Source organism: Bradyrhizobium sp. Ses1 (assembly GCF_059512365.1).
Genome location: NZ_JCAMOQ010000048.1, coordinates 1 through 57342, shown reverse-complemented (window position 1 = coordinate 57342; position 57342 = coordinate 1). Strand labels below are relative to the sequence as shown.

49 protein-coding genes, 11 pseudogenes and 1 riboswitch (1 of these 61 only partly in view) are annotated in these 57342 nt (G+C 59.3%); of the genes and pseudogenes, 26 read left to right on the top strand and 34 right to left on the bottom strand.

The features are described from left to right. The 5 genes from AC5ZG5_RS35950 to AC5ZG5_RS35930 all read right to left on the bottom strand — a co-directional run. Positions 1-278: the beginning of an alpha/beta hydrolase gene (locus AC5ZG5_RS35950; protein ID WP_456646793.1), read on the bottom strand. Its footprint begins 745 nt before the window's first position; 278 of the gene's 1023 nt are visible here — the first part of the coding sequence; its start codon is at positions 276-278; its stop codon lies off the left edge, out of view. A 515-nt stretch (positions 279-793) separates the two neighbouring features. Next, a complete protein-coding gene (locus AC5ZG5_RS35945; RefSeq protein WP_456646794.1) occupies positions 794-2350 on the bottom strand; it encodes an IS630 family transposase in 1557 nt (518 codons plus the stop codon). Between the two features lie 481 nt (positions 2351-2831). Continuing rightward, the gene (locus AC5ZG5_RS35940; protein WP_496165500.1) at positions 2832-3995 is read right to left on the bottom strand and encodes a transposase; all 1164 of its coding nucleotides are present in this window, start codon (positions 3993-3995) and stop codon (positions 2832-2834) included. Then, the gene (locus tag AC5ZG5_RS35935) at positions 3943-4200 is read right to left on the bottom strand and encodes a hypothetical protein (RefSeq protein WP_456646797.1); all 258 of its coding nucleotides are present in this window, start codon (positions 4198-4200) and stop codon (positions 3943-3945) included. Before AC5ZG5_RS35935 ends, AC5ZG5_RS35940 begins: the two co-directional genes overlap by 53 nt. Positions 4201-4314: 114 nt before the next feature. Then, complete coding sequence (locus AC5ZG5_RS35930; RefSeq protein WP_496165497.1) at positions 4315-5424, bottom strand: IS630 family transposase; 1110 nt, start codon at positions 5422-5424, stop codon at positions 4315-4317. A gap of 196 nt (positions 5425-5620) precedes the next feature. Between AC5ZG5_RS35930 and AC5ZG5_RS35925 the strand changes: the two genes are divergently transcribed. From AC5ZG5_RS35925 to AC5ZG5_RS35900, 6 genes and pseudogenes are all read left to right on the top strand, one after another. After that, positions 5621-5875 (top strand): phage integrase N-terminal SAM-like domain-containing protein, encoded by a 255-nt coding sequence (locus tag AC5ZG5_RS35925; RefSeq protein WP_456646264.1) that lies wholly within the window; start codon positions 5621-5623, stop codon positions 5873-5875. 56 nt (positions 5876-5931) lie between these two features. Further along, the gene (locus AC5ZG5_RS35920; RefSeq protein ID WP_456646265.1) at positions 5932-6165 is read left to right on the top strand and encodes a tyrosine-type recombinase/integrase; all 234 of its coding nucleotides are present in this window, start codon (positions 5932-5934) and stop codon (positions 6163-6165) included. Between the two features lie 103 nt (positions 6166-6268). Beyond that, a pseudogene (locus AC5ZG5_RS35915) lies at positions 6269-6400 on the top strand (tyrosine-type recombinase/integrase); the annotation flags it as partial. A gap of 1410 nt (positions 6401-7810) precedes the next feature. Continuing rightward, positions 7811-8563, top strand: coding sequence for a hypothetical protein (locus tag AC5ZG5_RS35910; RefSeq protein ID WP_456646266.1), 753 nt, complete (start codon positions 7811-7813; stop codon positions 8561-8563). Positions 8564-8801: 238 nt separating this feature from the next. Continuing rightward, positions 8802-9458 (top strand): TQO small subunit DoxD, encoded by a 657-nt coding sequence (locus tag AC5ZG5_RS35905; protein WP_456646267.1) that lies wholly within the window; start codon positions 8802-8804, stop codon positions 9456-9458. A gap of 30 nt (positions 9459-9488) precedes the next feature. Then, positions 9489-10232: a class I SAM-dependent methyltransferase gene (locus AC5ZG5_RS35900; RefSeq protein ID WP_456646268.1), complete on the top strand. Its 744-nt coding sequence runs from the start codon at positions 9489-9491 to the stop codon at positions 10230-10232. A 10-nt stretch (positions 10233-10242) separates the two neighbouring features. Here AC5ZG5_RS35900 and AC5ZG5_RS35895 read toward each other — a convergent pair whose 3' ends face one another. The 5 genes from AC5ZG5_RS35895 to AC5ZG5_RS35875 are packed head-to-tail and all read right to left on the bottom strand — an operon-like array spanning position 10243 to position 14930. Further along, positions 10243-10977: a glycosyltransferase family 2 protein gene (locus AC5ZG5_RS35895; RefSeq protein WP_456646269.1), complete on the bottom strand. Its 735-nt coding sequence runs from the start codon at positions 10975-10977 to the stop codon at positions 10243-10245. Positions 10978-10982: 5 nt separating this feature from the next. Beyond that, positions 10983-12053 carry a radical SAM/SPASM domain-containing protein gene (locus AC5ZG5_RS35890; protein WP_028168984.1) on the bottom strand — a complete coding sequence of 357 codons (1071 nt, stop codon included), beginning with the start codon at positions 12051-12053 and terminating at the stop codon, positions 10983-10985. Beyond that, the gene (locus AC5ZG5_RS35885; RefSeq protein WP_456646270.1) at positions 12050-13378 is read right to left on the bottom strand and encodes an MptA/MptB family glycosyltransferase; all 1329 of its coding nucleotides are present in this window, start codon (positions 13376-13378) and stop codon (positions 12050-12052) included. Before AC5ZG5_RS35885 ends, AC5ZG5_RS35890 begins: the two co-directional genes overlap by 4 nt. Before the next feature lie 41 nt (positions 13379-13419). Further along, the gene (locus tag AC5ZG5_RS35880; protein ID WP_035692816.1) at positions 13420-14133 is read right to left on the bottom strand and encodes a TIGR04282 family arsenosugar biosynthesis glycosyltransferase; all 714 of its coding nucleotides are present in this window, start codon (positions 14131-14133) and stop codon (positions 13420-13422) included. Beyond that, positions 14121-14930, bottom strand: coding sequence for a nucleoside phosphorylase (locus AC5ZG5_RS35875; protein ID WP_456646271.1), 810 nt, complete (start codon positions 14928-14930; stop codon positions 14121-14123). The genes AC5ZG5_RS35880 and AC5ZG5_RS35875 overlap by 13 nt, the downstream gene beginning before the upstream one ends. A 296-nt stretch (positions 14931-15226) precedes the next feature. On the opposite strand from AC5ZG5_RS35875, the gene AC5ZG5_RS35870 reads away from it, so the two are divergent. Together AC5ZG5_RS35870 and AC5ZG5_RS35865 are read left to right on the top strand one after the other, a co-directional pair. Further along, positions 15227-16372, top strand: a complete 1146-nt coding sequence (locus AC5ZG5_RS35870) for an acyl-CoA dehydrogenase family protein (protein WP_456646272.1) — start codon at positions 15227-15229, stop codon at positions 16370-16372. 22 nt (positions 16373-16394) lie between these two features. Beyond that, positions 16395-17240 (top strand): phosphate/phosphite/phosphonate ABC transporter substrate-binding protein, encoded by an 846-nt coding sequence (locus tag AC5ZG5_RS35865; RefSeq protein ID WP_456646273.1) that lies wholly within the window; start codon positions 16395-16397, stop codon positions 17238-17240. Between the two features lie 49 nt (positions 17241-17289). On the opposite strand, the gene AC5ZG5_RS35860 is transcribed toward AC5ZG5_RS35865, so the two are convergent. The 13 genes and pseudogenes from AC5ZG5_RS35860 to AC5ZG5_RS35800 all read right to left on the bottom strand — a co-directional run. Then, on the bottom strand, positions 17290-18324 hold the full coding sequence (locus AC5ZG5_RS35860; RefSeq protein WP_456646274.1) for an Rv1681 family radical SAM protein: 1035 nt from the start codon (positions 18322-18324) through the stop codon (positions 17290-17292). A 1112-nt stretch (positions 18325-19436) separates the two neighbouring features. Continuing rightward, the gene (locus AC5ZG5_RS35855; protein ID WP_283807055.1) at positions 19437-19562 is read right to left on the bottom strand and encodes a hypothetical protein; all 126 of its coding nucleotides are present in this window, start codon (positions 19560-19562) and stop codon (positions 19437-19439) included. 77 nt (positions 19563-19639) lie between these two features. After that, positions 19640-19927, bottom strand: coding sequence for a TorD/DmsD family molecular chaperone (locus AC5ZG5_RS35850; protein WP_456646275.1), 288 nt, complete (start codon positions 19925-19927; stop codon positions 19640-19642). A 786-nt stretch (positions 19928-20713) separates the two neighbouring features. Next, positions 20714-21211 carry a hypothetical protein gene (locus AC5ZG5_RS35845; protein ID WP_456646276.1) on the bottom strand — a complete coding sequence of 166 codons (498 nt, stop codon included), beginning with the start codon at positions 21209-21211 and terminating at the stop codon, positions 20714-20716. 1004 nt (positions 21212-22215) lie between these two features. After that, positions 22216-22419, bottom strand: coding sequence for a hypothetical protein (locus tag AC5ZG5_RS35840; RefSeq protein ID WP_456646277.1), 204 nt, complete (start codon positions 22417-22419; stop codon positions 22216-22218). A gap of 569 nt (positions 22420-22988) precedes the next feature. Further along, positions 22989-23060 (bottom strand): hypothetical protein, encoded by a 72-nt coding sequence (locus tag AC5ZG5_RS35835; protein WP_496165499.1) that lies wholly within the window; start codon positions 23058-23060, stop codon positions 22989-22991. A gap of 80 nt (positions 23061-23140) precedes the next feature. Beyond that, entirely contained in the window at positions 23141-23539 is a 399-nt protein-coding gene (locus AC5ZG5_RS35830; RefSeq protein WP_456646279.1) for an Hsp20/alpha crystallin family protein, read from the bottom strand. A gap of 73 nt (positions 23540-23612) precedes the next feature. Continuing rightward, positions 23613-24038, bottom strand: a complete 426-nt coding sequence (locus AC5ZG5_RS35825; protein WP_456646280.1) for an Hsp20/alpha crystallin family protein — start codon at positions 24036-24038, stop codon at positions 23613-23615. Between the two features lie 335 nt (positions 24039-24373). Further along, on the bottom strand, positions 24374-24832 hold the full coding sequence (locus AC5ZG5_RS35820) for a MarC family protein (protein ID WP_456646281.1): 459 nt from the start codon (positions 24830-24832) through the stop codon (positions 24374-24376). A 1436-nt stretch (positions 24833-26268) separates the two neighbouring features. After that, positions 26269-26400, bottom strand: a pseudogene (locus AC5ZG5_RS35815) (IS630 family transposase); the annotation flags it as partial. 1093 nt (positions 26401-27493) lie between these two features. Then, positions 27494-28261, bottom strand: coding sequence for an HD domain-containing protein (locus tag AC5ZG5_RS35810; RefSeq protein WP_456646283.1), 768 nt, complete (start codon positions 28259-28261; stop codon positions 27494-27496). Positions 28262-28340: 79 nt separating this feature from the next. Further along, on the bottom strand, positions 28341-29087 hold the full coding sequence (locus AC5ZG5_RS35805; RefSeq protein WP_456646284.1) for an alpha/beta fold hydrolase: 747 nt from the start codon (positions 29085-29087) through the stop codon (positions 28341-28343). A 262-nt stretch (positions 29088-29349) separates the two neighbouring features. Beyond that, positions 29350-29805: pseudogene (locus tag AC5ZG5_RS35800) on the bottom strand (transposase); the annotation flags it as partial. 17 nt (positions 29806-29822) lie between these two features. On the opposite strand from AC5ZG5_RS35800, the pseudogene AC5ZG5_RS35795 reads away from it, so the two are divergent. From AC5ZG5_RS35795 to AC5ZG5_RS35755, 9 genes and pseudogenes are all read left to right on the top strand, one after another. Then, positions 29823-29951, top strand: a pseudogene (locus AC5ZG5_RS35795) (GDCCVxC domain-containing (seleno)protein); the annotation flags it as partial. A gap of 886 nt (positions 29952-30837) precedes the next feature. Continuing rightward, positions 30838-31521 (top strand): septal ring lytic transglycosylase RlpA family protein, encoded by a 684-nt coding sequence (locus AC5ZG5_RS35790; RefSeq protein WP_496165496.1) that lies wholly within the window; start codon positions 30838-30840, stop codon positions 31519-31521. A gap of 1298 nt (positions 31522-32819) precedes the next feature. Further along, complete coding sequence (locus AC5ZG5_RS35785) at positions 32820-33920, top strand: tyrosine-type recombinase/integrase (protein ID WP_456646285.1); 1101 nt, start codon at positions 32820-32822, stop codon at positions 33918-33920. Between the two features lie 392 nt (positions 33921-34312). After that, positions 34313-34774 (top strand): annotated as a pseudogene (locus AC5ZG5_RS35780) (recombinase family protein); the annotation flags it as partial. Next, a complete protein-coding gene (locus tag AC5ZG5_RS35775) occupies positions 34690-35172 on the top strand; it encodes a recombinase family protein (RefSeq protein WP_496165498.1) in 483 nt (160 codons plus the stop codon). The pseudogene AC5ZG5_RS35780 and the gene AC5ZG5_RS35775, both read left to right, overlap by 85 nt. Positions 35173-35200: 28 nt before the next feature. After that, a pseudogene (locus AC5ZG5_RS35770) lies at positions 35201-35377 on the top strand (recombinase zinc beta ribbon domain-containing protein); the annotation flags it as partial. A gap of 549 nt (positions 35378-35926) precedes the next feature. Beyond that, a pseudogene (locus AC5ZG5_RS35765) lies at positions 35927-36249 on the top strand (hypothetical protein); the annotation flags it as partial. Between the two features lie 2 nt (positions 36250-36251). After that, a pseudogene (locus AC5ZG5_RS35760) lies at positions 36252-36980 on the top strand (SOS response-associated peptidase). Positions 36981-37136: 156 nt separating this feature from the next. Next, positions 37137-37357: pseudogene (locus AC5ZG5_RS35755) on the top strand (hypothetical protein); the annotation flags it as partial. On the opposite strand, the gene AC5ZG5_RS35750 reads toward AC5ZG5_RS35755, so the two are convergent. The 4 genes from AC5ZG5_RS35750 to AC5ZG5_RS35735 all read right to left on the bottom strand — a co-directional run bounded on the left by AC5ZG5_RS35750 (position 37357) and on the right by AC5ZG5_RS35735 (position 39669). Next, positions 37357-37545: a hypothetical protein gene (locus AC5ZG5_RS35750; RefSeq protein WP_456646286.1), complete on the bottom strand. Its 189-nt coding sequence runs from the start codon at positions 37543-37545 to the stop codon at positions 37357-37359. The pseudogene AC5ZG5_RS35755 and the gene AC5ZG5_RS35750 sit on opposite strands and share 1 nt — an antisense overlap. A 721-nt stretch (positions 37546-38266) precedes the next feature. After that, a complete protein-coding gene (locus tag AC5ZG5_RS35745) occupies positions 38267-38446 on the bottom strand; it encodes a hypothetical protein (protein WP_456646287.1) in 180 nt (59 codons plus the stop codon). 330 nt (positions 38447-38776) lie between these two features. Beyond that, positions 38777-39025 carry a hypothetical protein gene (locus AC5ZG5_RS35740; protein WP_456646288.1) on the bottom strand — a complete coding sequence of 83 codons (249 nt, stop codon included), beginning with the start codon at positions 39023-39025 and terminating at the stop codon, positions 38777-38779. Between the two features lie 236 nt (positions 39026-39261). Next, positions 39262-39669, bottom strand: a complete 408-nt coding sequence (locus AC5ZG5_RS35735; protein ID WP_456646289.1) for a hypothetical protein — start codon at positions 39667-39669, stop codon at positions 39262-39264. Between the two features lie 363 nt (positions 39670-40032). Between AC5ZG5_RS35735 and AC5ZG5_RS35730 the strand changes: the two genes are divergently transcribed. Then, positions 40033-40314 (top strand): hypothetical protein, encoded by a 282-nt coding sequence (locus AC5ZG5_RS35730; protein ID WP_456646290.1) that lies wholly within the window; start codon positions 40033-40035, stop codon positions 40312-40314. A 375-nt stretch (positions 40315-40689) separates the two neighbouring features. On the opposite strand, the gene AC5ZG5_RS35725 is transcribed toward AC5ZG5_RS35730, so the two are convergent. Further along, positions 40690-40935, bottom strand: coding sequence for a hypothetical protein (locus AC5ZG5_RS35725; protein ID WP_456646291.1), 246 nt, complete (start codon positions 40933-40935; stop codon positions 40690-40692). 204 nt (positions 40936-41139) lie between these two features. On the opposite strand from AC5ZG5_RS35725, the gene AC5ZG5_RS35720 reads away from it, so the two are divergent. Further along, the gene (locus tag AC5ZG5_RS35720) at positions 41140-41421 is read left to right on the top strand and encodes a hypothetical protein (RefSeq protein ID WP_456646292.1); all 282 of its coding nucleotides are present in this window, start codon (positions 41140-41142) and stop codon (positions 41419-41421) included. A 1049-nt stretch (positions 41422-42470) separates the two neighbouring features. On the opposite strand, the gene AC5ZG5_RS35715 is transcribed toward AC5ZG5_RS35720, so the two are convergent. After that, positions 42471-42698, bottom strand: a complete 228-nt coding sequence (locus tag AC5ZG5_RS35715; RefSeq protein ID WP_456646293.1) for a hypothetical protein — start codon at positions 42696-42698, stop codon at positions 42471-42473. A 150-nt stretch (positions 42699-42848) separates the two neighbouring features. Here AC5ZG5_RS35715 and AC5ZG5_RS35710 point away from each other — a divergent pair, with 150 nt between their 5' ends. Then, entirely contained in the window at positions 42849-43103 is a 255-nt protein-coding gene (locus AC5ZG5_RS35710; protein ID WP_456646294.1) for a hypothetical protein, read from the top strand. 121 nt (positions 43104-43224) lie between these two features. Here AC5ZG5_RS35710 and AC5ZG5_RS35705 read toward each other — a convergent pair whose 3' ends face one another. Further along, positions 43225-43482 (bottom strand): hypothetical protein, encoded by a 258-nt coding sequence (locus tag AC5ZG5_RS35705; protein ID WP_456646295.1) that lies wholly within the window; start codon positions 43480-43482, stop codon positions 43225-43227. A gap of 441 nt (positions 43483-43923) precedes the next feature. Beyond that, positions 43924-44025: riboswitch (SAM-I-IV-variant riboswitch) on the bottom strand. A gap of 840 nt (positions 44026-44865) precedes the next feature. On the opposite strand from AC5ZG5_RS35705, the gene AC5ZG5_RS35700 reads away from it, so the two are divergent. From AC5ZG5_RS35700 to AC5ZG5_RS35685, 4 genes and pseudogenes are all read left to right on the top strand, one after another. Next, positions 44866-45684, top strand: a complete 819-nt coding sequence (locus tag AC5ZG5_RS35700) for a gluconate 2-dehydrogenase subunit 3 family protein (RefSeq protein ID WP_456646296.1) — start codon at positions 44866-44868, stop codon at positions 45682-45684. 36 nt (positions 45685-45720) lie between these two features. Beyond that, positions 45721-47487, top strand: a complete 1767-nt coding sequence (locus AC5ZG5_RS35695) for a GMC family oxidoreductase (protein ID WP_456646297.1) — start codon at positions 45721-45723, stop codon at positions 47485-47487. Between the two features lie 24 nt (positions 47488-47511). Beyond that, the gene (locus AC5ZG5_RS35690) at positions 47512-48747 is read left to right on the top strand and encodes a c-type cytochrome (RefSeq protein WP_456646298.1); all 1236 of its coding nucleotides are present in this window, start codon (positions 47512-47514) and stop codon (positions 48745-48747) included. A gap of 217 nt (positions 48748-48964) precedes the next feature. Beyond that, positions 48965-49912: pseudogene (locus tag AC5ZG5_RS35685) on the top strand (IS630 family transposase). A 90-nt stretch (positions 49913-50002) separates the two neighbouring features. On the opposite strand, the gene AC5ZG5_RS35680 reads toward AC5ZG5_RS35685, so the two are convergent. Continuing rightward, positions 50003-51586, bottom strand: a complete 1584-nt coding sequence (locus AC5ZG5_RS35680) for a porin (RefSeq protein ID WP_496165495.1) — start codon at positions 51584-51586, stop codon at positions 50003-50005. 583 nt (positions 51587-52169) lie between these two features. Then, positions 52170-54515 (bottom strand): ATP-binding protein, encoded by a 2346-nt coding sequence (locus tag AC5ZG5_RS35675; RefSeq protein ID WP_456647119.1) that lies wholly within the window; start codon positions 54513-54515, stop codon positions 52170-52172. Between AC5ZG5_RS35675 and AC5ZG5_RS35670 the strand changes: the two genes are divergently transcribed. Both AC5ZG5_RS35670 and AC5ZG5_RS35665 read left to right on the top strand, forming a co-directional pair. Further along, positions 54514-54687, top strand: a complete 174-nt coding sequence (locus AC5ZG5_RS35670; protein WP_456647118.1) for a hypothetical protein — start codon at positions 54514-54516, stop codon at positions 54685-54687. The genes AC5ZG5_RS35675 and AC5ZG5_RS35670 overlap by 2 nt on opposite strands. A gap of 410 nt (positions 54688-55097) precedes the next feature. Next, positions 55098-55662: pseudogene (locus tag AC5ZG5_RS35665) on the top strand (ATP dependent DNA ligase); the annotation flags it as partial. A 67-nt stretch (positions 55663-55729) separates the two neighbouring features. On the opposite strand, the gene AC5ZG5_RS35660 reads toward AC5ZG5_RS35665, so the two are convergent. After that, the gene (locus tag AC5ZG5_RS35660) at positions 55730-55927 is read right to left on the bottom strand and encodes a hypothetical protein (protein WP_456647117.1); all 198 of its coding nucleotides are present in this window, start codon (positions 55925-55927) and stop codon (positions 55730-55732) included. A gap of 354 nt (positions 55928-56281) precedes the next feature. After that, a complete protein-coding gene (locus tag AC5ZG5_RS35655) occupies positions 56282-57049 on the bottom strand; it encodes a tetratricopeptide repeat protein (RefSeq protein WP_456647116.1) in 768 nt (255 codons plus the stop codon). Between the last annotated feature and the right edge of the window lie 293 nt (positions 57050-57342).

Here is a 57342-nt window from a genome sequence, read left to right as displayed (position 1 = left end):
CCGCCATAGTTGCGGTAATCGCCCATGTAGACGGCGTAGCCGCGGCTCGCGAGCCAGTCGGCCCAGGAATAGTCCTTGTAGGGCAGGTCGAAATCACAGGTCGACGGGCGCGTCGCGCCGTGCAGAAACAAGACCACATCGTCCTGTCCATTGGCCGTGGCTTCCGGCAGCTTCTCGCGCAAGAACAGTTTGATGCCGGGATCGAGCGCATCGATCTGCAGATCGGTCTTAGTGATTTTCGTCTGCTGCGCCGCGGCGGGCTGCAAGGCCAACCCCATGGCGACAACCGCGCATCCCGCCCATGCGCGCCAACCCGATCTCTCTTTAGTCATTCCAACCCCGTCGCTGCTTGTTTTCAGTCCAGCGTAATTGGGATCGACGAAGTCGCAACCCGATTTCGCAGAAAATTTCTGAGTAGCGGCGGGAATAATCCAAGGAAGCCATTTTAGACGACCGGAACCCCACCCGATGCTTGGAAGCATGATCAACGTTCTGACGAGCAGTCATCGGCAGACATCGCGTATTTGCATATCAGTCGGCCAACTGACTCGATTTCTGCGATTTCCTTATCAGTACGCCCTGAGTCCGCTTCCGCGAGCTTGTCAGTCCGCCGAGCGGCTCAATTGTCGACCAAACTCTTCATGCTGGCTGATCCTGCATTTCTGGCAACCGGGCAGGAGGCACAGATAGCCGGCATTTCTCTCAGCGTTGGGCACGCAGCAATGATACTCGTTATCGCCAACGAGCTACTCGCGCCGGGAAAACGATCTAGTTCAATCGAGCCGGGGATCTGTTAGCCGAGGCGCGGGTCCTTGCAGTTGTTGGATTGAGAGAATTCCGGAGGTACCCGCTCCTGCCCCCATATCTTGTGACCGGCCCTTCGCGGGTTGGCCCTGAAATGTTCATTACGTTCTTCAAAGTAGCGGTCGATCGCGGCTCTCGCCTCCTCCGCTGACTGATAGTTGCTGTTGTGAATGATGGCACGGGCCATGCCGCTGAACACCGATTCAATGACGTTGAGGAACTGCGCCCGCGCCGGAAGCGGCGCGATCATTACTGTAGGTCCGACGATACGACTGTTGTGATCTTCCATCACCCGGTTCAGCTCCTTGGAAATGTGCCACGAAGCTGCATCCCAAGAGAGATAGATGCATCGGCGGTCGCGATATTTCTCGACGAGCAGCTTCATCAAGCGGATCATCTCCGCGGTGTTCTTCTTATCACTGTAGAGATGCGTCACTTGATTCGACGAGAGCTCAAGCGCTGCGGTCAGCGTGACGGTCCCGCGCGACTTCTGCCATTGCTGGACAAGCGGCCGTTCGGCAGGCGCCGTGAGGGCGCGGCCCGGCTGGTGCTTGATGGCAAACGGACCGAACTCATCGATCGAGAAGAAGACTTCGTCCCCGGCAAGATTGCTCAATATCGACTTGATACGATCGAGCTTCTGGCAAAATTCGGGATCGCTCGAGGTCAACACGATGCGGGCTTTCCGCCACTTGTAACCGGAGGACTTTATGATCCTCCGGGCGATCTCCTCGCTGACCGGCTGTCCTTTTTGGCCGAGGACGCGGCACAGATCGGCGATCTTCCATGTGGTACGGTTGATGCCGAATTCGGCCGGCGGGCGGTGGAGCGTGTCGAACAGGGCTTTCTTCAGATATTCGTTATCAAATTTCCGGCGTCCACTCCGGCGCCGCGCGAACAGGGCGGTTACGCCGTCTTCCGCATAGACGCGAAGGCAGCGCCGCCAGGTCGTTGGGCTCAGTCCAATCTGCTTACAGACTGCGCTTTGGCGTACACCGAGCCAATAAGCCAGAAGGGCCATCGCCCGCCTGCGGTCGAGAACTCGCAGGCTGAGTAGATGCTCGATGACGATACGGCGATCTGACTCCTCAACAGAGCTTGACAGCTTGGCCTTCCAATACAGTGCAAGCTGTCCGGGCGGCTCGGCCGCAAACGTGGCAATCGCTCTCATGCCGTCGGGCCGGTCGCGTGCGCCTCTTCGTGAAAGGATGCTCGTAATTGTAGAAGGCGCCGGGACCTGGGACATGCCCCGCTTGCGAAGCTCACTCGCAATCCGGCGTCCGCCCCAGAGCGGATGGCGCGCGCGAACCGACAACACTTCCTCTTCGATCACTGCGGGTGTTTTCGTCGGGCTGCGGCGGGGCCGGCGCGAAAGATCTCGATAGCCGGCTGCGCCCATCGTGCGAACCCGCGTCAGCAGTTTGTAGGCGGTCTTGGGACTCACATCGAATTGACGGCAGAGAGACCGGATATTTGCGCCCGGCGAACTGGCCAGCGCGACGAACTCCTGTTTTGCTTCAATATCCGTCCTTGAAGTCCACGGCATCGCTCCTCTCCTATGGAAAGGGCATCGCTTTTGGCCGCCTACTTTAACTCGCCGCACCCACAGGCGAAACAGGAGAGCCCATGCCAAGCGCGACGGATCGTTACCCGAAGGGCAGAGTCCTGCGGCTCCGGAACGCCCGCGCACGGCGGCGCCGTACCCGATCGGCAGCCGCCGGGGCCGCCAAGTTGTTCGTTTGGACATGAGGCAATTACCAGAAAGCGTTCTGACATAGATCGTCGACCTGCGCGAACAGGATCATTTTCGATCTCGAGCCTGCAGGAGCAGCAGTTCGCGGCGGCCACCGACAAACTGATAAGCTTTCGTATGAAGCCTTATCAGTCGGCCGACTGACTCCGTTTCGCATTTCTATCGTGCTGATTTCGCCTCAAATGTCTGTTTGGTCGCGATTCCGTTGAAAAAGGTTGAAGTAGTTCAATGTATCTGGCGCCAGCCTTGACGAGACCGAGTGCTTTGCCGGCCGCTATGCGGGCTTGGGGATTTGCATCGGGATCAGCCTGGCCATCTTGCGAAGGTTCTGGGCGGTGGCTGCGAGGATGAACTCGTCATGCGCGCCGTTTGGGCCTCGTAAGCGTAGGCGGTCGAGCTTGAGAATGCGTTTAAGGTGTGCAAACAGCATCTCGACTTTCTTGCGGAGCCGACGCGAAGTGCGGCCCTCCCAGGATCGTGCTATGTCGCGCGCCATGTCGCGGGCACCTTCGTGAATAGAGCGCGGCACCTTACGGACCGAGTCCTTTGGGCAGCAGCGAGCCTTTAAGGCGCAACTTGCGCAATCGTGCTTGCTCGCCCGGTAGAGCATCGTCGCGCCATCGTTCACCAGTGTTCCGGTCGTGGTCAGCATCTTGCCGCCGGGACAGGTATAGATGTCGCCGGCTTGATCGTAGGTGAAATCCTCGCGCGAGAAGGTACCGTCTTTGCGAGCCGACTTGTCGAATACCGTTACGTGCGGCTCGATGCCGTGCTTATAGACGAGCCAGCCGAGCATCTCGGCCGAGCCGTAGGCGCTGTCACCCATGAGCTTGCCCGGATAGAGGTCGAACTGTTCGAGTGAGCGCTCAATCATGCGCTTGGCGGCCAATACCTCCGCCTGCCGGATTGCCGTGGTCGCCTCCACATCGACGATGATGGCGTTCTCGACATCGATCAGATAGTTCGTGGAGTAGGCAAAGAAAGCTTGGCCGCCGTGTGCCCCGGTCCAGCGCGCGGCCGGATCGGAGGGCGATACAAACTTGGGCGGTGACCTCGGTCGCAGCACCGAACGCGGCATCATCAAGAACAGCAAGATACTCGTCGATTGCCCGGCCCGCGGCCTCCGGTGGAAGCCCCTTATCGCCTCGATCCCCTTCTGCCGATTGGCATCCGCCTTGATCAGGCTCGCATCAACTGCGAACCCTTCGCCGCCAACCAGGCGCTCCCGCATGCAGCGGCGCAAGACAGTCTCGAACACGCGACGGAAAAGATCGCTCTCTCGGAATCGGCCATGCCTGTTTTTGGAGAACGTCGAGTGATCAGGGACAGCACCGTCCAGACCCAGCCGGCAAAACCAGCGGTATGCCAGATTGAGGTGGACTTCGTCACAGAGGCGTCGTTCCGATCGTATGCCGAAGCAATAGCCGATTAGGAGCATCCTGATCATCAGCTCCGGATCGATCGATGGTTCCGATGTTGCTGTAGAACGGCGTCAGCTCCCGCCGCAGGTCTTCAAGCTCCACGAACCTATCGATCGACCGGAGCAGGTGGTCGGCCGGAATATGCCTTTCGAGTGAGAACTCATAGAACAGCGCAGCTTGTTCGACTTGCCGATGCCCCATCATGACCTTCAGCCCTGCCAATTAGACAGACTGAAACACTGATATCTCTGCGCCGCAACAGCCGCCTTTTTCAACGGAATCTCGCGAAAGCGGACATCGAAGTCCCTGACCAGAATATCAGCTAGTCACGTGAATCTAAAGTTCGCCACATAAAGTCTGCTGAGCTTTGTGACAGAAGCGTTTGACAGAAGCCAAGATCTGGTCTGCGGACTTGGTCCATTTGAAGGGCTTCGGGTTGTTGTTGTGCCGTTCGATGAAGGTACGGATGTCGGCCTCGAGCTGTCTGACGGAGGTGTGAACACCTCGCTGGATTTGCTTTCTGGTGAGCTCAGCGAACCAGCGCTCGATCTGATTGATCCATGACGCAGAAGTCGGCGTGAAGTGAACATGATAGTGTGGCCGGCGAGCGAGCCACGCTTTGATCTTGGGCGTCTTGTGGGTGGCGTAGTTGTCCATGACGATATGGACAGCGAGCCCCTCAGGAATTTGAGCGTCGATCTCTTTGAGGAACTTCAAGAACTCGACCGCCCGATGGCGCTTGTAGCATTTGCCAATGACAAACCCGGAAGCGACGTCGAGCGCGGCAAAAAGCGTGGTCGTGCCATGCCGCACGTAGCTGTGCGTGCGACGTTCCGGTACGCCAGGCATCATCGGCAAGACCGGTTGCTCGCGATCGCGTGCTTGTATTTGACTCTTTTCATCAACGCTGAGGACATCGGCTCGGTTCGGTGGGGACAGGTAAAGCCCGACAATATCGCGCACCTTGTCGACGAATAGGGGATCGCTCGACAGTTTAAATGTCTGGCTGCGGTGCGGCTGCAAGCCGAACGCCGTCCACATTCGACGGATCGTAGTGTGAGAAAAGCCAGTTTCCGCAGCCATCGAGCGGATCGACCAGTGCGTCGCGTCGGGCGGCGTTGTACGCAATGTCCGCTCGATTACCTCAGCAACCTGATCGTCGTTGATGGTTCGAGGGCGGCCAGGGCGGGCTTCGTCAAGCAGGCCATCACAGCGATCCTTCAAGAATCGGCGGCGCCACTTGCCAACGGTGTGTTCATGGATGCCAAGTTCGGCAGCCACAGATTTGCTTGGCAAGCCATCTGCGCACCGTAGGATCGCGCGGCACCGCTCAGATAGCGACCGGGCCACACGATAACGACGAACCTGCCTCTCTAAATATGCTCGCTCTTGCGGACTCAGCACCAACGGCTCGATTGGCCGGCCTCTAACACCTGCATTCGCCACAAGCGCTCTCCTCTACAGAGAATCGAGCCATCATATAATGTGACGAACTTGCGTTCCAGATGACTAGGGGCCAATGGACTAAACCGCTCGCGCGGTAGGACGCTGCGGCGGGCGACACAACAGGAGGATAGCGCGACGGGGCGTCCTGTCTTGAGATGAGGGGTTCGCAACCTTCACCCAAGACAAGAGCATCCCCATGACCGACGAGGCAGTGAGCCCGCTGCGCCGGCGCATGATCGAAGACATGACGATCCGCAAGTTCGCGCCGAAGACCCAACATGACTATGTGCAAAGGGTCAAGAACTTCGCGGCGTTCCTCGGGCGATCGCCGGATACGGCGACCTTTGAGGACGTGCGCCGCTACCAACTGCATCTGGCGGCGAGCGGCGTTGGCGTGCCGACCATCAATCAGACCGTCTCGACCCTGCGGTTCTTTTCAAGGTCACGCTGAAGCGCCACGAGATTGTCGAGCACACCCATGTCGTTCACGAGCCGCGCAAGCTGCCGGTGGTGCTCAGCGTCGAGGAGGTGGCGCGGCTGCTCGATGCCGCGCCGGGACTAAAGTACAAGGTGGCGCTGGGCGTGGCCTATGGCGCCGGCCTGCGCGCCGCCGAGGTGGTCTCGCTCAACGTCGCCGACATCGACAGCAGGCGCATGCTCATCCGCGTCGAGCAGGGCAAAGGCGGCAAGGACCGCAACGTGATGCTGTCGCCACGCCCGCTCGAGTTGCTGCGGACCTAGTGGAAGGCGGCGCGGCCGCAGGGCTAGCTGTTCCCGGGCCGCGATCCGGCGCAGCCGATGACCACGCGCCGGCACAACCGCGCCTGTCACGCCCGCGGCCCAAAGGGCCGGGATCAGCAAACGCGTCTCGCTGCACACCTTGCGGCACAGCTTTGCCACCCACCTGCTCGAGCAGAACATACCTTGTCGGTGTTCGCGATCCATTCAAGCACGAAGCGGAAATAGCCGATCATGACCTTTTCCTCATCCATTTCATCGAACACGATTAGGTTGCAGCATCCGGGTCGTGTCGTATTTCAATAATGCGAATGTTTTCTCAAAATACACGGCTTGCGTCCCCTATCCAAAGACGAGGATATCGGGTGCAGCTTTCGGGTTGGCTCCTTCGCGTTCAGACAAAGGTCACTGCAGAAAGCGAATGCGGGCTCTGACCTGCTGACTGCTGGGTTGGAAACGTACGGAGACGTAGCGTCTCCTGTCTGATCGAGCTACAACTCCAGTTCATTCGAGTGGCTCCTGTGACCCGCGGCATTCGGCCATTACCCCTGCTTGCATGCCCGCTTTCACGAGCAGGGGGCTGAGGCTTTGCCGCTGAGGCAAACTACGCAGCCTCTGTCGACCGCAAGTTGGCGGCGGGCCCGCCAGCCCCGGTTCACCGTCGGCGGCCGATGACAGGGCGCACTAACATGAGCACTGGCAGCCTCGATACCAATGAACTGAAGTTCGCGGCCGATTGACCGCTCACGCCGACGCTTTCCCGCGGTCAACGGCGGATGCTGAAGCGGTCGGTAACTGGCTGCTCCGTGCAGGACAATTAACTTTCGGCGAGACCGTGTAGCTTGCTTCGTTCAGCGCCAGCTGTTCTGCCGCACGTCCTTGGCCCGACTGCCGAAGTCCTGCGACACGAATGCAACAACCTCGAAGGGCTGCGCATAGAAACCGTTGCAGAAGCCACGATCGTTTCGGCCAAGCAGTCGGCGCCCAAGTCGAAAAGCGGATAGCGCGCCAAGGCGCAACCAACGGCGTTAACTGCCCGGGCACGCCACCGCCCAGGTTCTCGCCGTGGCACTCACGGCAGTCCTGATATGTCGGGATATTGCTAACACCTAAGACGGGCCATCGGAGCAAAAAAGCTGACCTTGCGGAAGTCTATCTCGGGCAGCCGGTCCGAGTTCCCGTTCGGATCTTGGCCGTTCAAGAACACGCTTCCAGGCAAGTCTGTGAGTAGCCAGGACCGGTTCGGTCTTAGGCCGCGATCGCTGCCGCTCATAACGGTTTAGTTTCCAGGCAGGCCCCCAGCAAATCAACGACTTAGTCGGTGTTACAGCATAGCCCTGCTTACCCCCCGCTCCAGAAACGCACCGCTCTGTCTCGCGTTTCCGTATGTCAACGGCAGCCAAACCATGATCTGATCACGATCTGAGCTTCTCAACGGTAGATTGGCGGCCCTTCGCACGAAAACATACGGAATATCCCGTGCTTCTTTCATCGAACGGCCCGTCAACGGTCCAGCACGTTTCGCAAAGATCGCAACAGCTCACCCTCCCTAACAACATAACGAGCAATTTCGAGGCTTCTGCGCAAACGTCATGTGGAAACCGAGGTCTCACCTGATGAACACCAATGCATCCTCAAGGAGCCCGACATGAGCAATACGCTTACTCAAGCACGCGATGGGTTGAGCCGACTTAATGCGATCCACCTTTTGACCTTCAGCATGCTGTTGATCCTCCCTGCAACTTCCGGCGCGCAACAGCTCCCACCGATTGCCGAGCAAATGGCCAAGACCTACGGCCTTGATTCGTTTGGGCAAATCGAGGCCATCCGCTACACTTGGGATGCGGAGCTTCCCGGTGTCAAAATCTATCGCAGGTGGGAATGGAGTCCGAAAACCGACACGGTCTCCTACGAGGGGAAAGATAAGCAAGGCAATCCAGTAAAGGCTAGCTATCAGCGCTCGCAGCTCAGCAGCCAAAGCGATGCCATAAAGAACGAAATCGATCCGGCATTCGTCAACGATCAGTATTGGTTGCTGCTCCCGCTCCATGTCGTATGGGATGGCCCGACTGTGACCGATGAGGGCATGCACAAGCTACCCCTTGGTGATGCTTCCGCTGAACGGGTCGTGGTGAAATACCCCTCTGAGGGCGGCTACCAGCCCGGCGATACCTGGGAGCTCTACCTTGGCGCCGACAAGCGAATAGTAGAGCTCGCCTACCACCGCGGCGGATCCAATCCGCCGATCGTGATCGCGACATGGGCGGACTATAAGAAGGCTGGCCCACTCCTTTTCTCGACGGAGCACCGCGGGACACGCGACGGAAAGCCCCTGCGGATTTCCTTTTTGGATGTGTCAGTTAAAGTGACGGGATCAGAGAACTGGATCAACGCGCAATGAACAGGGGAAGGGTTCATTCGAGCGACTGATTGTGTGCTTCACAAATCAGTCGCGGTGCTTCCTGACCCAGTCGCTCGCCAGAGCGGTTAGGCGCGGCATCGAAGTTTTTGACGCCGGCTCAGCGTAATGGCCGCATGCTCTACTGCGTAGTAGCCTGGTAGGCGCACCGTCAATTACCCGCGGCGGTGCCGCCTAACCGACACGCAGAGTACTTTTCAATTCTTTGGAGCACGCGCATATGCCCGATAATCCCTTTACCAATGTTTGGCAGTTCCTGACCGCCTTTACCGGTGACTATCTCCGTCTGGGAAACTGGCGCTTTCTGATCCTGGCACTGTTCTGGGCCCTACTGCTCACCAGCATTGCAGTGGCGTTCCAGAATTGGCGGGAGGATCCGGCGCAACGTTCCGGCCGACACATTGGAATCTGGCTGGTCCGAGTCCTGATCGGCTGCATGTGGTTCCAGGGAATGTTGTGGAAACTGCCGCTGCCCGTGTCCGACGGTCTGCAATACTGGACGGAGCAGGAATCGACGAGCGCCGCGTTCGAGTTTCACCGCACGTTTATTAAGGACATCGTGTTACCTCACATGACGATCTTTGGGCCAATTGTCTTTCTTGCCGAGCTGGTCTTCGCTGCATCGATGATGCTCGGGCTTGCGGTGCGGTTCGTGGCCGTGCTGGCCATCGCGTATACGTTGCAGCTCTGGCTCGGCCTCTATGGCAATTCGTCGGAGTGGCCCTGGACGTACATGTTCCTGGCCCTGCTGATGTTCCTATTTGCGCTCGAGGGCGCCGGCCGGAGTCTCGGCTTCGATGCTTGGTTGCGCCGCAAGGTGCCCGCCGTGCGCGACGGCAAGGGCTTCATCGGCTGGTTCTTTAACAGGGCGGGTTAGGTCGTACCGTTATGCATGGGAGACGAACAGATGATCGCCCTGGTCCGCGCAGTGACGCTTCTTGTGGGCTGGGGCGCAACCTGTGGACACGCCGCTGACATTGGCTATCTGGGTCCGCCAGGAGTCCCTGCGAAGGAGTTTCCCTCACCTCAGCGCGCAGTTGCGCAGATCGTCAGCCCAAGCCGTGCCGCCGAGGAGCGCCGCGATTCACTGAATGAGGCGGGTGAGCTCGCCCGCCTGCTTGAACTCAAGCCAGGCATGACAGTTGGCGACATTGGTGCCGGCGCTGGCTACCACGCGGTCCGTCTCTCCCGTCTCGTCGGTCCCACCGGCTCCGTCATCGCCCAGGACGTTACGCGAAGTTACCTCATCGCGCTCGCTAGGCGAACGCATCGTCTGAAGCTGACAAACGTCAAATTCGCGCTCGGCAAACCACACGACCCACGCCTGCCCGCTGCATCGCTCGATGTCGCGATCCTCGTGCACATGTATCACGAGATCGCCCAACCCTATGCCTTTATGTACAATCTCGCGCCCGCCTTGAAGCCTGGCGCGCAGGTCGGCATTGTCGATCTTGAGCTTCCGACGTCGGAGCACGGCACACCAATTGAACTCCTGCGTTGCGAACTGTCCGCCGTCGGCTATCGCGAGATCGCCACGCATCAGCTTGCGGGTGATAGTGGATATCTCGCAGTGTTTTCGCCACCGGGGCAAGCTGGACGGAAATCGCCCGGCGACATCGTTGCTTGCACCGATCGTGCCGGTACGCGCTGACCACCAACCTTTATTGTTCGCGAGGTGTTCTCAGCTCAAGCGCGAGGCGAACGAACGTCGTCGAAATGGACCAGGCTGCCTTGACGCCGGCGATGAGATTGCCGGAGACCTTCGATACGCCCCCGATCCGGCGCCGCTGCCCAATGGCAATTTCCTGTGCCGGAAGGCGGGCGGCCGCGACCCGCATCAGCATTTCCAGGTTCCAGCCATATGTCTTTTCCTTCATGCCGAGACGTCTGAGTTCATCCCGGCGGATGGCACGAAACGGCGACAGATCGCTGAAGCTTGCGCCATAGAAGAGGCGCAAGAGGAGCCCGCCAACATGGCCGGCGACGACCTGCTGTGGCGCGAGGCTGCCCGGCTCGCGTGCCCCACGGATACGTGAGCCGAGAACGAAGACGGCCCGCCCCGCGATGATCGGCGACAGCAGCTCAGGAATGAATTCGGCGGGATCGCTGCCGTCGCCATCGAGGAAGACGAGAATGTCGGCATCGTTGCGCGCAGCGGCGATGCCTGCCTGGATGGCGCGACCGTAGCCGCGCCGCGGCTCGATGATCACCCGAGCTCCGGCGGCCTTGGCCCGCTCAGTCGTGCGGTCCCGTGAGCCCCCGTCGACGACGACGACTTCGCTCACATTCTGCGCCAGCACCGCGGCCACGACCCGACCAATTGCTGTTTCCTCGTCGAGACACGGAATGATCGCCGAGACGACCGGCGAGCGGCTTGGTACGCCGATCTCTGTCATCTCGTTCACAGGCTCCAGCGCAGGCCGCAATTGGCACAAGCTTTGGGAGGCTTGTCTGACAGCAGCGCCGCACGAAAGTCCCGATAGACAGGCCCGTTCCAGATGTCTTGCAGCGACTGGTGCCCCGCATGGCCGAGCGTATAGTTGTCATAGCCGTGCTGCGAAAACGGCGCGATACAGCACGGCAAGACCCGGCCGTTGGCCGTGAAATACATCAGCGACCATGGACGCCGGCACAACGACCACGGCGAACCGTTGACGTCGCCCTTCAAACTCAACTCCGGCTCGCTTGCTGCGCCCGACGCACTGAAGGTTACGCCAAGGGAGCGCGCGAGTTCCTCAGCCTGTTTCAGATAGACCACTTCCTCTTGTGTCAGGCGTTCGAACAGGGCCTGATCCGGACGAGCCTTGCCGATGGCCGATTCTGTGAAGAATACAAGCCGTTGCAGGTAGACCTCTCTGACGCCGATCTCGGCTGCAACTTTCACAAAGTCCGGGAGTTCCGCGACAGTCTCCTTTAGGCCAGTGAGCCACACGGAAACCAGCGGCTTGGTATGTCCCTCTCTTTCCTGCAGTTCACGAAACGCGTGCACATTGCGGAGGATGCGGCCGAAATAATCCCTGCCGCGGATCGCCTTGAAGCTCTCGCGATTCGACGCGTCGAGCGACACACGTAACTCATCAAGCCCGGCATCGATCAGCGGACGCCCGTTACGCTCGCTGAGGACTGTTCCGTTGGTGTTGAACAGGACGTAAACGCCCCGCTCCTTCAGGTATCTGACCATTCGGGGCAGGTTCGCGACCAGCATCGGCTCGCCGACGCCGTGCAGCACCGTGCGCGCGAGGTCCGGAGCCTGATCGACAATCGACGTGAACAGGTCCCAACTCATGTCCGCCGGTGGCTCGAGCTCCTCGTAAGTGCGAGGACAGGTTGTGCAGAGCAGGTTACAGCGGTTGGTGACTTCCAGATAAAGACAGACCGGTGGCCGCTGGGCGACCTTGGTGCGCTCGCCCGCAACCGACTCGTGATATCGCCGCGGATCAAACGGCGCGCGAGCATCCTGCGAAGGGCTCATCGCGATGCCTCTGTATCTGCAATCCGCTGCATGCGGGCCCTCCAGGCCGTGAAGGCGCAGGCTAGAAAAAGACCCCCGAACAGAATCGATTTCGTCACCATTCTTGGAATGTAGAAATCCCAGTCGAGTTGCTCGGACAATAACAGCGCGCCAATCGACACGACCCATGTCGGCGCGGAGCCGCACAGGGCGGCGAACGGCGCGGTGACGAGAAAATACCAAGGATAGTTAGGCGACAACAACAGGAAGGTGATGAGTAACAGCATGTTGATGTCGGCAAGACGCGAGGCGATGGTGCGATCAGAGCTGCGGGCCACGGAGAACCCCTTGAACACGAGAACCAGCGCAGCCAGGACAACATAAGCAGCGAAGTCACCTTGACGTTCGCCAAACACAAGCCGCCAAAGCGATAGCAGCCAGAGATCGTTGCCGGCGCTGATGCCCTCTTCCGTCAGATAGCCATTGGTCAGGAATCCGAGAACTCCCCAGCCGACCGACAGATAGGGAAGATAACAAAGCGCGACGGTAGCGATCACGACGAGCAGCATTTTGAGATCCCAAGGGCGCCAAATTCCAGCCAGCACCGGCGCCGCATACGGCTTGACCAGCACGGAAGAAGTGATCACGACGGCTCCGCGGAGAGCATGGCCGGTCAAGGCAATCCACAGGCCCAGCAGCATCAGCGCAACCATCAACGCGTCGACGTGGCCGTTGTTCGCAATCTCCCACAGCGGAAGTGGGTGCCAAAGATAGGCGACCACGCGTGTCAGCGGGCGGTTCATACGCCGCAACAGGAGCATGATCATTGTAACGGTAATTGCCTCGCACCCCAACAGCGCGAGGCGCATCACAGTCACGCTTTCACCGAACCGGGTGACGATGAGGAAGAAGAATTGCGCTACAGGGGGATATATGGTTACGGCCGTATCAGCCCGGTTGATGCGAGGAAAGATCATTCCGTCGCGCAGAAACGCCAGCGCCTCATCGGCTGGCATATGGCGATAGGGATTAATGCCAGCTGCCTGCACCTTGCCATCCCAGACATAGCGATAAATGTCACTGGACAGAAGCGGATCGAACAACAGCGCATAGACTCTCAGCGCAATCCCAAGTCCAAAGATAAGCCATAGCGCTCGATCAGGTGACGCGCGCTCGACCAGGCGTGTCGCTACGATCGTCAGCAGGCCCGCGGCGATGGTCAGAGCGATGAAGGCATTGTCGCCATAGGTCTCGAAGGCAAAGGGTGTCGCCAGGGTCAAGAGGACGAGGAGGGCACCAATGCTCGCCAACACGTGAAGCGGCGGCAAGTTGTTGGTGGAGCGCATCAGCCGACCGAGTCGAACCGCGATAGCCCCTGGCATCGCCGTCACGGACTTGGCTGCGGCGCGGCGTTGATAAAGGCCCGGCTCGCCGCGGCAAGTCCGCCGCCATGAAACCGGGTCGAATGACCGGCCAGCTCGTCCTGCAACCAACGCAACGTTTTAATGTCGTCGACGTCGTACCACTCCGGAAGCAACGTCGTGGCAAGTCCGATTTCGGCGGCGCGCTCGCATGTATTGCGAGCTACCGTTTCTGTTCCCCATGCGATCTGTGTGAACAGATGCTTGTGCGGATGCTTCAAACCGATGAGATAGTAGCCACCGTCGCTCGCTGGCCCGAGCACCATCCGGTCTCCGGGTTGGCGCAGCGTTTCAACAGCCTGAGCCAGCAAACGCGGCGGCAGGGTCGGGCTATCGCCATTGACGAGCACGACGCAGTCATGTCCGGCATCCAGCAGAGCACGCGTAGCGCCTAGCAACACGTGCTCTAGATCGTCGCCAGCCTGTAGCAACAGTCCGAACCCTGCCGGAAGCAGCTGCCGCATGATGTCTTCCGCGCCCGCTGGGGCATAGACGCCGTAGCCGCGCCTGCCGAGCGCCTCGGGTACCGCCTCGATTGCTGCCGCGACATCGCGCACAAAGCAGGCGGACAACTCTGATGCTGCAACTTCGCCAATGGCCGTCGCAAGCCGCGTCTTTGAGCGGCCGGGCTGCGGCGCCTTGCAAATGATCCCGATCGCCGCGACGCTCATCGCAGCCATGACTGGAGGCGATCGGCGGCGATCGCGATCAATTGAAGCGCTTCATGACTGCCGTCTTCCTCGCCCTTTTCGAAATCGCCGTCGACACGTCCCATTTGATTCGTCACATGGGCAAAACACACGACGGGCCTTTGTCGGACTTGCGCGAACGCGTAAAGCGCAGCAGCTTCCATTTCGACTGCTATCAGGTTCCGCTCGCGCATCGCGTCGATCGCCGGCTGGGTTTCACGGAATGGCGCGTCAGTCGTCCATGTCGCCCCGGTGAGCACCGGCACGGAGAATTGGTCGAAGGCGCCGTCGAGCGCCGAGATCAATCCGGCATCAGCATGCGAATAGTCGGACGCCGCCATGTAGTGATAGCTGGTACCTTCGTCGCGCAGCGCGCGTTCGATGGTGACGAAATAAGGCGGCGGGCGTACCGGCACGATCTGTCCGGAGGAGGTGACGCTGATCAGGAGTTTGCAGCCTGATGCGAACATTTCCTCGGCAATCAGCACCGCGAACGAGGCGCCGACGGCGCAGCCGACAATCCCAAAATCAATCCCGCCGCTGCTGAAAGTGTGGAGCTGGGTGTGGTAGCAGGCCCATGCCGGTTCAAGCCGGGCTTCACTACGGGCGATCAGGCTACGCACGATGTCGCCGTCAGGATCGAGCACGCAGACGTCAGGAATGCGGGAGTCCGTAATCCGCTTTTGCCTGCGCGCTTCGCGCAGCAGATTTTTCGGCGTGAATGCGGACGGCTGCGCGTAATGCTTTTGCGCGAGGATAGGCGGAACCCCGCCATCATTGATCGCCATGACTAGACAAACCTTGCCACGCTGTTGCCGGCTATTGGTAGCGTTCTCCCCGACAGCGGGCAAGCGCCGCCAAGGTCTCGCCGGCGTCACAAAAAAATGGATTTCCGGTGATGTAACGAGACGGCTTTGAAGAACGTAGTGACGATGGTCTGTACTGGCTGTTGGTACGGCAACGGCTTGCCAGACCGAATCTAGTCGTGTTGATCCGATGGCGCTGGTCGCGTAGCATCGGTCGCAAAGGGAGCGGATCGATACTTTCGAACTTGGTAGGCAACCACTAGGTGTCGAGGATCGTCATGAATCACGAGACCGCAGTTTCGAATGCCAAGGAAATCGCCGATCGCATTCTCGTACCGGCAGCCAGGCAAAACGACAAGGAAGCTCGATTTTCGTCCGAGGCAATCGCGGCGCTTGGTCCGGCGGGATTGTTGGGAGTCATTCTGCCCACTGAGGTAGGCGGCTCGGCTCTGGGACCCCGAACCCTGGCTGCCGTCATCACGACGCTCGCAGAGGCGGACGCATCTGTCGCGATGGTTTACCTGATGCACATGAGCGCTACCGCAATGATTGCGGCAGCCCGTCCGGGTGCCGCGGTCGCTCAGACGCTAAAGGATATTTCGGCCGGAAAACACCTGACGACCCTGGCATTCAGCGAAGCTGGATCGCGCAGCCACTTCTGGGCGCCCGTCTCGCGAGCGAAGCGAAACGCTGACAACGTGCGCCTCACGGCCAAGAAATCATGGGTGACAAGCGCCGGCCACGCGCAAAGCTACGTTGTTTCGGCGCTCGCCCCTGAAGGCAAGGGGCCAACGGATTCAACCCTTTATCTTGTCGCGAGAAGCGCGCCCGGACTGTCGGTCGCCGGTCCATGGGATGGTCTTGGGTTGCGCGCCAACGCGTCCGCGCCGATGACCCTCGATGATTGCGAGGTCGCAGCTGGTTTCCAGCTGACCGACGATGGTGCAGGGTTCAAGGCGATGCTCGAGGTCGTGCTTCCGCTATTCAACCTCGGAGCATCGGCGGTCGCGCTCGGTCTTTGCCGGGCCGCGGTGGCGGGGACCGCGGCGCACCTCAATGGCGCTCGCTTCGAGCATTTGGGACAGACCCTCGGCGAAAGTCTGCCGACCCTTCGGGCACAGCTTGCGACGATGCAGATCGACACCGATGGGCTTGCGGCGCGCATCGACGATCTCGTCGATCATCTTGAGCGCCCCCGAGACGCCACCATGTTGCGCGTGCTCGAGAGCAAGGCGGCCGCAGGTGATGTTGCCATCGCCGTTACCTCGGCGGCAATGCGGGTGTGCGGAGGCGCTGCGTTTTCCAAGCATCTGGCGATCGAGCGATTGTTCCGCGACGCCCATGCGGGCGCTGTCATGGCGCCAACGGGCGACGTTCTGCGTGAGTTCATCGGCAAAGCCGTTTTAGGAATACCCCTGTTCTGAGCGCGAGAAGCGAGATGCAATCATGAACCAGACGATCTGGGTAGGCGCCGTCGCCTATGATCCAAAGGTGGTTGGTATCTGGGAGGGCATGCGGCGGTACTTTGTCGAGGAAGCGGGTCTCCTCGTCGAGGTGGTGCTGTTTCAGAGCTACGAGGCGCAGGTCGCTGCGCTCCTGGCCTCGCCCGGCGATCGGCTGCCGCGCATCGACATCGGATGGAATACGAACCTCGCCTATATCCAGGCCGATGCCTGGAGCGACCATCGCTGCCGACCGATCGCGATGCGCGATACGGATGTGGGCTGGATGACCAAGCTTGTCGCGATCACCGGTGGACCCGTCGCTAAGCTCGCTGATGTTAAGACCCGCACCCTGGCACTCGGTAGTCGCGACAGCGGCCATGCGGCAATTCTGCCGGTTTACTTTCTGCAGCGCGAGGGACTGGTTGAGGGGAAAGACTACCGAACCTTGCGCTTCAACAGCGACCTCGGGAAACACGGAGACACGGGTACAAGCGAGTCCGATGTCGTTCGTGCGGTCCTCGACGGCCGCGCCGATGCCGGCGCAATTGGCAGCCCGTTCTGGAACGCCGTGCGTAGCGAGCGTCTCGTACCGGAAGGTGCGCTGACCGAGATCTGGACCTCGCCGCCTTATAATCACTGCATGTTCACCGCGCGATCGGATCTCGATCCCGCCTTGGAACAGCAATTTGCCAAAGCGCTATTCGGGATGAGTTATGATAACCCGACGCATCGTCCTGTGCTCGAAGCGGAAGGGCTGCGCCAATGGATAGCGCCGCAGCTTGAAGCATATGCCGAGTTGCGGGACGCCTCCGCCCAACAAGGCTTCTTAACGCGGCCGCTGGCCTAGCAGCCGAGCCAAAAGCCCGATACGGCTCTGAGCGCAGTCTGCGCCTTCGTCAAGCGCAATTGAAAATCATTGCCAGCCGGCGCTGATGCTCAGATTCGAGATCGAAGGCGCGGCGTACAGCTGCGAAGGATTCAGCGAGTGGAAAGATTTCACGGCTGACCAGCAGGTCGTTGTCCTCGGCTCCGACCGGATGCCAAAACACGCCTTCGGCGGTAATCGTCACCTCGGGAACCAGGTCTGCCCTTGCCAAGGCGATGCCCTGCGTGGCGGAGCCTCGCAGGGCAATCCGCCTGATCACGCGGTCGTCCTCGCTAACGTGATGGGTGTCAAGGAAGCTGCGGAACTCCGCGGCCTCCGCATCAGTTGACACCGTCGCGGCCAGTCGTACCCGGAATCCTTCGGCGCGAGCCCGCTCCATTCCATTCCACGCGCGTGCCCATGTCCCCTTTCCACGATGGCTATCGTGTCGCTCCGGCGTGGGGCTGTCGAGACTAATCTGCAACGTTATACGCTCGCGTGGCAATGCGCGCAGCGTTTCGAGCCGACTTCCGGCAAACAGCATGCCGTTAGTGAGGACCGTAGTCGGCGCTGCGGCAGCACATGCGGCGAGGTTCTCGCCAATATCCGGCAGCATGAACGGTTCACCGCCGGTGACGAAAATCTCGCTCACGCCGAGTTCCTTGGCCTCGATCGCGATCCTCCGCACCCGCTCCACGCCTAGCGCCCGCCGCGGAGCTTTGGGTGACGAGCGCACGCAGCAATAGTCGCAGCTGAGATTGCAATCGAAGTTGGTGTAGAGCCATAATCGAGAGCCGACAGGCCGATCTTCTCCCACATTCTCAGGGGCCTCTCCGTACCGAAGAACCCATCGCGTGCGACCGTCTTGGACCGCGCTATCGACCAAACTGTTGCGGGTAAAGCGGCACCATGCCTCCAGATCGCGGCCGATGTTCGGATCGCTGCTGATCACCGCGACCAGATCGCCCTTACGGCTGCGGCGTAGCGCAGCGATCAAATCCGGTAGTAGGCCCGAGGCTAATGTCTTGCTGCCGGCGTCGAGCTCAACGTTCGCATTCGTCCTCATGCGCAAATCCCTGGTCCTCCAGACGTTTAATGTCTATCGCACCAACAGAATGCAACAAACACGATTAGTCTCCAACGAAACCTCAGCAAAATCAACGATTGGGTTCCTTATCCGCCGCTCATAATGGTCTGGTTGCAGGTTCGAGTCCTGCCGGGCGGCACCAGAAAATCAATCAAATGAGACTTGATTTCCGGCTTAAGAACGACTCGATTTCACATCTTGCTGAACTAAGCGAGGAAATTCGCCCCGATTTTTCCGCGTGTTTTTTGAGGGCGAAGACCGAGCGGGCTCTATTCGCCATTCGTGCGGACTTTAATGCGGTCGAAGCTGCTCTGAGTGTGAGTTGGCTGTCAACCGAGTTCGCATAAGCCTTGTATAGCTTTAGAAAGCTCACTTGAGCGTGTGCGCGTCGAGAGCCGACACCAGGCGGGCCCACCAATGAAATCAATCGATTGCAGAGACGCGCCATTTTTCCGCGGACCGTTTGGCGGACCGGTTGGTTCTGATGCCAATTTTCGGAGCGGTACGTTAATGGCAGAGCTAACGCCTGCGACCTCTTCACCTCCGGTCTAAACGGAGCACACGACCGCTATTACAGCGACGTCAGAACGCACCGGTCGTTGGATAAGGATGCGCTGTCTGCCGTCCGGTTCAGCGGACCGGGCGCATCAAATCGTTCCCATCCTGGGTGGGCTCCATCATTACCTCGCCCTGGGCTTTCGGTACACACAACTTGGGAATCAATGAGCCAAGACGAGAAGCGCGACATGTCCTACATCGTCGGACTCGCTTGTTTGCGGCAGCGCTGATGGTCGCACTTGCCGCGTCCTGGCGATAGGCCTACCGAAGTTGCACCTTACCGCTTGGCAACTCGCCAATGGTTGCCCGTTGCGAGCCGGTTGAAATGAGCGGCCCGTGGGCTGCTCACCACCGGGCCCCGACCAAGCGGCGGCATGGCCGCGAGTGCGGCCGCCACAGCACGCTTCCAACAACAATCACGACGGCAATAGCGATAGCTGAAATCATTGAGCGGATCATGAGGCATCTCCCTCTCCACTCAAATGAGTCCGCGCTATTGGCTTGGGACCCGCGGCTGTTGCGGGTCATCGTCACTAGACTCTGGCGCTCGGCTCGGCGAAGGCCGTCGTTGCCATTTCCTGCACGAAACTGTCGAGAATCACGGCCGCTCCTACTGCGATGACGACTCCGAACAGGCAAGCCCAGGCGAACGCGCGCATCGTGTTTCTCCTCTTCGCATCAATTTGTAGCACAGTTCGGTAGTGAACGAGTGCCAGCCTCGGACAGAAAGCAATGTTCATACGGGAAGTGCGAATGCCTCAGCTTCGATGTCGATGAAGGTGCGGCCGAGCGCGCCAACCGATGCGTAGAAATCAGCCGATTTTGCCTGTTCCAGGTCGATGAAGACGCGCTTGATCCAGGGCGAAAGGTGCCGCTCGAAGAAGTCGCGGTCGGCGCCATCGGGGGCTGCGATGATGTCACCGGCGAGGCCCGCCATGATCTCGCAGAGGAAGCCGGCGTGATCCTCCGGCTCCGTCCGCTCCGGTGTCTTTTCGATGCCGAGGCTATCAAGCGTTTCCCGCACTCGGACGAGCGGCCGCCCATACAATGTCTCGGCGAGATATTGCGACGCATCCAGTGCCCCCTCCCCAGACCGGCAAACAGGAAGAAGAACTCGCGTGACACCCGCTCTGCATTGGTCCGGCGGGCCTGGCGCGGCGCCTGTAAGCTCTCCAGGACGATCTTGAGCTTCTCGTCCTCGGACCAGCGCCGCCGCCGCCCGGTCTCTACCACCTCAAGCCGTTCGACCTGGGCACTGCGTCTATCACTGTCCATAGGCACAGTTCTCAACAACAGGCCGCATTCGGCAAGGCGGCCTTCACCGGAGGCGTACCGTTCCGCGGGCACGTTGCCATTTGGCCCGGCGCGTCCACTGCGCGAAATGGGTTCTAGTAAACCGAGCCGCACGCGTCTCGGCCTTTTGGTCTTCGGTAATCCGATCTGTGACGTCAAGCCCACTTTAGGGTTGGCCGTATGTCTGATTCCAAATTCGAAATGGACATGCTCGGCGGCCGAGGCAAAGTCGCATTTTGACCCAAGAGACATCGATTGCTTGAAGTGCTACGTACCAGCCGAGGATGCGGGAGCCAGTTGCCTGTGAGGTCACCGATAGCTGCCGACGCTTTGAGCCTGTTGCCGTTTCTTGCCGCCGGGGTTGATTCTTGCCGCCGGGGTTGACAGTCGCGCCCATGACAAGGCGCAGCATCGGCAAAGGCTTTGTGCACGCAAAGCCCACTACCCGGAGGCCTTCCGCCTCCGGGCTTTTTTACTCTTGGCGATCGCTAGTTTCGGTGCTCGACGAGACTTGGCGCTATTGCGTCTTTATGGTCCCGTTCGCGTTGAAGTCGCTCTTCCGATCATACCCCGACTCGCGCAGATTTTTCATGTACTGCGGGTGGTCCTTGCTGCTCACACCGCCCGGAGCCATGGCGTAGGAATTAGCCTGGTAATAGCCATAGGAATTAGCCGGGTAGTAGCCGTAAGAATTAGCAGGCCGGAATGGTGCCGTTGCAATCGCCCCTGCGGTATTGACCGCGCCAGCAGCGATGGCGCCGGCCGTTCCAATCGCCGCGCCGGCTGCATCGGCCGGCCAGAAGCCTGAACGCGCATAACCCGGACCATAATAGCCGTTGTTGTAAGCGTTGTACGCGCGGTTGGTCATGGCTTCGCGTTGGGCGGCCCTGGTCGCGCCGTAGGCGGAACCATAGTGAGGCCGGTGGTTATTCCGGTAGCTTTGATGAGTCCATGCCGAAGCGGCAGAAGTGGAGACAGTGAGGATAGCAAGACCAACAAGGATGCTTTTCTTCATGCTCAGCTCCTCTGAAGCGACGCATCATTCGCGCTAAACCGCCTCAGATCGAGTTCGTTCCGACCGCTCTAAAAAGTTTAGGTCCGGCTTGGTACCTATTTGATTCTCATGTCGGGATTTTTAGGGCCCAATACTCGGACCCGCCGTTCCCTCGGCAGGATCATGATGGAGGCCACCCCAGTGTCGGCCTCTCAGCGCGTCGCCGCGATGTCGCCTACTGGCCCAAATGCGGAGTCCACCGCGGCTTTCAAACTGTCAGCTTCCGGAGGTAACGCGGAAACGGTAGGCCGCAACTGAGACATACCGATCCCCAGCGGGCCCCGGTCAGGTCGTTTTGGGCAGATCGCCGATTGCGCTCATGCGGCTCGATGGGTAGTCCTTGGCCTCCTCAGGCTAACTGCAGAGGCCCATGATCATCGCAATGATCACCGTGTGGACGGTGCAGTCTGCCGTCTACGAGGTAATCGACATGATCTCCATGCGGCACCTGTTCATGTCCGCAGCCTGGACCGTGAGTATGTGAGCAGTGGACGTGAGGGGTGCAGTTCACGGGATTTGCGGCATCGATCGGGATGACATGTTCGTCCACATGATCCTCGTGCATATGGTGAAGATGACCATCGTGAAGATAGTCCACATGGCCGTCATGGCGAACCGCGGTGTGTCCGCAATTCGGGCCATGGCGATGAGGGTGGTTCTCATGGTGTTTCTCGGTGCAAGTGGCCATCGGCATGCTCCATATGCGTGTAGTTCCCTGCCCACTTAAAATAGTGCGAAAGGCAACACCGCCAAGGGGAAGCTGATCCGACGCGTAATGTTATGATGTTACCGCACCGTACGACCGCAGTTCCACATATCGAAATGAGTTGACGCATTAAGTAGTTCGCACTTCGGGTTTCGTCTTATGTCGCCTGTTGGCCCATTTGCGACCTCGGCGAATGTCGGCTCTTGTGCCGCTGTTAGGGGTTGATCGGACATCAGTCCGCCAGTTTCGAGCACATGCCCTAGTATTCGCGGTTGATGCCGGGTTCGGCTGGAGACCTGTTCTGCACAAAGCCGTGGCCGTGGCGCAGTTCGCGGATGTCCTGCTCTGCCCTGCACAGGCGCTCGTCGATCACGCGGATCTGGACAGCCGCATTGTGGGCAGCGGATACTGCATCAATGATACGCCTCCAGACACCAGCTTTTCGCCAGCGCACGAAGAACATTGGGGTCCCGGGCCACGCCGTCATGAGCGGCAACAAGAAGGAATTGAAGGCGGGCCCGCAGTTCAAATACTCGGACTACAAATCGCGCGACGAGAGCTCACGAAAAAAGGGCCCCATGCGGTTTTCCTGCCCGGGGCGGGCAGCGGCCTAGTGGGCCCAAAAAAAGCTCGCCCGGTTTGCGGGCGAGCCTTTCATGCGAACTACTGTTCGCTCAGTGCATGTGAACTATCCAATAGCCGACGCCGCCAACGACGAGCACGGCGGGAACGGCCCATAAAATCAGGACAGGCAACTTCTCTTCCAATTGGCGTCAGAACGTTTTCGCGAGGCCGGCTTGGCCCTGCGATAGCCGTTTACTGTTCGGTGCAGACCTTGGTGGTCTTCACGGCGGACTCGGCTTCCGTCTTGGTCTTGTAGACGCCGTCGCCCACGACCGTTCGTGGTGGTCGTCGTCGGCTTGGTGTCGACAACGGTGCACTTCTTGGTGGTCGCGTCGCGGCGTGTCTGCGACTAGTCAACTCTTATCTCGGCCGAACCTTGGTCAGCACGGGTCAGCACGCCGACGACCTCTATCTCCTTCTGACGAGGTATTCGACGCCATCGAACTTGATCTCGGTTCCCGACTCTTTGCCGAACCACACACGATCGCCGATATTGACGTCGATGGGGCGTGAGCTATCCAGCTTAGCCCACGCCACCCGGGCCTACCGCCGCCGCCGCTTCAGTTGACCTGAATGGCTCGCGGCTTAGCTTTCTCTGCCAACGGCAGCATGAGCGACAGCACGCCGTCCTTGAGCTCGGCTGCGATCTTGCTCTGGTCGATCTTGCCGAAAAGCCGGAAGCTTCGCGAAAAGTGGCCGACATTGTACTCAGTGTACAGCGGCTGTAGGCCCCGGTACTTGGAGAAATCAAGCTTTCCGTCGACCTTGAGCACGTCGTCCTCCACTCGAACGTCGACGCTATTCTTGTCGACCCCCGGCATTTCGAGAACCACGTTGAGCCCATCCGTGGTCTCATAGATGTCCGCGTTCGGCACGAATATCCGCGCCGGGATAGTGGTCTCCTCCTTCTTCTCCAACTCCCGTTTTTGGGTGACCTGCAGTTCCTTCTTAGAAGCCATGATTGTATCTCCTCAAAGCTGCTGCGCTGCGACGATCCTCCCCCAGGGACGAACCGGTAGCGAGAGATTGCCGTCAGGTTATCTTGATGGTGCGTGGCTTGTCACTTTCCGCGCGCGGCAGGAATAGCGCCAAGATGCCGTCCCGATATTCGGCCCTGATGCCATCCGGCTCGATCTGCACGGGCACCGACAGCGTTCGATCGAACTCGCCGGAGACGCGCTCGCGTCGATGCAGGCTCGCCTCCTCGGGATAGTCGACTTTCTTCTTGCCGAAGATGCGGATGGCGTTTTCCTTAGCCTCGATCTGTAAATCGCTCTTGCTGACACCCGGCAGCTCAACGATGGCCAGGATGTCGTCGCCTTGCTGGAAAACGTTGATCGGTGGGAATGGTCCGCGGCTGGTGGTGAGATCTTGCAGCCAGTCGCTGGTCAAGGTCGCTTCAAGAGAGCGTTGTAGGTCGAGAAGTGTGTCGAACGGATCAGCAAATCCCATGATCATGTTTGCAACCCCATGTACTTGTGGACGGGGCGAGAAGGCATCATGGTCGCCCCTCGAAGCTTTGATTTGGGACGACGAGCGGCACTGTCAAGAGGTGAGTGCTAATCGACTAAGTGTTTGCCATCATCTATCTAAGTATTTGATTTTGCAATAAAATTTTATTCCAAGGTTGCAGGCTGCCAGCAGGCCACTTGGGGCTCGACCTCGTCGGATTCTGAGTGCGGATTTGCTCGATGGCCCTCTCTAATGGCCCGCCAATCCCGGCAATTCACTCTTGATGCCAGTCATGATGAAATTCACGCCGATCGCGGCGACGACAACCGCCATCACGCGAGTCATGACGTGATGCCGGTTCTGCCTAGGAAGCGCTCGATTGCTGCGGCCATCCAAAGCGTCAGTCCAATCAGGAACGCTGCGAGTACCGAGGCAAATGCAAGCAGTGCTTTGGGAAGCCATCCGGGATTGTCGTTGGAAAGAGTGATCATGATGCTCAGCTCGGCCGGCCCCACGAGCAGCGGAAAAGCAAAGGGCGTGATCGCCAGCCCATGGATATCCACTTCGTCGCGAGCCGTTTCATCAGCCACCTGTATGTATCTTCCAAACTGGGCCTGAAACATCTCGAACGCGATCATCAGCGCCAGCAGGCCGCCTGCGATGCGGAAGTCATCGAGGCCGACATTGAAGAAACGTCGACGCCGACGTTGCGGATCACAGCAACCGGACGTAGGAAGCACACCCGTATCGACGGCAGGTTGCCGATATCGCGGTTGATCACCCGCAACAAAGCCATTCATCGTGGCCTGGTTGGTCGTAATTGAGTAGAGATTGCGCGTAACCAGCTTGCTGCTGATCCTTCGGAGTGGCCCCGCCTGCTACGTCCGGGACCGACGTCGGACTCGACTCTCCGGATGGCGTACCTGTTCTTAGCTCCGCCGCCGCCGTGCATTCGCCAGCCCAGAGCTTTGTTCGCGCGACCGTTCCAACGAGCTTGCAACCAACGGCGCTATTGGCTTCGCCTGAATGAGCGGCTTCGCGCCAACTATGGGTCTCTTCTCCGGTGTTGCGCCTTGAGCGAGCGCGATTGCGGGAATGAACAACATAGCCACGCCAAGCGCGGTTCCCATAACGTGGCTCCACTCCTTCAAAACAGGCGCGTCTGCACAATCAGCTACCAACTTGTGGGGGCGCCAGATCCTCCAGTGGTGTCGGACAACTCAAGATCGATTCACCGCGATAAGACATCTCTAAGAGCCTAAAGGTCGCGCGTAACCAATGCCGCCAACCGCCTCTGGAAGCCACTGATCTGTCTGAATGCTTCCCGTCGCTCTGATCCGTCAGGCAGCCGCTGCGCGGCTTCCCATAAGTTCACCAGCAACCGTGCCATGTCGATCAATTCATTAAATTCCGGCATTCCAACGCTGCGTTGGCTCAACGTTGAGTCCTCATAGTACGAATGGATGGATCTGGGGGAGGCCGCAACGGGATAGCGCGGCGAGTAAGGGAAGAGAGTAAGTAAAAAATGGCAGTATCGATGCAGGAAGCTCTTGCGCAGCAAAAGGTGCTCTTCTCCACAGAGGTCGCCTAGCACCGATCTCCAGCCGTTACTCATGTTGAATATGAGGGCCAGCCAGCTTTTGTGGCATCACCAGTGTCATACAGTCGTCATACTAGAACCGGTGTGTTCCACTCGTAATCGGTGTCAAGAGCTTGATCCGAGTGTATGGTCCGGCCGTGTGATGCAAGAGGCTTTGGTCGACGCTGGCAGACGCGGCCTTGCGTCAAGGTATTCGGTCTCTGATTGAAGCACGTGCTCCGGGCCATCATGGATATCAGCGCGCATGCGATCTCACTAGCGGATAGACCTCGTTGGGCCTTTCGGGTCACCAGTGTCCGCCCGCGCCAGGGAAGACCGATCCTCCATCATCATCTCATCCTCTCGCCGAACTTGGCGAGTCAACGGATTGATTATGTCATCGATAGCCTCCTGGCTTTGCACTGTTCCTTTGTTCGTGCCTGGCGGCCGTTCCTTCGTCCCGACCTGCGGGTGCAGAGATGCGCCACGCGCAGGGACCGTCAAGGTTGGCCGTCGCGCTTGCCTTGTCTCTCGCGCCAGCGTGGCCAGGCCACGCCTTGACGGGCTCGAGCACGGCGCGAGGCTTAAGCGGGTCGGGACGCGGCTTCATTGGTCGTGACGCACTCGCAGGCGCGCCCCTTGTGAAGAACCGCCCAGGCCATGCGGGCGAGCTTGTTGCGAGCGCGATCGCGACGACACCGCAACGCCAAACCTTAATGCGACCGAGCGACAGCTCTCGGCCTTCGCAACCACACGCTTACGCAGATCATTGGAAAGTGGTCGGACCATCGGATACTGGCCTCCAGCTCAGCCAGCATCTTGAATCATATTCGGCCCGAATCCGGAATCCCTCCCCATTCAATCAAGCCGTGAATCGCTCTAGTGCGGCAAAGGCGGAGACGGCCGCGAGATGGCACCGCCGCTCAGTTGAGCGAAAAGCCGCGTGACCACGGCCGCCTGCATCCGTGGAAGGCAGTCGGTGATGAAACTGAAGAGAAATCTTCAGCTCCTTGGCCTTCGCGATGACACCCCTAGGAGGGTACGGTGCCCAGACCTAAGAGAGCGCCGCAGTCAATCGCGAAGCCCACTCGTGTCCGTATTGCCAAGTTTCCCGCCAAAGCACGGATCGCTCGCGTTTTGACATGAGCGATGAGACCGCGCATCGCGCCCTTGATATAGCGTTCCAGAGCCAAGCATCGCGGATCAAGATCGAATTTCAAGGCCATGAACCCTCTTACACATCTGCTTCGCCCCTACACAGCCGACGAGACTCCAGCCGCTCTTGCTGCTCGTCCCATCCCCGCGAAAGCCTCTGCTTCACGTTATGGCGGGCGAGAACCTGTTCGCAGAGAGCTCCCAGCGATCGTCCCTTCGGGGTCATGTCGCCGGCGTAGCGCAAGTCGAATGCGTTCGCCCGGGGCCCGACGCTCCGTGTACAATGATGATTGTTCGGAGGTGCGAGTTAGCCTTTCGCCGCATCGGCGGCCCGCCCCGTCATCGTTACCTCGGTCCACCATGCGAGTTCGTCGAGCGAGCTTTGGCGCTTGGGAGGATGGCGTCCTCAATCGTCGAAATCGGCTGCTTCGCAAACGGTTCGGACCGCCACGGATGCGGCGTCGGCTTGCTGTTTGCGATGTGAACGATCGTCATGCAGCCTGCCATCGGCCGCGCTCGCGCGGCCGATGGCTTGCGATCCGCTAACACTTGATGAATGCTGAGCGGCCAGTCGTGGCTGAAACAATGGGGCGCCACATCGGCAACGATGGCAGGAACGTCGTCCGCCGCGATGGACTCGAATAGGCCGAGCGAAATCCTGACCATGTTTACATCCGCACTTGAAGCGGCGATGGCGCCGAGGCCGACCGCTGAGGGGTCGCGTCGGTTATTGTCCGGTAGCCCAGCGCGACTTCTGCATCAGATTGCTGAAGTCCCTGCGATGGAAACCAGGGTCCTTGTAGGCCATTACATCGGCCAAACCGGTGCCTTGGGTGGTCTCAGGACGGTGCTTGAGGCTGTCGTAAAGGGCCTGGAGAAAGCCTTCCGCGAATTGTGGCGGATGCGGATAAGCCGCCTCGACCGCGCTCCGCTGCTCGGCGGTGAAGTCGTCATAGCCGGCGCCGACAAGGTCCATGTTGGCTCCTTCGGCAAGAAGTGCAGCGATGGGGTACAGATGCGGGGAAATTCCATTTGTCGTATGCAGGGCGATCGCAAACCAGACTCTCTGGCCATCAGCTTCTGAAATGCCGTGACTCCGCAAAAAATCGCGTGCGGCGTTCGCGCCATCCACTTCATAGCGCAGGTGACTTTCCCCATAACCTGCCGTCAGCCCATAATCATGGAACATGGCCGCTACGTAGAGAAGTTCCGGGTCAAAGGTCAGACCCTTGCGCTTTCCTGCCAACGCAGCCCAGTAATAAACGCGCATGGAGTGCTGAAACAGCAAATCGTCTTCGGTATCGCGAACGACCTGTGTTGCGTCGCGCGCCAATTTGCTGTCGGGAACTCTTATCCCCGCAACCTCATCGACGCCGTTCGGAGCCGCTTCAGCGACTTTAGGCATGACCGTTTGGGCCTCGCCGTTTGGTGCCAAGGCAGATCCGGCGACCACCAATGCGAGGGCGGCCCAGGTGAGAGTGGTATGAACCTTCATGGCGTTCTCCTTCTGTAGCCGGAGATGGCGCCTATTGGGCTGGATGTGCGCTTGCCGGGATGGTGCCGAAGCCCTTTTGTTATGGAGAAGCAGTGCTCCTGTCTCCTCGAACAGCTGATGCAGCCTGTTCAACTAGCTCCACAACAGCGTCTGGGTGCGACATCATGACGGCATGTGAGGCACCTTCAATCGCGACGGTCTCCTTCGATCCGGCGCGTTCGGCCATAAATGCCAGCAGGTTAGCGGGAATGCTGTTGTCGCGCGTTCCAAAGATGAACCAAGACGGGATGACTTTCCAGGCGGCAACATCGGACACCTCCGTCATGGCGCGTTCCGCCATGGGGCGCTGTGTCAGGGCCAGCAGCTTCGTTTCGGTTTCGGAGAGGTCAGCCGCATACTGTGCCCTGAACTTGTCAGGTTGAAAGTACAGGTCCCGGCTACCGTCCGCGAGCAGAATAGGGGCCGCCGTGTTTGCCTCGACGGTGCTGCCGGGAAAGCGGCGCAACAGCGTGGCCACGCTCTCTCCTGTATCCGGCGCAAAGGCGGCCACATAGACCAGCGCTTTCACTTTTTGGTTGCCATTGGCCGCGTTGGTGATGACCGCGCCGCCGTAGGAATGACCGACGAGAATGATAGGGCCGTCAATCGTATTGAGAAAGGAAGATACGTAGGCGGCATCGCTGCTCACCCCGCGCAACGGGTTCGGGGCTGCGACCACCTTGTGTCCCTTGGCCAGCAGCAATTCGAGGACAGATTTCCAGTTGGACAGCGACTCAGCGAATGCGCCATGCACGAGAACTATGGTGATCATCCGCTGTTCAGCCATCGATTTGGCTCCGTCGATCAGTCGATGTCCGTCTCCGACGAGAGAGGGCCGGGGTGCACCGGGCGTAGGTCGCCCGGGTATTCAGTTTGTGCTGTGGAGTTTCCAAGCCCCGCGGAACATTCGCGGATTCCGCGGTTTAACGTCCTTGTCTTTTGCCGGTTCCAAAGACGCGCTAAATTATTTTTTGAAGGGCCCGCATCCGGCTCTTGGCGTGGCGTTGCGCGTCAGTCCAGTTCAACTCGTCCGGCGCTTTGCCATGATAGCGGCTGGCATTGGCTTCCATCACACTCGCATCCACCGCGAACCCTCGCCCTTGACGAGCCCGGCGGCCATGCACGTTGTAACCACGCGCTCGAAAATATGGCGCAGGATCTCGCTCTCCCGGAAGCGGCCGAGCCGGTTCACCGAGAATGTCGAATGGTGCGGAACCTTATCGTCGAGATCGAGCCAGCAGAACCAGCGGTAAGCAACGTGCAGCGCCACAGCCGGCGCTCATGACGAATGCCGTAGCAGTACCGACCAGCAGCATCCGGACCATCAGCTCGGGATCGATAGAGGGTCGACCGATGCTACTGTAGAAAGGCACCAGATCCTGCCTAACCTGTTCAAGATCCACGATCCTGTCGATCGACCGGAGCAGGTGGTCGGCGGGGATATGCCTTTCGAGCGAGAACTCGTACAACAGCGCAGCCTGTTCGACTTGCCGATGTCTCATCATGATCTTCAGTCCTGCCAATTAGGCAGACTGAATCACTGATATCTCTGCGTCGCATCGCGAAAGTCGAGATTCTGCCGACGGATGCCTGTCAGTTTTTCTATGAATGCACCGGCTGCGGCACAAAGCTAAAGCCCAAGTCGGGCGATGACCAACGCGCCGACCCAAACCTCGCGCGACTGGCTAGGCGTTGTGCACACCAGCTTGCTGGTTGGTGGATGCCTAAAGCAGCCATTCTTGCCGGTTTGTTTGTTCTTGTATCTGTTCGCGCCGTGATCTGGATCATCGCCTCATCTGGATGGGCTCGGCGTGCATGCTGAATGCGCGGCGCTGTAATCGCACACACTGCCGCTACACCGGACCTTACTACCTCGCCATGACCGTACTCATGATGGCGCTCGGTGCGGGGGGCGTCACCATCGGCATACTTGGATGGGTTTGTTTGGGCGTGATCATCCTCGGTGGACGCAGGCTGATATGGTGGGCTACAGAACGCGCATGGGGGAAGTTCTCTTAGTGTTGAGAGCCGAACGCTGTTCACCGCGCGAGGTCCGTTGTAGTTCACAAGCGGCATTTGACGCCCCGCTGAGCGGCGTCCGGGCTATCCCGGTGAGCTGACGCGGCGATCTTCAATCCGGGTTTCAGCCATGGACCTTGGCTGTGTGAAAACGCCAAAACGCTTGTGGGGATAGAAGAAGTTGTTCGTCCAAGACTCTCTTAGCGCTTAAACTCGCAAGCGCACTCAATTTTAAGAGCGGACTGAAGAATGTAATTCTCATCGCGTTTCGATCTTTCGCGTTTTTACACAGCCAGGACCATAAGCCGACACGACAGGGCCAGCGCGCGTTCCGCAGCCAACCCATCGGAAGCACTTCCGATGGGCTTGTTTGTCAGGCCCTCCGGAAATGGCGCGTCAAACGTCAGTTTCTTTTCAGGCCGCACGGTAAGGGACAGCGCTACCTCAGTCGAAGAGCGCACTACGGCGCAGAGACGCGGCGAAAAGCAACAAACTCCCGACAAGGCATAGCGAGCGAAATGCGCGTTTCTTGCTGCGGTGCGCCTAAGCATTGCCTTACGTCACAGCCCGGAAGTGTCAGAATTTACTCATCTTTTGCCGACGCGGGAATTTCTGCATGTGCAGGAACACCGCCTCGTGTGTTTGCATTGTCTATTTGTTTTCCATTTGTTGTGAGGCCGATCATGCGTCTCATTGTCAGAATGGTCGCGATTACGGTAGTCCCGGCTTGGATGGGGATACATACGGACCCTGCTGCAGCGCAGAACTTCGATGAGAGATGGTCCATCATTCCAAAGGCACACGCAGAGCCGGTACCCGAGGCACGCGACCAGTCTAAACAGGATTCGCAAACGCAACCTCCGGTCGGAGCAGAGCCGACACGTGGTTCGGAAGATCGCTCAGCGGCTCGTTCTTCGAAACGAGTATTTTCCGGAAAGGCCTCCTACTATTCGTATCGGACAGGAAAGACAGCGAGCGGCCCTTCGTTCAACCGGAGCTTACTGACCGCAGCCCACCGTAGCCTGCCGTTCGGCACGCGAGTTCGCGTCACCGACCTTGAGAGCAATAGGTCGGTAGTCGTTCGTATCACCGACCGCGGACCGAGTGTTCGTGGCCGCGTCCTCGACCTTTCGCTCGGCGCCGCGCGCAGCTTGGGGATTACGGATCGTGGCGTGGCCCAAGTTCGCGCTGAGGTATTCTAGGCTTGTTCCTGCTAGGGAAAGTCTTCCAACCGCAGCAGGAAATGGAAGAATCAGGAGATGAGAGGCGAGTGCGTCGTCGAGGCGATGAAACCAAGCGCGTACTCAGATTGTCTCTGGCGCATTGCCAAGCGGTCCCCGAAAGCTGAATGGTCAAATGGTCTTCGACCAGTGATTTCTATGGACCAAACAGAAGCGCACTCCTGTTCGCCGTTCAACTGCAACTAAAGGAAGGGTGCCACCTCAAGACGCTGCATGCCGAAACCACATCTCACTTCGCATGGTTTGGTCGCACGTAGAGAATGCGATCATCTTTTTGTAATCATCGCGTCCGGCACTGGTCCGTCCAGTGAGTTCAAGTTTTTCAATTGGTTAGAATGCGGTCTTTCCTTCAAGCGATGTGGGACGTGCGCAGAGCGCGACGGATGGAGAGCGGGCGCGCCGCAAGGGCAGGGCACCCTCACCGGATTGTAGGATGCTAGCTAGCTCACGAGAGGGCTCAGCGATCGGTCAGTCCCGAGTCATGCGGATTACATGAGGAAACAAAAACAAGCGTCGGGGGTTCGAGTCGCTCCCCGCCACCAGACCAGCCTAGACCGGTCTTCTTTCCGACCGCCATAATTTTGGCCGCTCGTCTGAGTTTGTGCTTTGGCCCAGATGCGAAGTGCCTACTTCAGGGGGCAATGTCGAGTTCGAGGGTAAAGCGGAAACGTTTGCTCGCACTCAGTTCTTCTCAGTTTGACCCTCAAGAGACATGCTCGGCCTTGAATGCTGCTGCAAATTGGGTGTTACCTGCCCTTGCTCGATGCTGGAGACTGCGTCGAACGTTCTGTGGCGGCGGTGTCGCGGAGTTCTGAATGAATGCGCGTGCTGGCGTTGCGTCGCAGCCCCTTGATCAGCTCGAGGCTCCGGAGTGTGTGAGCACGAAACCAGCGAAGTGTGTCATTGCCCGGATGAATCGTTTGTGAGATAATTTATGCGGAAACCAGCGCCAACATCTTTGGAGAGTATAGGAGCCGACACCCCACTGAGGCTGTCTGTGGCGGCCGCAATCGCCTTTCCGGACCGGAGCATTTCGGAAAGCAGCTTGAGACGAGAGGCTAAGCGGGGGCGACTTACGGTCGAAATAATTGCCGGTAAAGCGTTTACGACGCTCAATGAGATTGAAAGGATGCGTGGCCGATGCCGCGTAGAAGTAAAGGTGCCCGTCTCCACCTCAGACCAGCCCGCTACGAGGCCGGAAAGCTCACTCACGCGGCTACCTGGATCATCCGAGACGGCACTAAGTACCAAGGCACAGGATGCCTGAACATGAAATTGGAAGGGCTGAGCAAGCGCTCAAAGACTACATCGCCGGCAAATACTCGCCGCAGCGAAAAGAGCGCGACATAGACTCGATACCGATTGCAGATGTGCTTTCCATCTTCATCGACGATCGGCCAGACCTGTTTATAGAGAACCTGGACGCCAAGAAATACGTTGCCCGTGTGAAGCGCCTGCGCGACTTTTGGGGCAATCTGACGCTGGGTGACATCAACAAATCCAAGTGCAATGAGTATGTCAAGGAGCGAGGAAATACTGGTGGCTCGCGGCGCGACTTGGAGGATCTTCGGGCGGCAATCGAACACCACGCTGATGAGGGATATCACCGCGGCGTAGTCAAGGTAAAACTGCCGAAGAAGGGGCCGCCGCGCGACGCGTGGTTGACACGCGAACAGGCCGCCAAGCTGCTTTGGATCTGCTGGCGAGCTCGAGAGATTCAAACCGTGCACCGTGGCCCGATGAAGGGCCAAAAGATAGAGACGGACAAACGCCCGTTGCGCCATCTGGCGCGGTTCATCATCATCGGCCTCTATAGTGGCACGCGTGCGGGCGCCATTGCGTCCGCTTCGCCGATTGCGGCCATTGGCCGGTCATTTGTCGATCTGGAGCGTGGGGTCTACTACCGGCGCCGGCAAGGTCAGCAGGAAACGAACAAACGTCAGCCTCCAATGCCGATCCCGCCTCGTCTGCTGGCACACCTGCGACGTTGGCATGCCCGCGGCATCATCAAGCGGCATTTTGTCGAATTCAACGGGCAGCCGGTGACCTCGGTCAAGACAGCTTTCAAACGCGCCGTGAAGCTGGCAAAGCTGGGCAAGAACGTCTCGCCTCACACGCTGCGCCACACCGCCGCAACCTGGTTGATGCAAAACGGCACCGATCCGTGGCAAGCCGCCGGGTATTTAGGAATGTCCGTTGACACGCTGCTGAAGGTGTACGGCCACCATCACCCGGACTATCTATCCGACGCCGTAGAGAAGATGACGGCCAAACCGAAGCGGCGATCTACCGCCACAGCTTCGCCACAGAAACGGGGCGAACAAACGAAAACGAACGTGATAAAGATGCCCGCAAAATAAGGGGTTTTGCGCGCTCCGAAGCGGCTTTCCGCCGCTCATAACGGTCTGGTTGCAGGTTCGAGCATCTGATGGCGCAGCACGTTCTTGACGTGATCGCAGGCAGTATAGGTCTTTCGCACCAGAAATCATCTTCTGAGAGTCTGTCCGTTTTATTCCCCATCATATCCAATTCCACGATCGGCGCTTAAGCGCCCTGCTTTCTCTCAGCAGTGCGCAGCACCTTGCTAGGATGAAGCGCGCGAGGACGAGAGAAGAGCACAGTCGTGGACCACGGTCCGCAGCCTCAGCGCAAATCGATCCTGATCTGACCAAGTTTGTTGAAGCGCTTGCAATCGCCGACACAAGACGCGTTCATCTTTTCGATAGTGAGCGCCTGATGAAAAACCATCTTGATGCCGCTTGCGACAAGCGCATCAGCACTGGTATTCGAGATGAAACCCGCAGCGATCTATGCTCGGTTCTCGACCGAGCTTCAAAACGAAAAATCGACTGAAGATCAGATTGCTCTATGCCGCGCTTATGCAGCTCGTCATCAACTCGATGTCGTTGCTACGTTTGAAGACAAGGCGCGTTCTGGGGCCTCGGTATTTGGCCGCGATGGTTTGATGCAACTTATGGACGCTGCGCGTCAGCATCGTTTCGCAGTTGCGATCGTAGAGGCATTGGACCGGCTCTCACGCGATATGGAGGATCTTGCCGGCATCCACAAAAGGTTGTCTTTCCAGGGGATCGAGATCCAGGCCGTCCACGATGGCACCGCGGACTCGATATTGATTGGGATCCGGAGCCTCGTCGGACAGATGCAACGCGAGGATGGCGCGAAGAAGGTCCGCCGCGGCATGGCCGGCGTGATACGCGATGGCCGACATACGGGAGGGCGCGCCGGCAAACCCGGCAAGCTCGAATCGTTGAAGATGAAGCCACGATCGTCCGACGGATCTTTGCAGCATATGCAGCGGGAGGGGGGCCCCCCGAGAGATCGCGCAGGATCTCAATCGGGAAAAATATCCATCCACCGCGAGGTCGGCGATGGAATGCGTCGACGATCAACGGCAATGCCAAGCGCGGGACGGGGCTCATCTTCAATGAGCTCTATGCTGGCCGTATTGTCTGGAACAAGGTCCGGATGGTGAAGGACCCCGATACAGGCAAACGACTGTCTCGCCCAAAGCCCTCGAGGAGTGGCAGAGCATTGATGCGCCCCAACTGCGGATCGTCGAACAGTCCGTGTGGAAGCAGGCGCACGCTTTGAAGGCTGAGAAGGGCATTTGGCCAGCCACATGAAGCGGCGGTCGCCGCATCTCCTGTCTGGTCTCCTTCGGTGCGGTTGTTGCGGATCTGGCATGTCAGTTCACGACCGCGACAAGACCGGAAAGACCAGGATTCGTTGCTCAGCTGTGCGCGAGAGTGGCAGTTGCTCGAATCGCAGGATCATCTACCTGCGCGACATCGAAAGACTCGTGCTCAGTGGGATGGTCGAGGAGTTGAAGGACCCACGGCTGATCGAGACCTACGTCCGCAACTACAACAGTGAGCGAGAGCGGCTTGCGGGGAACGCCTCCTCGGAGCGCCTGCGGCTAGAGGCGAAACGTGACCGGATCGAAGGCGAGCGTCAGCGCAACATTGATCTCGTGATCAGGTACGTGATTTCCGAGGAGGATGCCAAGCAACGGATCGCCGAGCTGAAGCAGGAGCGGTTGCGCGTCGAGGCGGAACTGGCTGCCCTCGAGGAGGCCCCTACCCCCATCTCACTGCATCCAGCAACGCTGGACCGCTACATCGAGACCGTCAATGCGCTTGCCGACACGATAGCAAGCCATGCAAGCGCGGAGGACGACCGCGGCCCGTTGGTCGCCGACTTCAGGTCGCTTGTGCACAGCGTCATCGTCCACCCGAAAGGCCCGTGGGAAAGCTTCGAAGTCGAGGTCAAGGGAAAGCTGGCCGCCCTGACCGGCGGAGGGCTCCTTCCGGAGGCCCACCATAATAGTGGGTCATACGTGATAGCCCGCAGCAAAGGCAACGCACTTATCCGCCAAGCGGACCGATTGCTCTGCGACAGCTGGAACGAACGGATGTGGGCGGATGGTGAGCGATCGACCCTTCGCCGACCGTCCATCAAGCAATCAACGGCGGCTTCACTTGGCTTGAGATCGAATGCTCCCGCTGCAAGACACGGCGCGACATCGATCTGGCCGCCCTTCCTCACCCGCCGACCACGTTCGTGCACGATTTAGCTAGCCGCCTCCGGTGCAGCAAATGTGCTAAGGCTGGCCGGCGTCCTATGGCGACTCTTCTTCAACTGACACAGCGCTCCGCTCCGGTGACGTGACTTTGTGCAATCTCTATTCGATGACGAAAAACGTCGACGCGATCCGGCGCCTATTTGGGGCCCTTAACAGCCGTGTCGGCAACCTGCCGTCATGCCGGGCAGCTTTCCGGACTATCCTGCGCCCATCGTCCGCAATGCGCCCGATGGGCGGGAGATCGTCATGGCGCGGTGGGGCACGCCGTCGTCGCAGAGCGCTCTTTTCGAGGCCACCAAAAAGCGCGCCCAAAAGCTCGAAGCCAAGGGCAAGACCGTCGACTTCAAGGCATTGCTCAGGATGGAGCCTGACAGCGGCACCACCAATATCCGCAAAATCAAGAGCGCGCATTGGAAGCGATGGCTCGGTCCGGAGCACCGCTGCCTGGTGCCGTTCACGTCATTTTCCGAATACGACACAATCGACGGCAAGAAAGTGCCGGTGTGGTTCGCGCCGGACGAGCGCCGGCCGCTCCACGCGTTTGCCGGGCTCTGGACCAACTGGACGTCTGTCCGCAAGGCCAAGGAAGGCGAGATCACGGCCGACCTCTTCGGCTTCCTGACCTGCGATCCGAACGCAGAGGTCAAGCGCGTCCATCCCAAAGGCGATGCCGGTGATCCTGACCACCGCCGAGGAGTACGATGTTTGGATGCGCGCGCCTTGGGACGAGGCCGAGGCGTTGCAGCGCCCGCTTCCGGATGGTGCGCTCCAGATCGTTGCAACCGGTGAGAAGGAAAATCCGCCGCTCGCCGCCTAAGCGTGTATACAGGCCGGCGGAACAGGTGGACAAGCCGGAGCTACGGCAATTTGAATCCCTGGTCTGTGTTAGCAGCCCGGAACGGGGCACGGTCGGCAAGGATTCGTCCCCCGTCAGGAGCGATCTCATGCTGATGTTTAGGAAAAGCGGCCCGCGATCAGGACGCTGCGCGGCTGGGCGATCAGCGTGCTGCAGGAGGCTGGCGCCATACGCGCGTGCGAGGAGCACGGGTGGATGCAGGACCGCGCCGACCCCATGCTCGCGAGCGGGCCTTCGACATCGCACGTCGGGATTCGCCGGCCGGGGTCTCTCCGGACGAGGCTGTCGCCGAGGTCCGCGATGTTCTGGATTCGATCGGCGAATCCTATCCGGAGTGTCAGTCCGAAACCGCCCAAATCGCCTCTTCCGTCACGTCGCACTCGCGGCGAGCCGGCGCCCGCAGGCGAGTGAGTTCGATCCACGCCAATGCGGCGTTGATCCAGCTCTGCCGTTCGGCTCCATCGGCTTCGGCGGCGAGCTTCATCGCCGCAAACGCCTCGCGCTCGGGGTCGTACTCGACGTCCATGGGCTGAAGATAATCGCGGATGGTAAACGATTACGCATCGATGCGACCGTAGGAATCCGGGGGTGGCCAAGGCGACGGTAGACATCGCGGCTCCCGCGTTCTTTCGAGGATGACTAGGTGCGCCCGCCAGGCTCGCGCCAAGGCACGGGCTTGATTCATAAGATTCCGATGAGAGCGAAAACGGCGACCTCCCCCAGGAAGGCCAAGGTCATGATCGCGACCGTGAGAAACACATCGCCTAACGGCATGAGATTCATGGGCAAGGCCTCGCGTGTCCTGCGCCCCCCGTCGTGAACACGTGAAGCCGCCGAAAAGTTTCGGTTCCGCATGCCGGGTTCCGGGTATAGGGTCGCGACCGGGCAGGCCCTTCAACGGGGCAGATTATGCGGGTCCTTGAACTGTCATGCTGGTGCGTGACCGCGACGGGCCTAGTCGTGGTGGTCGCGGTCCTGACGCTACTCTGAAGTTCCGGCTCAGTCGTCCGGCCGCCGTCACACGGGCCCGGCCATGCTCAGAAGCTGCGAGACTGCGGTAACCAGTTGCCCGGCGAACGCTGTTCGAGACCACTTGCGACTTCCAGACCTCGGCGTCGCCGCTTCACGTAGACGACCGGAAAGTTGGGATCGATCCTGCCTGGGCCTGAATCGCAAATTCGTCCTCGACCTGATGCGGCCGGGTTCGGTCACGTGAGGGTCCTTTCGCCGCCGGCAGTCCTGGGGGATTAGCTGTCGCCGGCAGCATCGGGCGCTTCGTCGCCGCGGTCGGTCCGCGGATCCTCGGCCTGCTCCTTGAGATCAGCAGCCTTCTCGACCAAGCCCAAGGCGACCATCGGATCGGTGGTCGTCTTCGCGAACTTGAGCAGGGTGGCCGCCTGTCGGTTCAGATACTCTCGTCCCGCCACGTCTTGCTTTCCCAACAGGCGCTATTCGGATTTCAGCTCCCAAGCGGAAAGTACAACCTTAGCGATTCGTTCCGTGGAAATGTTCAAAAGTGAACATTGGCCGGAGACCGCAACCAATCCGATGTTCGAATGTTGGCAGAATCGAGAAGCCCAGCCCGGTCCGATGAGGAACCCGGTCTCTATCGACATCGCGGCGGAAATCGCGAGCCGCTGCGCCCGCGGATGCCCGTCGAGAGGGAACTTCCTCCGTCCCGGTGCGTCCAAGGACGGAGCCACGTCACGCTAACGCGGATGCGCCCGCAACCGCACGCGCAGACCCGGATTCAACCGTTATGCGATTTCGCCATCGAGTTGTTGGGCGAGAAGCTGGACGATGCGCGAACCCAGTCCAGCCGGATCGGTGCTGTCCTGAAGGCCGACGCCGTTATCGGACGCCGATAGTTCGATGCCGTCTCCTTTCGACAAAGAGACGAGGACGCTTCCCGGCTTGTGGCCCGGAAAGGCATACTTCAGCGCGTTCGTGAACGTCCTAGACGAGAAGATGATCGAAGTTGGCCTGCCCTGACCGAACATCCTCAATCAGGCTAGCCAGTCGGATCTGTTCGTAATCCTTAGACCACTCTCTCCTTCGTCCGAGTAGGTGCGGATGATAGTTAGGCTGTGCGCATGCGCGTAAGCTCAATGGCGGCAGCTTGGTTTTGGATGGAATACCTCTGTTTGTCCGTCGACATACAGACATACTGGGCTGCAAGCAGGCGTCTTTGAACATTCGCCAAATGAGTATTGCGGCGGGGGACGGGTGCATTAATCATCAATCAAAGCTCCCGGTTGCGCAGCGTGCTATGGCTCAGTTTATCCAACCCCATCGACATGGGGTTGCAGTAGAAACCTGTGAGCTTCTTGCTTGATAGCAGTACAAGCTGACGCTTTAGCCTGATCAGGAGATTACCGATTTGCCTATTGAACGAGTTGATATCGTCAGTCATTAAGAAATTCAGCGCCCTCTCCGCATTCTGGATCGCACTTCCACCAACCGCAGCCGGTCGGTAGGATGTCGCTATGAGATTTTTGTTGTCCCTCTCTGTGACCGCACTCGTAGCGATCGGCGCCTTCACGGCTATCCGGTACATCGCCGGGAACTGACGGGGTGGTGCCGTCGCGCCAATACGCTCGGGTCTTGTAGCTGTGCGCCGCACGAGCCCGCCAACGCCGAGCTTTGTCAAGCCACTCACATCAGCCTAGATCCCTTTCCACAGGGTAGCGGAGTCTTCGATCGTCGCCTCCGGAATAGCATGCTATGCACGCCGAGATCGGTACGCTTGCAGGGAACTCACCGTGATAGAGCTATGGCAGGCAGTGCCCCTTCTCTACGCGCTTGGCTTCACCTGCTGCATGATTCTTTTCGCCTGCAAGGGAGGTTGAGGATCCCCGTCTCGCCCGCTACCTACGGGAACACTTGGCTCTCGTGCGTCCGCGTGGAACGAAGACCTTCGGCCAGCGTCGAGTCTTAGCGCTCCAGGCTTCGGCCCCCGCTCTCATGGCCGGAAGTAGTGCTAAAACCATCCCTCAAACCTGAGGGTAGAACGATGCCCACTTACAAGGTTGCCTATCTGCATGAGCAGGGGCAGGACTTGATTATTTTCCCTGTGGAAAGCTCGTTCGATAGCCAGCCGCAATCTGTTCAATCGCAAGAGTTGATCGCGATGGAGCGGCGGGCGCATGCAGCGGGGCTGCAGGGTTTCGCCGTCGTCGTTTGGGATGCTGGCGGTCGGATGGGCTTTATAGGACCGCCGCCATTGCACGACTTTCTTAGCTCAATCGATCTTCAGTTGGTGATGTCGAATTTAAACCGAGAGGTTTCCTGGTAGCCATATCTTTCGGCCAGGCACGCGAGTTACCTTCATCACAGCCGCATTCGTCGTTGATTTGCCGCCGCGCGCAGCCCGGCATCGGCGGTTCACTGCGTCTCGCTAGATAGGAACCAAATCGGTCCGTGATCGTCGAGTCTCGGCTTCCGGCTATCAGCCCCCTAAGCCCCGGCCGGAAGAAAACCTGTCACCACCAGGTTGGCGGCCCCAGCCCCAAACACACTGGGGCCGTTTTGTTATTGCAACACCCTCGGCCGATCCGGTTGGATGCGACCAGCGGACGGGTGGCGTCGTTTAACTCCCGGCGGTCTATTGGCTCGCTACTTAGCAAGGAACGCGGGCTCGCGGCCGAAATGCGCCGGCCAGGGCCGGCCTTTACGTCATCAGCTTGTGCACTTCGCCAGGCTTGAGATGTAGGTTTTGCAGCTCTTTCAACTGCTGGCGTGTCAGGTGTCCTGTCGCAAGCTCCGCTGTCCAGCCTTCCGGGACAGCCGTCAGAACCAGGGTAAGTGCTTGGCTCGGTTTAGCTGCGACTACCCAAAGTTGCCTGCTTGGGCGGGTCACCGCATCATCGCCCGTTGCTTCAACAATCGTAAATTCGGTGCCGAATGACTCAGCCATGAACGTCTTAATACCGTGCCGCCCGCTTGGTTCAAAAAGCCACCGATAATGCTAGCTTAGGACAGCAGACGGACACCACCGACTGCGGACCTCTGCAATCCGCTAGGTCTGGGCGAGACCCGCCGGCCGGTCACTACCCGTCGTCAAAGCTCATTTCGGTTATGCGCCAGAATGGTATTCAGGGGACTCTAGCGAGGTGACGCGATGGACAAGTTCAAGATCAAGATCGCGCGTATCGAGATGATTTCGCCCAACGAACGGGGTGAGGACGTTCGCTTGGTGTTTCAGTTCGAGAGCGGTCAGATCCGTTTTTCATTGCCAGTCGTTGTGAACTCCCGCGAGTTTGACGACACCGAAGTTGTCGAAGTTGCGCGAAGCAAACTGTATGACGTCTTCAGGCAGCTTTGCAGTCAATGCAAGGGCTGGCGGTTATCGGATGACGAGCGTCGAGAGCTCGCAAGCATCAACACGCGGCCAGCCTCGTAGGCTCGGCGGTCGCGCAATGGCGGAAGAGGTGAACGACCCGACGAGACGCGATATGAAGGCTGCCATTGACCACTGGAATGTTGACGGTCGGGAGCGCATATCGCGCTGTATGGTCAACTTCCCGCGATGCGCCTGCTTGAAGTGACGCTGATTGCTCTTTTCCCGCGGAAGTGGGAGTGGCAGGTCTGGGAAGCCGACATGCTGTTGATGAGCGGCCAAGAGACTTCGCGGGAAACGGCTCCGATTGAAGGGAATAGCGCCCTGTTTTACTTACTTCGGCGTCCGACATGGCGATTCGCAGCGCCTGACTCGAATCATGTCGACTCCCGGATGAAAAGGGCGTCTAGTCGCTTACATCATCGCACTGCCCCCGGCTCATATCGGTGACTGAGAGTTCGGTAACGCTCCCGCCAAATCGAACAGGGAGTAGTGGCATGTCGCATCGTCGACGTTTCAAGTTGTCATCATCCACATTCGAATACCGCCTAACGCAAGAAGCGATCAGCCTGCGCAAACAGGCCGAAGGCATGCCCCATGGCATTCGTCGCGACGAGCTTCTGCGGAAGGCCCGCCAGATAGATGCTGCCTCTCACGTTAATAAGTGGCTGACTTCGCCAGGAGTGCGGGCTCCGACATAAATTCCAGTGCTCAAGCCCGGATAGAAGCCGCAGTATCAGCCCCATACCGATAGGTGATAGCCGGTGTAGTCGACCTTCTAACGGTTCGACGCCCGGCCCAACGCTTCGGCTACGCGCTGCTAGGAATTCAGCCAAGGAGAATTGACATGAAATGGAACAGCAGAGTTCTCCGTTCCTACAACCACAAACTCGAATGCGCTTTGCTTGTTGCGTTGCTGGGTGTGATCACTTTTTGGCTCGCAGTCTGATCGAATGCCACTGCCGCGCTACCACTCGTTAAATTTCCTGGCGGTGCGGAGCGCCGTTCGCCCAAAGGCAGGTCCACTATTCGATTCGGATCGGATTGAACATGAAAGCGTCGTGCGTGCTCGCATTGTTATGACGCTGGACAATTTGATTACATTGCGAGATCTATTGAACAGTTCGATGCGGCAAACGCCAGCTCCTTCCGCCAGTAGCCGGGCCATCAAGGCCCATTAGCGGCGCGCTCGGTATGCTGCCATGCGAAGCGGCGACGATTTCAGCGTCAGCAACGAATTTTCGAAGCGAAAGCAAATCCGACATCTTTTGTGCGAGCACATCGGTATCTGACGCGAGTTGCTCGCAAAGCTCTTTGGCACTGCGTGTTGAAGCGCGCATACCAGCCGCCCTCCTTCTTTGGAAAGGAAGTAACCTGATATGACCGGGAAGGTTCGGTAATTAACTTATTGTACCTTTATTTTTTATATATCATTTAATTTCACATTAAATGTCAGTCGGCAATAGAGGAGAAGGCAATGAAGGTCGGTTTTGGCGCAATTTCCCCTGTCATTGCAGGCTTGCGCAGGCGCGCGCGGTCAGAACAAAAACGTCAACGGAGCCCCCGGGCCGATCGCAAAGCCAAATAGCCTTCTCAAAAATCCCATAAGCTCTTCCGCCAAGCAGCTGGCGCACCTGACTCGCCGCCTGCTTTCTTTCAGCAGCTTCGGCCTCAAGCTGTTGGTTGAACGCGAGGAGTTCGGCGAGGCGACGCCGCCGTCCCGGACGATAATCAGCGAAACGTAAGTCGCTTTCGGTCGATAGTCGCAGCCTCGGCTCTCCGATCATCCTTCATAGTCATGCCACGCCATCTCTACTGTTAATCTCTTCGCAAAAGGCGCGAAGCTTCGCCGGTCCCCCGCCTCGCTTACAGTAACCACAATAAAATTGGTTGCGAGAGGCAGATATCTCGATGAAATGCTTTCGGCGCGCACAATCCGCAATCCAGGCGATCGTGTTGTGGCCTGCAGGTCGGGGATTGGAGCTGAAGGTCTCGCGCCGCAGTGATAATTGTGGCCTCATTACCATGCTGATCCACTTCTGCCGCCATCGTATTCCGTCTTAACTCCTGCTCGAAGGCATCAACAATGCCCGCCATCTCTTGGCTTGTCAGCAGGCCGGCCATGTAGGGCGGCTCCGAGCCTGAAAAATGAAGGCGAGAGCGGAGTAGTCTGTTCATTAGGATGCTCGCCGCTCCGCGCGGACTTCCGGCGCGAGCCGCTCCGGTCACACAGCCACAACTGATCTTCCGCTTGATCCAGTCGCGATCGCCGCGCTCACGTGCGGTTAGACGCTCCCGCGTGGAGTTGTCAGTGGATGTAGTCAGCGACCACAGCCGGTCACCGCGGTCATCAAGTGCAAGAAAAAGAGCTTCGTGAATAGTGTCGATTCCGACGTTTAGGTGCCATGCTCCAGCAAACACCGCGTGATCGGGAATATCCCCCTTGATGCTGTGGCTGATGACTCCACGGATCGACGAATGCGCCCTGGTGCTTATCGGGGCGATCCAAAAACATGTCAGACATAAAAATAACCTCCGTCGCACTGGCGAGGAGGCTGACGGCCGCGCGACCCGTATCGTTGCCGAATTGGCCGCATCTCCTTGCGGAAAACCACCTTGCCCGGGATGGCAGGTCGGCGAGGCGTCAGCCTCTTCTTGATGCACGATCAGTATAGCAGGTTCGGATAGTTCTTCCAGAGCGGTCACTAGCACCGCAGTCGGGCGGATAAAGAGACCCGCCCCTCTGCGGATCGGGACCGCGGACTTGGGCGACTGCGGAGCCGGGCCGCTCTCGGAAGCTTGCTAAATACGAATTAGGGTACCGGACGCGTTTGCGGCTTCGCCCTGCCATTTTGGACGGTCATTGGCTGCCCTACTGACAACGAATCTTTGGGCGGCCGATTGCCTCGATGCGTGGTGGCTTAATCGGGACGTCGAGGATAGTGGTGCGCTGTTGCCGTAGTCTGCCGGATGCATCGGAGCGGGGCGATGGTGTCGCAGTTGATGATGTTGATCTTGTGCGACATCGTTCAACGCGAATACGCATACGAGCAAGCACAAGGGCTTCCCGAGGCTAAAGTTGGCGTGTCAAACGCTTTTACGAGGAAGCAAAAAATGGACCGCAACGTAGCATGAAGAACAATTGGAATTTCACCTATCGGTCTTGATCAGAAGTGGCGCGCGCATAGTCAAGTTGGAGCGATCGTCCTGAACGGTCACGCTGATGCAGATGTACTTTCAGCTTAACCCGCTCGTAAATCTCTCTTGCTTGAGCAACAAGTCTACCGCTTCGATGATTCCATTTCATGGATGTGCATTGCAATACGCGATCAGTTCACGCTCAAGCTCTTTCAGGCAAGCCCGGGGCACGGTAGCCAAAGAGCCACGCCTGCCGCGGCCTGAATTGCTGAACTGGACTCACCCGACTTGAGAACCGTTTAGACTGTGCTATGTTGGTCTTTTGATGCGCCACCTTGGAATTCCGAGTTCACGATCCAGGGGAGCACTATGGTCGCGAAAGAGATTTCGCTGAGCGCCAACCGTATCGGGAAGATGGCCCCCGGTGCTGATAGTGCCGGGGAGGGAATACCCCGCTCGCCGCGCTCTAATCACGGCGTGCGCCGTCGCGAATTACTCATAACCACCGCCATGACTTTGGTGTTTTCGGCGACCTCTGCTCGCGCGCTAGTCGTCAAGGGCAGTTTGCCGTGGGGACCAAGTGCCGGCACTCCACCAACAGCGGTGCGGCCTGGGCCATGGGCGTATTTCACTCCGGAGGAAGGAGCTGCCGTCGAGGCCCTCGTCGACCGGCTGATCCCGCCGGACCCGCAGACGCCGGGGGGCAAGGATGCCGGCTGTGCGGTCTTTATCGACCGACAACTTGCGGGATCCTATGGCAGCGCCGAGGGGCTCTACATGCACGGGCCCTTCGCCGACGGAACGCCAGAGCAGGGAGATCAGTCGCCGTTGACCCCGGCAGCGCGGTATCGCCAGGCGCTGGCCGCATTGGACAAATATTGTCGCGCCACTTACGCGGGAAAGCCGTTCGCCCAGATTCCCGACGATGAGAAGGACAAGGTTCTCTCCGCGCTGGAGAAGGATCAGGTGCAACTGGAAGGAACCAGCAGTCGCGCGTTCTTCGAGTATCTGCTGCAGAACACGCGGGAGGGGTTCTTCGCTGACCCAGTTTACGGCGGCAACCGCGACATGGTCGGTTGGAAGATGATCGGATTTCCCGGCGCGCGCTATGATTACCGCGACTGGGTTGAGCGGCACAACGAGCGCTATCCGCTGCCACCCGTTGGCATTGCTGGCCGACCCGAATAGGCGCCAAAGGCGCGTTTCGTCCGGAGTATCGGGAATATGACGCGCAAATTGCCAGCAACTGATGTGGTGATTGTCGGATTGGGCTGGACTGGCTCCATCCTGGCGCATGAGCTGACTGGTGCCGGATTGAACGTGGTGGCGATCGAACGCGGCCCGTGGCGCGACACGGCGACCGATTTCCCGCCGGCCTATGCGCAAGATGAGCTGCGCTACCGCATCCGCCACGATCTATTCCTCCGGCCCGAACAGCTGACGATGACTTTCCGTAACAACGCCAGTCAGACGGCCCTGCCGATCCGCAGCTGGGGATCGTTCATGCCGCCCAATGGCGTTGGCGGCGGCGGCGTGCATTGGAATGCCGAGACGTGGCGCTTCCTACCCAGCGACTTCGAGCTGAGAACGCATTTGGTGGGGCGCTATGGCGAAAAATTCCTGCCCGAGGACATGACGATCCAGGACTGGGGAATTACGTATGATGACCTCGAGCCCCATTACGACAAGTTCGAGTATTTGTGCGGCACGTCCGGCAAAGCCGGAAACATAAAAGGGCGGATACAGACGGGCGGCAATCCTTTCGAGGGAGCGCGGTCCCGCGAGTATCCGACGCCGCCGCAGAAGCAGCCCTACGGTCCGACGCTGTTCGCACAGGCGGCTCAGGAGATGGGCTATAAGCCCTTCCCGCAACCTTCCGGGAATCTCTCACAGGCATATACGAACCCGCTCGGCGTCACGATAGGCCCTTGTACCTATTGCGGCTTCTGCGAATGGTTCGGCTGCGGCAACTACTCGAAGGCTAGTCCGCAGACCACGATCCTGCCGGCACTCATCCGCCGTCCCAACTTCGAGGCGCGCACGCAGTGCGAGGTATCGAAGATCAACCTGGATAGATCGGGAAAACGCGCCACCGGCGTCACCTATGTCGACACCAGTGGCAACGAATGGGAGCAGCCAGCCGACCTCGTGCTGCTCTGCGCCTTCCAATTGTTCAACGTGCACCTGCTGCTGCACTCGGGCATTGGCAAGCCCTACGACCCGCGCACGGGCGAGGGCGTAATCGGTCGAAATTATTCCTACCAAGTCACATCTAGCGTAGGCGCGTTTTTCGACGACAAGATCTTCAATCCCTTCATCGCGTCGGGCTCGATCGGAATGTGCATCGACGAGTTCAACGGCGACAATTTCGATCACGGACCGCATGGCTTCGTCGGCGGCGGCTATATGGGCGCGGTGCAGACCAATGGCCGACCGATCCAGACTGGGAGGACACCACAGACAGCGCCGAGGTGGGGCGCCGAGTGGAAGAAGGCGGTGGCGAAGAGTTACTTGAGCAGCTATGAGACCGTCACGCATGGCAGCTGCTACAGTTATCGCGACGTGTATCTCGACCTCGATCCGACCTACACGGACCGCTTCGGCCGCAAGTTGATGCGCTTGACGTTCGACTTCCACGAGAACGAACTCAAGATGTCGACATACCTTACCGACCGGCTGGCTGAGGTCGCGCAGAAGATGGGGCCGCGGCAGCTTGAGAAGCACCCGCGTCGCGGTCCTTACGACGTCACCGTGTACCAGACAACGCACACCTGCGGCGGTGCCATTATGGGCGTCGAGCCCAAGACCAGCGCGCTCAATCGCTATCTGCAGAGCTGGGACGTGCCCAACCTGTTCGTCATGGGTGCCACGGCCTTCCCGCAGAACCCCGGATATAATCCGACGGATACGGTGGGCGCACTCGCCTTTTGGGCGGCAGACGCGATCGTAAACCGCTACCTGAAGAGTCCCGGCCCGCTCGTGCAGATTTGACAGCTAGCACTTCGAGGCATTGGCATGAGAATGCGCAATCTGATGACTCGTGTGCTCGCGGCCTGCGCGATCGGCCTGGGTGCGGCACGCGCGGCGGACGACAACCAGGCGTTCGAGAAGATCGAGCGCGGCCGGTACCTCGTTGTGCTCGGCGATTGCGCCGGCTGCCACACTGCGCCCGGTGGTAAGCCTTTTGCCGGCGGCGCTGCGCTGGAGACGCCATTCGGAAAATTGCTCGGCCCAAATATTACGCCGGATGTTGCGACTGGAATCGGTGCCTGGACCGAATCGGATTTGTGGCGGGCGATGCATGAGGGGATTGGTAAAGATGGGGTTCGCCTCTATCCGGCAATGCCGTATCCCGCCTACACCAAGGTTACCCGCGAGGACGTGTCGGAGATCTGGGCCTATCTGCGCACGTTGGAGCCGGTGCGTAACGAGGTTCAGCCGAATGAGCTTAGGTTTCCGTTCAATGTCCGCCGACCGGCAACATCCACCTGGGATTTGATCAATTTTAGGCCTGGGGTGTTTCAATCCGATCCGGCAAAGTCGGATGTGTGGAACCGTGGGGCCTATCTGGTCGAAGGCCTTGGCCATTGCGGAACCTGTCATACACCGAAGAACATTACCGGCGGCGATCGGGGTGGGGAAGCCTTGCGCGGCGCATTGTTGCAGGATTGGTATGCGCCTGATCTAACCGCGGATCCCCGTATGGGCATCGGCAATTGGTCCACGGAAGACATCGTCCGCTATCTTAAGACCGGTGCCAACGCTTTCGACATTGCGTCCGGGCCGATGGCGGAGGCGATTGAGAACTCCACCTCTCATATGACAGATGCCGACCTTCTCGCGATCGCCACTTATCTGAAGGATCGTGCTCCTCGAAGCGCGAACACGGCCGTTGCGCTGGCGCACGATGACACACGCATGGTGGCGGGCAAGGCAGTCTATGAGAACCGTTGTGCGGCATGCCACATGTCTAGCGGCGCCGGCGTTCCAACCCTATTCCCGCGACTGGCACAAGCGCCCCTGGTCCAGTCCACTGATCCGACATCCTTGATTCGCGTCGTTCTGATCGGCAGTCGCGCTGTCGCTACTGCAGCTGCCCCGACCGCACCCGCCATGCCGTCCTTCGGTTGGAATCTCAGTGATACAGAGATCGCGGACGTCCTGACCTATGTTCGCAACACTTGGGGAAATGCCGCGTCAGCAGTCCAGTCTACGGACGTCGGTACGCTGCGTGGCCGGGTGTCTCGATAACGTCGACCACGCTGCGTCCGAACTTTGGCGGACCGATCGAGCGCGCTCGCGATACGGTCGCAAATCAAGTCGGACATACCGATGTTGCAGTTCCCGCGCCACGGACGTCAGCCCATCTTGTCCTAGAGCGGTTCATGGCTAGGCTGAATCGGTAGGGATTCCCTTGCGGGCCGGTTTGTGATTCAAGATGTTGGCTGGGTCTGGGGACCAGCATCTGATGAGCCGACCTCTTTCCAATGATCTGCGTGAGCGTGTTGTTGCAGCCGTAGGTGCGGGTGAAAGCTGCCGGGCGGTTGCAACGCGATTTGGCGTGGCGGTGTCCTCGGTGGTGAAGTGGTTACAGCGCTATCGTGCGACGGGTTCAGTGGCGCCCGGAAAGATAGGCGGATACCGCAAGCCGGTGCTGGAACCGCATCGCGCCTTCATCAAGGAACGGATCAGCCAGACGCCGTATCTGACGCTGCACAAGCTGAAGGACGAACTTGCTGCCCGTGGGGTCGAGGTTTCGCACAATGCGGTCTGGACATTCCTGCGGCGCGAAGGCCTGCGGTTCAAAAAAACGCTGTTCGCCCTTGAGCAGGCCCGCTCGGACATCGCGCGCGGGCGCCGCCGCTGGCAGTCGTGGCAGGCGGGCCTCGATCCCAGCGCCTGGTCTTCATCGATGAGACCTGGATCAAGACCAGCATGGCTCCCTTGCGCGGGTGGGGCCCGAAGGGCGAACGGGTGCGGGGTGTTTTGCACCCCACGGCCATTGGCGGACGCTGACCTTTCTCGGCGCCTTGCGCTCTGACAGCCTCGTCGCTCCCTGCGTCTTCGACGGGCCGATCAATGGCGAATGCTTCCGAGCTTATGTCGAACAGCAGCTTGTTCCAGTTCTCAAGCCGGGCGACATCGTGATCATGGATAATCTCGGCAGCCACAAGTCGGCTGCTCTGCGTCGCATCATCAAAGGCGCCGGCGCCAGACTCTGGTATCTGCCGCCTTACTCACCCGACCTCAATCCGATCGAACAGACTTCGCCAAGATCAAGCACTGGATGCGCATCGCCCAGAAGCGCACCCTCGAAGACATTTGGCGACACCTCGGCGATCTCGTCGCCTCGATCCAGCCTACCGAATGCAGCAACTACTTCGCCAACGCAGGATATGCTTCCATCAAAACGTGAAACGCTCTAGCTGTCCAATACCCCGGTTTTACCGACGCCTAGATCGAGACATACCGAGCGACTTGTCAGGCTTTTCGCTGCAAAAAGGCCTCAGAAGTTACGCTGGGCGCGAAGCTGCAGGTGGACCGTGTCCTGATCCTTGAACTCGTAGCGCGCGGTAGGCTTCGGAGCCGAAGCTCCAAGGACCGCGGAGCCCTGGAATTTCTGGTCGAGGTGGAACCACATGAATTCGGCGGAGAAGGTCAGGTTCTTGACCGGGGTCCAGCGGGTGATGACACCGAGCTGCGACAAGTTGAAGTCGGGGTTGCAGACGTAGTCCGCACTGACCGCTTTGCCGGGCGTGGTGTAGTTCGCACAGATGAAGGCCTTGGCCGCGCCGTCATAGCGGACGCCCACATACGAGCCGAAGAGGCTCGACGACCAATATGGGTCCCAGTTGTGGTTGAACGCACCGCGAATGCCAAAGGCCTCCGTCAGATGCAGCGAGCCGTCGCCGCCGGCTGCGACCGGCAGATAGACGGCATCGGTCGTCGCCCCGAACCCGACGCTCTGATAGGCGCCAAAAGTGCTGGAGCTGCCGAACATGGCAAAGCTCGGCGAGGTTGAAGCCGACGAGATGATGTATTTGGTCGCTCCCTTGGAATAGCTCGCGTCCATCTTGATGTCGTCACCGGTACCGGTCGGGATATTCTTGATCTGTAACGCCGCCATGACCGCGCCGCCCCAGGAGGTGTCGGGATGTCCGGAAAGCTCGGACGCTCCGGTCGGCGCCGCACCAGGCAGGCCGACGGCGCCCGCTGGCGCTCCAAGGGCGTTCAGGACATTGTAGGAGGCGTTGACCTCATGCGCCGCGGCGGAAATCTGGAACAGACCCCAAGCCTGGTCGACGCGGATGTTGCCGACCACATCGGGCGCGTGGACGCCGGCATAAGCGTTGCCCGTGTTCAGCGTGGCGTTCAGCGGCAGCGACAGGTTGTAGACGGCGGTGCGGTCCCATACCGTCGGATCGTCGAGGCCGATGGTGCCGGTCACTCCGTTGCCGAAATCCGCAGTGTATTGGATGTTGTTGACGCCGGTATCATTGTTCTGGCCGCCGAGCAGGAAGTCCGAGATGTTGCCGGGGAAGCCCTGCCAAGGCGAGGCGTAGGCAGACGCCGACTGACCGAAGGTGAAGCCTGCGAACTGGATAAAGAGGAATTGGATGGTAGTAACGCCGCCGCCGGGAGTGTCGAGCAGCTGCGAGCTGGCGACCGGCAGCGAGCCGTTGATCGAGTTCGGGTTGAAGGTGTTGTTGCCGAGCGTAGAGAACTGAAACCGGCCCTGCCCGAAGGTGCGGACCACGCCATAGTCGGTGGCGGTGCGGGTATCGATTGACAACAGCATACGGGAGCGGGCGGCGAAGTAGTCGAAGTAGCGGTTATGTTGTCCTGCGTCGCCGTTCCAGGCTGGCGAGCCCTGTACGCCGCCATCGAATGTGGTGTCGACCCGGAGGTAGCCGCCGATCTTCATGCAGGTGTCGGTACCGGGGATGAAGAAGAAGCCGGGACCGTAAGCCGAGCAAATCTTCACATATTCGATGGGCTTCGCTTTGACAGGAAGGTCAGCGCCCGCGGCTCCGCTGGTTGCGAGCAAAAGGCTCGCCGCCGGACCCAGAAGGATTCGAGTTGTCGCCATTACCGGCCTCCGCCTGAGACCTGTACGTCCACTCGGAAATCGAATGCCCCACAATTTTTAGCGCAGGAGACATGTCGCACAATGCGCGGCGACGTGACACTGCCGAGTTTCATTTCGCACTGTGACTTTTTCGCAACGCATGCGAGTGCCATTCCGGAGCGCATGCCGGAGAGATCAGCCCTGGAAGCTGGATCAGCGCTGTAGCTACGCTCGCGGCGAAGGTGGTTCGATCCGCTGTTCGATGAGAATGGTCGTCGAGGATTTCCGCGTGCGCCGGGGCACCCACGCTTATGCTTGGGAAATTATCGCTCACGTTAATGTCGGGTATTGGCCCAAATGCGAACTGGGTTACTTCATCGGGCGATGTCCGAGTTCGAGGGAGTAGCGATCAGCATTGCTCGCCCTCAGTTCTTCTCAGCTTGACCCACCAAGGCTCGTCGACTGCTGCTCCCCGCTGTTTGGAGGTTTTTAAACCGGGACCTACGTCAAATGTGAAGGAAGTACAGGTTAGATTCATTGGTGTGTCAGGTAAACCTAGATAATGGCGCCATGCGCGCCAAGAAAGCAACGGCAGGAGATCATCTCAACCTTCGTGCAGGATTGACCGCAAGCGCGCCGCCAAATCTGACATGCGGAACGGTTTGTCGATAATCGGAAATTCCCCCACCGCATGATGTCGCTCCAGCACGTCTCCCGCGTAGCCCGAGGCAAGCAGGACCTTGATGCGCTTGTTCAATCGCCTCGCTTCGCGAGCTACCTCGATGCCGTTGATCCCGTTTGGCATCACGATGTCACTTAACACCAGATCAAATTCCTCGCTCTGGAGCATGCGAAGGGCTTCAGTGCCGCTCTTAGCGCAACGAACCTGATAGCCCGACCTGGTCAGCATCGCCGACGTGAGGTCCAGAAGATCGTCGTTGTCCTCGACAACCAGGATTCGCTCTGAGCCGGCCGGAAACGCTTGGGATTGGACCTCTTCCATTTCGATCTCAGTCTTTTGCGTGGATTTCGGCAAGTAGAGAGCGACGGTGGTCCCCTTTCCCAATGCGCTTTCAACGGCAATGTGCCCCCCGGACTGACGGACGAAGCCGTAGACCATGCTAAGCCCGAGCCCGGTGCCTTTGCCAACCTCCTTCGTTGTGAAGAAGGGCTCAAACACCCGGTCCACCACCTCGGGAGGCATTCCCGAACCAGTGTCTCTAACCGACAGCCTGACATACGACCCGGGCGCGCACCCCGCCACGGCTCCTTCGTTCACGACGATGTTCCTCATCTCAATGTCGAGCACGCCGCCATTTGGCATGGCGTCGCGCGCGTTCAGGGCCAGATTGAGGAGAGCGGTCTCCAGTCGCGCCGGGTCGACATGGCACAGCCACAACCCTTCAGTGGTCCACACCTTGACCCGGCATGCTTCGCCGACAGCTTTGCGAATGAGTCCCTGGAACTCGGAAACAAGCTGGTTTGCGTTGACCGGTTTTGGATTCAGTACCTGCCGTCGCGAGAAGGCGAGAAGTTGCGCTGTCAGCCTTGCTCCCCGATCGACCGCACGCCGTGCAGCCGCGGCGAACCGCCGAGCTTTGCCGATATCGTCGCCAGCCTCGATGAGTTCAAGATTCGCGGAGACCACCGTGAGCAGGTTGTTGAAGTCGTGCGCGACGCCACCGGTGAGCTGGCCGACGCTCTCCATCTTCTGGCTCTGATGGAACTGCTCCCTCGCTTCGGACAATTCGTGCTCACGGCGTTTCAGCGCATCGGCCATGGCGTTGAACGCCCTGGCGACCCGTGCGATTTCCGAGTTGCCCGGGATGTCCACGCGCCGGCCGAATTCGCCGAGCCGCCATCGGTTCGCAGCATCAACCAATTGCGCAAACGGGCGCTGGATGAACCGCTGGGCGCCCCACGCCGTCAGGATCAAGACAAGCAGGGCGCTGAAAATGATGAACAACACGTCGCGCCGCGTGCGATGTTCGATCTTGGTGAAAGTCTGGGCCTTGCCGAGGCCGAAGCCGACAAGAAGATCTTGCCCCACAGCGGCGAAGCCGACAATTCTTCGCACGCCGTCAATGTTAACCATGTCCGCTACGGTCCCGTTGTCGAGCATCGGGTCTTCACCAACGGGCAACTTCTTGCCGACAAACACGTCATTGTCAGGATAGCGAGCGAGAACGATGCCGTTGCGGTCCGTGATGGCGAGCGCAGCTCCCGGGGGAACGCCCTTTTTCGCGATGTAGTCGGCGAGCCAGTCGAGGCTGAGGGCCGCTATAACGACGCCGCCCATGCGGTCCTCGTCGTCGTAGAATGGCAGCGCGAACTGAACGACATTGCGACCGGTCGTTCGGCCGATTGCGAACTCTCCGACTGTGAATTTGCCGGTTCTCACGACGCTGGCGAAGTAGGCACGTCCAGCTGCGGTAGCCGGCTTATGCTCTCTGGCTGAGTCGCAGAAGGCGTCGCCATTCATGTCGACCACGATAAAGACGATGAACTCCGGGTATCGTTGCTTGATCCTGGAAAGGTAAGCGTCGCATCCCTGGACGTCCTTCGCCTTGATCGCCGGAAGCTCCGAAAGCGCTATCAGAGCCTGACGAACGCCCTGGACGATCTGTTGCTGCTCGGCGGCGGCGAGCTTGGCGAGCCCGAGGACTTCGTCCTGTACTTCAACTTGGCGCGTGCGACGCAGGTCGATTTCGTTGTACGCCTGTATCGCGATTGCCGGCAGCATGGCCGCAGCTACCAGCGCGAACAGGCGTGATAACAGGCTGCCCTTTACTAGCATTTCCCACTCACAATCAGCCGCACGAGACCGACCGCGCCAGTCCACCGACAAGCGCCATTGTGTGAAGCGTTCTCCGAACTGCAATCGGGACGCCAAGCGGTGGCGCTCCGAGGCTTGATAAAGGCGGCGTCGAATGTGGGCGATGTCGAACATGGAAGCACTGGTCTTCGTCGCATTGCTGCCGAATTTCGCCGATCAATTGCCGGATCTCGTTGCCGACAAAAGCCGTGATGCCGCGCTTGGACGCTTCGTAAGCGCGTCCAGCTCTTCGGATGTCATGAAGGCCATTGGCGTGGCTGCGCATTGTTGTATTCGAGGTCGCTGATAGCGTTCGTGACCTTGCCGGAAATTACCGCTTTTGAGGAGCCGTTCGGCAAGTTCGCGGTTTCGCCATCTGCAAGGCGGTGTCGTCGTGAAGCGCCATCAGTACAGTCACCATCAAACGCCGCGCCTGCTTGTCGTTTTCCAACGACTCGGTGACCAAGCTGATCACTCGGAACGCGTGGTCCGCGGCGAGCATACACGGCTTCTTCTCATACTGTCTTGGTGAAAGCATGGTTATTCGCCTTTCGTTTCTTTTTCGTGGGTCGGGTTGCTTGTCTTTCCCGACTTGTGCGCTGCACCGCCGCTGCACCAGTTTGCGGTCGCGGAATCGTGTTCGCGGCCGAGACAGTGTAGGGAGCCGATCCATGCAATGCGGTTCACATCCACGTCTCCACGATCTTCTCGTCGTCCATCGCCGTCGATCTGCTCTATCTCAACAGCCGGGATCTGCGAAAGCAGCCGCTGATCGAGCGCAAGGGCACCTGAAGAAGATCATCGGCGATACAGACATCCAGTTCAGTGAGAGCTTCGGGGTCGATGGCAAGAAGATGTACGCCCACGCCGCAAGGTCAGGCTCGAAGGCGTCGTCTCGAAAGTGCGCGACAGCGCCTACACCTCTGGCCGGGGCACAACTGGTGAAGAAAACCTGCGTGCAGCGGGAGATGCTGGTGATCGCAGGCTTCGCGCTCGACGGCAACAAATGGGACGGCATCTATGTCGGCCGCCGAAAGGGCGAGGACCTGATCTATGCGGGTAAAGTCGATCACGGTTCGACACCGCGTCCGCTGCCGATCTGCAGAAGCGCCTGACGACGCTGATCCGGAAAGCGCAACCATACACTAAGCGCATCGCGCACAAGGGCATCTGGGTCGAGCGCGAGCTTATGGCCGAGATCGAATACCGGGCGAAGTCCGCGCAAGGAGACATCCACGACGAACCCGGCGATCCGTTCGTCTGCGGAATCGTCAGCAGCCTGCATTGCAGAATCGCCTGCGGTGCGCAATCGCCCCGATGCTCAACGGCAGCTTCTGCTCCATCGCCTGCTACACAAGCGCCGCTTCGCCAGATTCGACCGCGAGCAGGTCGACCATCACCTCGGCTTCCTGCTGCTGGCGCGCTTCATACGCCAGTGCGTCGTCGCTCTCGCTATCTATCTCTGCATCAAATTCCGGCAACCCGCCGCACTGATCAGTTCGTCGCGGAGAGCCGGCGTGGAGATAGCACCCATGGCCGACCGTCATTGACTGGTGTCGTGCTACCAGTCTTTTGCTATCAAACTGAACCGGCGGCATTACAGGGCTGTTTCAGTCCGTCGGCAAACGATTGCGATTGTAGTCGAGCGGCCAAAGTTGTGGCGGTCGGAAAGAAGACCGGTCTAGGCTGGCCCGACCGGACCTCTGGTGAGGTCTGTTATTGCGCCGCTATCAGGGCGCAGCGCACAGCGACCTCACCCGCATCGTGATCTGCGGTGCCGGTTATAAGTACCTCCCTCGACTAGGACGTGCTACTCATAAAGGCGTAGATGTCTGGTTCTGACGTCCAAGCGGAGTCTTCCGATCAGTCGGAGCATTGCCGCTCGTGATCCAACTTCGCCATCACTCCTCCGGTACCCCAGCCAAGCGCATGCCCTCGTAGATGCGCTCGCGTTGGGTGAGGTAGGTCGGGTTATCTGTGTAAGCGCCGTCCCGGTAGCGACGGATAGTGAAACTCGGAACAAGCGTCAGTCCAGCCTTTGCGGCCGCTCTCGCATGATCCAGCGAGCCCAGCAGCGCTAGCGCAGCACCGAGTAAGAAATGCACGAGGGGATAAGTTCGGTTGGCTTCGATGCTGCGGCAGAACCAGCCGAGCGCTTCCGAATCGGCCGAAATCTGCAGCTTGGATGCACCGATTATTGCGAACCAGCGATGGGCAAAGATATCGCGCGGAGAAAGGCGAAATGCCTCGTTCACATGTGCCTCAGTCTCCGCCCCCTGGCCGGTGCAATACTTCGCTAGACCGATTAGCGCATGGGCCCCCGCCAAATTGCGATCCAGCGCCAACGCTCGCTTGCTCTCGGCGACGCCTTGGTTGACACGGTTAGTCGCAACGTGCACGTGTCCCAGGGCCACGTGGGCCCACGCATGGTTCGGAGCGAGAGACAGCGCCTCTTTCAGCGTTGCCTCGGCAGCCGCGAGCCGCGCGGTCCGATCGCCACTCATCCCGGTTGAGCCGACGACCATGTCAACCGTCGCCATCCAGACCATCGCCTCGATGTTCTTGGGGTCGAGGGCTAGCGCCCGCTCAAAAATGCTACGCGCCTGTTCCATGTGGTCGGGGTTTAGTCCCTTGTTGAACCACGCAGCACCTTGAAAATACAGGTCCAAGGAATTGGGATGCGGCGAACGTTCCGCCCGACGCGCCTCAGCCTCAATGAGCTGTGCATTTAGTGTGTTAGCGAGCCGCGCCACAATTTCGCTTGCATATCGAGCAGATCGGCGATCGGCTTATCGAACCGCTCAGCCCATAGGTGATTTCCGGTTTCGGCGTCGACCAACTGCACGTTTACGCGAAGCCGATCGCCTCCTCGCTGTACTGACCCTTCTAGGGTCTGTACCTAATTAGCGCACTCTGATTCCCTTGGACCGAACTGATTCGGCACGGGGGACTTCGATGCGCA

Bases quoted from the DNA above. Each gene is read 5' to 3' on its own strand.
- AC5ZG5_RS35885 (WP_456646270.1), bottom strand. From the start codon at position 13,378: ATGCGCTCCACCAACAACTTGCCGCCGCTTCACGTGTTGGCGAGCATT.
- AC5ZG5_RS35880 (WP_035692816.1), bottom strand. From the start codon at position 14,133: ATGGCTGCGATGAGCGTCGCGGCGATCGGGATCATTTGCAAGGCGCCG.
- AC5ZG5_RS35670 (WP_456647118.1), top strand. From the start codon at position 54,514: ATGGAAGCACTGGTCTTCGTCGCATTGCTGCCGAATTTCGCCGATCAA.
- AC5ZG5_RS35875 (WP_456646271.1), bottom strand. From the start codon at position 14,930: ATGGCGATCAATGATGGCGGGGTTCCGCCTATCCTCGCGCAAAAGCAT.
- AC5ZG5_RS35910 (WP_456646266.1), top strand. From the start codon at position 7,811: ATGAGCAATACGCTTACTCAAGCACGCGATGGGTTGAGCCGACTTAAT.
- AC5ZG5_RS35825 (WP_456646280.1), bottom strand. From the start codon at position 24,038: ATGATCATGGGATTTGCTGATCCGTTCGACACACTTCTCGACCTACAA.
- AC5ZG5_RS35730 (WP_456646290.1), top strand. From the start codon at position 40,033: ATGCCCACTTACAAGGTTGCCTATCTGCATGAGCAGGGGCAGGACTTG.
- AC5ZG5_RS35690 (WP_456646298.1), top strand. From the start codon at position 47,512: ATGAGAATGCGCAATCTGATGACTCGTGTGCTCGCGGCCTGCGCGATC.
- AC5ZG5_RS35805 (WP_456646284.1), bottom strand. From the start codon at position 29,087: ATGGCTGAACAGCGGATGATCACCATAGTTCTCGTGCATGGCGCATTC.
- AC5ZG5_RS35855 (WP_283807055.1), bottom strand. From the start codon at position 19,562: ATGCGCGCGTTCGCCTGGGCTTGCCTGTTCGGAGTCGTCATCGCAGTA.
- AC5ZG5_RS35890 (WP_028168984.1), bottom strand. From the start codon at position 12,053: ATGAGCCCTTCGCAGGATGCTCGCGCGCCGTTTGATCCGCGGCGATAT.
- AC5ZG5_RS35940 (WP_496165500.1), bottom strand. From the start codon at position 3,995: ATGCTCCTAATCGGCTATTGCTTCGGCATACGATCGGAACGACGCCTC.
- AC5ZG5_RS35925 (WP_456646264.1), top strand. From the start codon at position 5,621: ATGACCGACGAGGCAGTGAGCCCGCTGCGCCGGCGCATGATCGAAGAC.
- AC5ZG5_RS35700 (WP_456646296.1), top strand. From the start codon at position 44,866: ATGGTCGCGAAAGAGATTTCGCTGAGCGCCAACCGTATCGGGAAGATG.
- AC5ZG5_RS35720 (WP_456646292.1), top strand. From the start codon at position 41,140: ATGGACAAGTTCAAGATCAAGATCGCGCGTATCGAGATGATTTCGCCC.
- AC5ZG5_RS35660 (WP_456647117.1), bottom strand. From the start codon at position 55,927: ATGACGGTCGGCCATGGGTGCTATCTCCACGCCGGCTCTCCGCGACGA.
- AC5ZG5_RS35840 (WP_456646277.1), bottom strand. From the start codon at position 22,419: ATGTTCTTCGTGCGCTGGCGAAAAGCTGGTGTCTGGAGGCGTATCATT.
- AC5ZG5_RS35860 (WP_456646274.1), bottom strand. From the start codon at position 18,324: ATGAGGACGAATGCGAACGTTGAGCTCGACGCCGGCAGCAAGACATTA.
- AC5ZG5_RS35810 (WP_456646283.1), bottom strand. From the start codon at position 28,261: ATGAAGGTTCATACCACTCTCACCTGGGCCGCCCTCGCATTGGTGGTC.
- AC5ZG5_RS35870 (WP_456646272.1), top strand. From the start codon at position 15,227: ATGAATCACGAGACCGCAGTTTCGAATGCCAAGGAAATCGCCGATCGC.
- AC5ZG5_RS35785 (WP_456646285.1), top strand. From the start codon at position 32,820: ATGCCTGAACATGAAATTGGAAGGGCTGAGCAAGCGCTCAAAGACTAC.
- AC5ZG5_RS35905 (WP_456646267.1), top strand. From the start codon at position 8,802: ATGCCCGATAATCCCTTTACCAATGTTTGGCAGTTCCTGACCGCCTTT.
- AC5ZG5_RS35895 (WP_456646269.1), bottom strand. From the start codon at position 10,977: ATGACAGAGATCGGCGTACCAAGCCGCTCGCCGGTCGTCTCGGCGATC.
- AC5ZG5_RS35865 (WP_456646273.1), top strand. From the start codon at position 16,395: ATGAACCAGACGATCTGGGTAGGCGCCGTCGCCTATGATCCAAAGGTG.
- AC5ZG5_RS35900 (WP_456646268.1), top strand. From the start codon at position 9,489: ATGATCGCCCTGGTCCGCGCAGTGACGCTTCTTGTGGGCTGGGGCGCA.
- AC5ZG5_RS35725 (WP_456646291.1), bottom strand. From the start codon at position 40,935: ATGGCTGAGTCATTCGGCACCGAATTTACGATTGTTGAAGCAACGGGC.
- AC5ZG5_RS35750 (WP_456646286.1), bottom strand. From the start codon at position 37,545: ATGGACGTCGAGTACGACCCCGAGCGCGAGGCGTTTGCGGCGATGAAG.
- AC5ZG5_RS35830 (WP_456646279.1), bottom strand. From the start codon at position 23,539: ATGGCTTCTAAGAAGGAACTGCAGGTCACCCAAAAACGGGAGTTGGAG.
- AC5ZG5_RS35820 (WP_456646281.1), bottom strand. From the start codon at position 24,832: ATGAATGGCTTTGTTGCGGGTGATCAACCGCGATATCGGCAACCTGCC.
- AC5ZG5_RS35945 (WP_456646794.1), bottom strand. From the start codon at position 2,350: ATGCCGTGGACTTCAAGGACGGATATTGAAGCAAAACAGGAGTTCGTC.
- AC5ZG5_RS35790 (WP_496165496.1), top strand. From the start codon at position 30,838: ATGCGCGTTTCTTGCTGCGGTGCGCCTAAGCATTGCCTTACGTCACAG.
- AC5ZG5_RS35680 (WP_496165495.1), bottom strand. From the start codon at position 51,586: ATGGCGACAACTCGAATCCTTCTGGGTCCGGCGGCGAGCCTTTTGCTC.
- AC5ZG5_RS35715 (WP_456646293.1), bottom strand. From the start codon at position 42,698: ATGCGCGCTTCAACACGCAGTGCCAAAGAGCTTTGCGAGCAACTCGCG.
- AC5ZG5_RS35845 (WP_456646276.1), bottom strand. From the start codon at position 21,211: ATGAAGAAAAGCATCCTTGTTGGTCTTGCTATCCTCACTGTCTCCACT.
- AC5ZG5_RS35695 (WP_456646297.1), top strand. From the start codon at position 45,721: ATGACGCGCAAATTGCCAGCAACTGATGTGGTGATTGTCGGATTGGGC.
- AC5ZG5_RS35675 (WP_456647119.1), bottom strand. From the start codon at position 54,515: ATGTTCGACATCGCCCACATTCGACGCCGCCTTTATCAAGCCTCGGAG.
- AC5ZG5_RS35705 (WP_456646295.1), bottom strand. From the start codon at position 43,482: ATGGCCGGCCTGCTGACAAGCCAAGAGATGGCGGGCATTGTTGATGCC.